Source organism: Sedimentibacter sp. (assembly GCF_038562225.1).
Lineage (GTDB): Bacteria > Bacillota > Clostridia > Tissierellales > Sedimentibacteraceae > Sedimentibacter.
The window spans coordinates 1-46,142 of record NZ_JBCFAS010000008.1; the positions used below are offsets into that span (position 1 = coordinate 1).

Annotated in this window: 38 protein-coding genes and 1 pseudogene; 38 read left to right on the forward strand and 1 reads right to left on the reverse strand. The window is 39.5% G+C overall.

Annotated features, from left to right (window positions below; all coding sequences use genetic code 11):
- The 9 genes and pseudogenes from AAGU76_RS19010 to AAGU76_RS19050 form a co-directional block, all read left to right on the forward strand.
- Positions 1–212: pseudogene (locus AAGU76_RS19010) on the forward strand (electron transfer flavoprotein subunit alpha); the annotation flags it as partial.
- A gap of 15 nt (positions 213–227) precedes the next feature.
- Positions 228–1,460: a 2-hydroxyacyl-CoA dehydratase family protein gene (locus AAGU76_RS19015; RefSeq protein ID WP_342487105.1), complete on the forward strand. Its 1,233-nt coding sequence runs from the start codon at positions 228–230 to the stop codon at positions 1,458–1,460.
- The gene (locus AAGU76_RS19020; RefSeq protein WP_342487106.1) at positions 1,460–2,593 is read left to right on the forward strand and encodes a 2-hydroxyacyl-CoA dehydratase family protein; all 1,134 of its coding nucleotides are present in this window, start codon (positions 1,460–1,462) and stop codon (positions 2,591–2,593) included. Before AAGU76_RS19015 ends, AAGU76_RS19020 begins: the two co-directional genes overlap by 1 nt.
- A 15-nt stretch (positions 2,594–2,608) precedes the next feature.
- Positions 2,609–3,382, forward strand: a complete 774-nt coding sequence (locus tag AAGU76_RS19025; RefSeq protein WP_342487107.1) for an acyl-CoA dehydratase activase — start codon at positions 2,609–2,611, stop codon at positions 3,380–3,382.
- 35 nt (positions 3,383–3,417) lie between these two features.
- Complete coding sequence (locus AAGU76_RS19030) at positions 3,418–4,722, forward strand: acetyl-CoA hydrolase/transferase C-terminal domain-containing protein (protein ID WP_342487108.1); 1,305 nt, start codon at positions 3,418–3,420, stop codon at positions 4,720–4,722.
- 59 nt (positions 4,723–4,781) lie between these two features.
- The gene (locus AAGU76_RS19035; protein WP_342487109.1) at positions 4,782–5,687 is read left to right on the forward strand and encodes a dihydrodipicolinate synthase family protein; all 906 of its coding nucleotides are present in this window, start codon (positions 4,782–4,784) and stop codon (positions 5,685–5,687) included.
- A gap of 19 nt (positions 5,688–5,706) precedes the next feature.
- Positions 5,707–6,696 (forward strand): 2-dehydro-3-deoxygalactonokinase, encoded by a 990-nt coding sequence (locus AAGU76_RS19040; RefSeq protein WP_342487110.1) that lies wholly within the window; start codon positions 5,707–5,709, stop codon positions 6,694–6,696.
- A 15-nt stretch (positions 6,697–6,711) separates the two neighbouring features.
- Positions 6,712–7,641, forward strand: coding sequence for a phosphoglycerate dehydrogenase (locus AAGU76_RS19045; protein WP_342487111.1), 930 nt, complete (start codon positions 6,712–6,714; stop codon positions 7,639–7,641).
- A gap of 512 nt (positions 7,642–8,153) precedes the next feature.
- Complete coding sequence (locus AAGU76_RS19050) at positions 8,154–9,827, forward strand: sodium:solute symporter family protein (protein ID WP_342487112.1); 1,674 nt, start codon at positions 8,154–8,156, stop codon at positions 9,825–9,827.
- Positions 9,828–10,069: 242 nt separating this feature from the next.
- On the opposite strand, the gene AAGU76_RS19055 is transcribed toward AAGU76_RS19050, so the two are convergent.
- Positions 10,070–12,100 carry a sigma 54-interacting transcriptional regulator gene (locus tag AAGU76_RS19055; protein ID WP_342487113.1) on the reverse strand — a complete coding sequence of 677 codons (2,031 nt, stop codon included), beginning with the start codon at positions 12,098–12,100 and terminating at the stop codon, positions 10,070–10,072.
- A 241-nt stretch (positions 12,101–12,341) separates the two neighbouring features.
- On the opposite strand from AAGU76_RS19055, the gene AAGU76_RS19060 reads away from it, so the two are divergent.
- The 29 genes from AAGU76_RS19060 to AAGU76_RS19200 form a co-directional block, all read left to right on the forward strand.
- Positions 12,342–13,457, forward strand: a complete 1,116-nt coding sequence (locus AAGU76_RS19060; protein ID WP_342487114.1) for a 4-hydroxybutyrate dehydrogenase — start codon at positions 12,342–12,344, stop codon at positions 13,455–13,457.
- Positions 13,458–13,657: 200 nt separating this feature from the next.
- Entirely contained in the window at positions 13,658–14,638 is a 981-nt protein-coding gene (locus AAGU76_RS19065) for a thiamine pyrophosphate-dependent dehydrogenase E1 component subunit alpha (protein WP_342487115.1), read from the forward strand.
- 15 nt (positions 14,639–14,653) lie between these two features.
- Complete coding sequence (locus AAGU76_RS19070; protein WP_342487116.1) at positions 14,654–15,628, forward strand: alpha-ketoacid dehydrogenase subunit beta; 975 nt, start codon at positions 14,654–14,656, stop codon at positions 15,626–15,628.
- Positions 15,629–15,640: 12 nt separating this feature from the next.
- A complete protein-coding gene (locus AAGU76_RS19075; protein ID WP_342487117.1) occupies positions 15,641–17,023 on the forward strand; it encodes a 2-oxo acid dehydrogenase subunit E2 in 1,383 nt (460 codons plus the stop codon).
- A gap of 15 nt (positions 17,024–17,038) precedes the next feature.
- On the forward strand, positions 17,039–18,760 hold the full coding sequence (gene lpdA / locus AAGU76_RS19080; RefSeq protein WP_342487118.1) for a dihydrolipoyl dehydrogenase: 1,722 nt from the start codon (positions 17,039–17,041) through the stop codon (positions 18,758–18,760).
- A 379-nt stretch (positions 18,761–19,139) separates the two neighbouring features.
- Positions 19,140–20,222, forward strand: coding sequence for a TRAP transporter substrate-binding protein (locus AAGU76_RS19085; protein ID WP_342487119.1), 1,083 nt, complete (start codon positions 19,140–19,142; stop codon positions 20,220–20,222).
- A 106-nt stretch (positions 20,223–20,328) separates the two neighbouring features.
- Complete coding sequence (locus AAGU76_RS19090) at positions 20,329–20,871, forward strand: TRAP transporter small permease (RefSeq protein ID WP_342487120.1); 543 nt, start codon at positions 20,329–20,331, stop codon at positions 20,869–20,871.
- Complete coding sequence (locus AAGU76_RS19095; protein WP_342487121.1) at positions 20,868–22,169, forward strand: TRAP transporter large permease; 1,302 nt, start codon at positions 20,868–20,870, stop codon at positions 22,167–22,169. The genes AAGU76_RS19090 and AAGU76_RS19095 overlap by 4 nt, the downstream gene beginning before the upstream one ends.
- A gap of 236 nt (positions 22,170–22,405) precedes the next feature.
- Positions 22,406–23,857 carry a 4-hydroxyphenylacetate 3-hydroxylase family protein gene (locus AAGU76_RS19100; protein WP_342487122.1) on the forward strand — a complete coding sequence of 484 codons (1,452 nt, stop codon included), beginning with the start codon at positions 22,406–22,408 and terminating at the stop codon, positions 23,855–23,857.
- Positions 23,858–23,908: 51 nt separating this feature from the next.
- Positions 23,909–24,187 carry a NifU family protein gene (locus AAGU76_RS19105; RefSeq protein ID WP_342487123.1) on the forward strand — a complete coding sequence of 93 codons (279 nt, stop codon included), beginning with the start codon at positions 23,909–23,911 and terminating at the stop codon, positions 24,185–24,187.
- Positions 24,188–24,480: 293 nt separating this feature from the next.
- Positions 24,481–25,779 carry an acetyl-CoA hydrolase/transferase C-terminal domain-containing protein gene (locus AAGU76_RS19110; RefSeq protein ID WP_342487139.1) on the forward strand — a complete coding sequence of 433 codons (1,299 nt, stop codon included), beginning with the start codon at positions 24,481–24,483 and terminating at the stop codon, positions 25,777–25,779.
- Positions 25,780–26,099: 320 nt separating this feature from the next.
- Positions 26,100–27,758: an ABC transporter substrate-binding protein gene (locus tag AAGU76_RS19115; protein ID WP_342487124.1), complete on the forward strand. Its 1,659-nt coding sequence runs from the start codon at positions 26,100–26,102 to the stop codon at positions 27,756–27,758.
- 59 nt (positions 27,759–27,817) lie between these two features.
- Positions 27,818–28,738: an ABC transporter permease gene (locus AAGU76_RS19120; RefSeq protein ID WP_342487125.1), complete on the forward strand. Its 921-nt coding sequence runs from the start codon at positions 27,818–27,820 to the stop codon at positions 28,736–28,738.
- A gap of 11 nt (positions 28,739–28,749) precedes the next feature.
- Positions 28,750–29,658: an ABC transporter permease gene (locus AAGU76_RS19125; protein WP_342487126.1), complete on the forward strand. Its 909-nt coding sequence runs from the start codon at positions 28,750–28,752 to the stop codon at positions 29,656–29,658.
- 10 nt (positions 29,659–29,668) lie between these two features.
- Complete coding sequence (locus tag AAGU76_RS19130) at positions 29,669–30,664, forward strand: ABC transporter ATP-binding protein (RefSeq protein WP_342487127.1); 996 nt, start codon at positions 29,669–29,671, stop codon at positions 30,662–30,664.
- A complete protein-coding gene (locus AAGU76_RS19135; RefSeq protein ID WP_342487128.1) occupies positions 30,661–31,632 on the forward strand; it encodes a dipeptide ABC transporter ATP-binding protein in 972 nt (323 codons plus the stop codon). Before AAGU76_RS19130 ends, AAGU76_RS19135 begins: the two co-directional genes overlap by 4 nt.
- A 221-nt stretch (positions 31,633–31,853) precedes the next feature.
- Positions 31,854–32,078, forward strand: a complete 225-nt coding sequence (locus tag AAGU76_RS19140; protein ID WP_342487129.1) for a MoaD/ThiS family protein — start codon at positions 31,854–31,856, stop codon at positions 32,076–32,078.
- 13 nt (positions 32,079–32,091) lie between these two features.
- The gene (locus AAGU76_RS19145) at positions 32,092–33,960 is read left to right on the forward strand and encodes an aldehyde ferredoxin oxidoreductase family protein (protein WP_342487130.1); all 1,869 of its coding nucleotides are present in this window, start codon (positions 32,092–32,094) and stop codon (positions 33,958–33,960) included.
- A gap of 11 nt (positions 33,961–33,971) precedes the next feature.
- A complete protein-coding gene (gene larA, locus AAGU76_RS19150) occupies positions 33,972–35,216 on the forward strand; it encodes a nickel-dependent lactate racemase (RefSeq protein ID WP_342487131.1) in 1,245 nt (414 codons plus the stop codon).
- A gap of 232 nt (positions 35,217–35,448) precedes the next feature.
- Positions 35,449–36,921 carry a sigma 54-interacting transcriptional regulator gene (locus tag AAGU76_RS19155; protein WP_342487132.1) on the forward strand — a complete coding sequence of 491 codons (1,473 nt, stop codon included), beginning with the start codon at positions 35,449–35,451 and terminating at the stop codon, positions 36,919–36,921.
- 259 nt (positions 36,922–37,180) lie between these two features.
- Positions 37,181–38,242, forward strand: a complete 1,062-nt coding sequence (locus AAGU76_RS19160; protein ID WP_342487133.1) for a TRAP transporter substrate-binding protein — start codon at positions 37,181–37,183, stop codon at positions 38,240–38,242.
- Positions 38,243–38,292: 50 nt separating this feature from the next.
- Positions 38,293–38,832: a TRAP transporter small permease gene (locus AAGU76_RS19165; protein WP_342487140.1), complete on the forward strand. Its 540-nt coding sequence runs from the start codon at positions 38,293–38,295 to the stop codon at positions 38,830–38,832.
- Entirely contained in the window at positions 38,832–40,103 is a 1,272-nt protein-coding gene (locus AAGU76_RS19170; protein WP_342487134.1) for a TRAP transporter large permease, read from the forward strand. Before AAGU76_RS19165 ends, AAGU76_RS19170 begins: the two co-directional genes overlap by 1 nt.
- Before the next feature lie 49 nt (positions 40,104–40,152).
- Complete coding sequence (locus tag AAGU76_RS19175) at positions 40,153–40,878, forward strand: SDR family oxidoreductase (RefSeq protein ID WP_342487135.1); 726 nt, start codon at positions 40,153–40,155, stop codon at positions 40,876–40,878.
- An 11-nt stretch (positions 40,879–40,889) separates the two neighbouring features.
- Positions 40,890–42,116: an acetyl-CoA C-acetyltransferase gene (locus tag AAGU76_RS19180; protein ID WP_342487136.1), complete on the forward strand. Its 1,227-nt coding sequence runs from the start codon at positions 40,890–40,892 to the stop codon at positions 42,114–42,116.
- Positions 42,116–43,696, forward strand: coding sequence for a malonate decarboxylase subunit alpha (locus tag AAGU76_RS19185; RefSeq protein ID WP_342487141.1), 1,581 nt, complete (start codon positions 42,116–42,118; stop codon positions 43,694–43,696). The genes AAGU76_RS19180 and AAGU76_RS19185 overlap by 1 nt, the downstream gene beginning before the upstream one ends.
- A complete protein-coding gene (locus AAGU76_RS19190) occupies positions 43,693–44,712 on the forward strand; it encodes a zinc-binding alcohol dehydrogenase family protein (RefSeq protein WP_342487137.1) in 1,020 nt (339 codons plus the stop codon). Before AAGU76_RS19185 ends, AAGU76_RS19190 begins: the two co-directional genes overlap by 4 nt.
- A gap of 77 nt (positions 44,713–44,789) precedes the next feature.
- Positions 44,790–45,923: a 3-dehydro-scyllo-inosose hydrolase gene (iolN, locus tag AAGU76_RS19195; protein ID WP_342487138.1), complete on the forward strand. Its 1,134-nt coding sequence runs from the start codon at positions 44,790–44,792 to the stop codon at positions 45,921–45,923.
- 112 nt (positions 45,924–46,035) lie between these two features.
- Positions 46,036–46,142: acyl-CoA dehydrogenase family protein (locus AAGU76_RS19200; protein WP_342486314.1), on the forward strand; the 107-nt coding region annotated here is incomplete at its 3' end.

Consider the following 46,142-nt stretch of genomic DNA (forward strand, 5'->3'; position numbering starts at 1 on the left):
AGATATACTTCGCATGCGGCATATCGGGAGCCATACAGCACCTGGCGGGAATGCAGAAGTCAGACATAATAGTGGCAATAAACAAGAATCCTGAAGCGCCCATATTCGAGATGGCGGATTACGCAATAGTGGGGGACCTGTACAAGGTTATTCCACAGCTTATTGAAGAGTGGGACAACGCCGAAGAGCTTTTTGATAGTATGCAATTTTAAAATTAAATTATAGAGGTGAACGAATTGGAAAACAAAATTACTTCAAAACAGATGCTTGGTGAATTGTTGGAAAATCACTACAAGGCAGCATTTGAAGCTAAGAAGAACGGTAAGCTTGTAGCCTGGGCAACATCTATCTGCCCCCAGGAGCTGCTGGAAACCATGGACATTGATGTAGTATATCCGGAAAATCATGCAGCTGCCATTGGTGCCAGGAAATGTGCTCCCGAGTTTATTGAGCAGGCTGAAGGGAAAGGTTATTCCTCAGACATATGTTCATATGCCAGGGTAAACATGGGATACACGGATATACAGTATTCCGAAGCTGAAAATATACCCATGCCTGACTTGATATTCTGCTGCAGCAACATATGCAACACAGTCATCAAATGGTATGAGAATCTTGCCAAAAATCTTAATATTCCGATTATTATGTTTGACATGCCATTCAACCACACATATGAAGTTCCTGAACACAGCATCGCTTATATGCGCGGACAGATTGAACATGCCATAAAGCAGCTTGAAGAAATAACCGGCAAAAAATTTGATTACGACAAGTTTGCAGAGGTCATGAAACTTTCCAACGAAACATGCGAATGGTGGAAGAAGGCTACTGATCTTGCAGTACATGTTCCGTCTCCTTTAAAAGGATACGACATGTTTAACTACATGGCACTGATTGTTTGCATGAGGGGTAAAAAGGAAGGCAAGGAGTTGTACAAACTTTGGTACGAAGAATTGAAGGAAAAAGCAGAAAACGGAATTGGACCGTTCCCGGATCAGGAAGAAGAATACAGGGTTATGTGGGACGGAATAGCATGTTGGCCGCATTTGTCCGTAACGTACAAGACTATGAAAAAATTCGGTATAAACATGGTCACTTCAACATATCCGGAATCCTGGAACGTGAGATATGAGACAAATGACCTTGACGGAATGGCAAAAGCTTACAGCTCAAACTACGCAAACAGAAACCTGGACTATGATACGCAAAATGTATCAAAACTGGTTAAGGATTTCAAATTGGACGGAATAATATATCATTCCAACAGAAGCTGCAAACTGATGGATTTCAGACAATATGAGGTTCAGAGAAGAGTGGAGGCGCAAACGGGTGTGCCGTCAGTTGTTTTTGACGGAGATCAGACAGATCCGCGAATCTTTTCAGAAGCACAGTATGAAACAAGAATTCAGGCGTTGGTTGAGATGATGGAAAACAACAAAAAGTCAAGGAGGAACCAGTGATGGCAGATTTAAGCGTATTAATTAGTCAGCTGGAAGAAACGGCTTTGAATCCGGGAAAGTCAGTGGCCCAATCATTGAACAGGACAGGAAAGGATGCCATCGGGTGTTTTCCGATTTATACACCGGAAGAGATTGTATACGCAGCAGGATTTCTGCCTGTAGGCATGTGGGGAGGAAAGACTGAAATAAAGCAGGCTGACAAGTACCTGCAAAGTTTCTGCTGCTCCATAATGCGATCAAACATAGAATTAGGCATGAGAGGAGTATACGACAGCCTTAAGGCCGTAGTTCTGCCAACATTGTGCGATACACTGAAGTGTGTCTGCGAAAACTGGAAGGTTGCCGTACCACAGGTACCCATAATTCCAATCGTGTATCCGCAAAACAGGCTTCTTGATTCGGGATTCAAGTACCTGCTGGCTGAATTTAACCGTGTAAAAGGGGAGTTAGAAAAGATCAAGGGCGAGGCCATAACAGAAAAGTCTTTGGAAGAAGCATTCAACATTTACGAAAACTATAGGGGGGCAATGAGGCAGTTTGTTGATGTTGCAAAGGATTATCCAAAAACAATCAACGCCAGGACAAGACATCTCATAATAAAAGCAGGTTACTTCATGGATAAGCCGTTCTACACTGATATAATCAACAAGATAACGGCTGAGCTTAAAAAGATTCCCAAGGAAGATGACTGCAAGTATGTTAAGGTTGTAGCCACTGGTCTGGTTGGAGAGCCTGTTGAGCTTCTGGAGGTGTTTTATGAGAACAACATTTCCATAGCAGCAGATGATTTCGCACAGGAATCAAGGCAGTTTAGAACACCTGCAAGAAAAGAAGGAAGTGCTCTTGAAAAGATGGCATATCGAATAGTAGATCAAAGAGGCTGCACATTCCTATATGAAGAGAACAAGTCAAAGGGGCAGATGCTCATCAATATGGTCGAGGAAACAAAATCACAGGCAGTGCTTGTATGCATGATGAAGTTTTGCGATCCCGAGGAATTTGATTATCCGATTATTAAGGAAGAGCTTGAGAAGGCAGGAATACCTATTCTATATATTGAAACAGACATGCAGTTGGATTCGTTTGAGCAGATCAGAACAAGAGTTCAAAGCTTTGCAGAAATGTTGAGCTAAGGGGGATATTTATTTATGTATTTAGGAATCGACATTGGTTCATCATCATCAAAAGCAGCACTGGTAAACCATGAGAAGGAATTAGTAGCCACAAGCGTTGTAAACATGGGAACAGGCACCAGGGGACCAGAAGAGGCAATGAACAATGTTTTGAAAATTGCCGGTGTAACCAGGGAAGACATACACTACACCATAGCAACTGGATACGGCCGTGTCACGTTTAAGGAAGCAGACAGTCAAATAACAGAAATCAGCTGCCATGCAAAAGGTGTTTCTTTTATGATGAAGGATGTGGAAACAATCATCGATATCGGAGGCCAAGACGCTAAGGTAATTAAAATTGACAAAGACGGCAAGGTTAAGAATTTTGTCATGAATGAAAAGTGTGCGGCAGGCACCGGAAGATTTCTTGAGGTAATGGCAAGAGTCCTGGGATGTAAAATCGATGAGCTGTCAGACTTGGCAGACAAGGCTAGAATCAACATTCCCATCAGCAGCGTCTGTACGGTATTTGCTGAAAGCGAAGTGATTTCCAGACTGGCATCAGGTGCTTCAATAGAAGATGTTGCCAGGGGAGCACACCTTTCCATTGCAAAAAGGATAAAGGGAATGTGCAATCGCGTAGGGTATGAACCGGTTGTTGCAATGACCGGCGGTGTTGCTCTCAACAGGAACATGGTGTCGGTTTTAAGCGAGGAATTAGGCGTATCTGTATCGGCGGCTCCACACACTCAGTCGGCCGGTGCAATTGGTGCAGCAATTTTTGCATACGAAAAAGCAAATAAATAATATTTTAATCATAAAAATGACAAGGAGACCTTAAAATGGATTGGAAACAAATATATCAATCAAGACTAACCACGGCGGAAGAAGCTGTAAAAGAAGTTAAGTCAGGAGATGCAATAATTCCGTCTCACGCAGCGGCTGAACCCAAGCATATTATCAATGCCCTACTTTCAAGAAAGGATGAGCTTGAAGGAGTTGAAATCTGGCAGGGACTAAACATCGGAGATGCTCCCTATGCAAGGCCGGAGTACGCAGGACATTTCATAAACGTAAGCTTTTTCCTGGGAAAAAACAACAGAAAATGCATTCAATCAGGACAGGGTGAATTTGTCCCCATACACTTCTACGCACAGCCAAGAGCAATCAGGGAAGGACGCATCAAATGCGATGTTGCCATGATAAGCTGCACGCCTCCAGATGAAAACGGTTATGTGAACATGGGGACATCGTGCGATCAGACAAGGGTATGCATTGAAAAGGCACGCGTGTCCATCGCCCAGGTCAACAAAAACGTTCCGCGAGTATGCGGAGACACATTGATTCATGTATCCGAAATAGACCATTTTGTTGAGTACGATGAGGATTTGTACGAAATACCGCTGATTGAAAGCGATCCTATTTCCGAAAAAATCGGTTCCAACATAGCAGGTCTGATTAAGGACGGAGACACTCTGCAGATGGGACAGGGAAAGATTCCCAATGCAATATTGAAGTTCCTGGCAGACAAAAGGGATCTGGGAATACACACAGAAGTATTCTCAGACAACCTTATACCTCTTATTCAGTCAGGAGTCGTGAACGGTTCCAGAAAGACAATCAACAAAGGAAAGATTGTGGCTACATTCATACAGGGAACAAAGGATGTTTACAGGTTTGTAAACAACAACAACATGATATGCCTGAAGCCTGTGGACTATACAAACGATGTTGGTGTAATTGCTCAAAACGACAACATGGTGGCAATCAACTCAGCCCTTGAGGTAGATCTGATGGGACAGGTAGTGGCAGACTCCATAGGTCACAAGACTTTCAGTGGAGTCGGCGGACAGCTGGATTTCCTGCGAGGTGCAGAGCAATCCAAAAACGGAAGACCTATAATTGCATTGCCTGCAACTGCTAAAAACGGAACTGTTTCAAGAATTGTGGCAGGTTTCAAACCCGGTACTCCTGTTACCACCACCAGACAGGATGTACATTACGTTGTTACGGAGTACGGAGTTGCTTACCTTTATGGCAGACCAATCAGGGAGAGGGCAAGACTGCTCATTGAAATCGCCGCTCCGCAGTTCAGGGCGCAGCTGGAAGAAGATTTCTTCAATTACTACAGAAGCATGGCAGATTAAGATTATTGGGCAGTAGCGTAAGCTATTGCCCGCTATAAAACATGAAAGGCGGCATTTAATTGATAAAAGGCATTATTGCTCCAAATTTAACGTTTTTCACAACAGATGGAAAAGTTGATGAGAATAAATGCATATGGCATATGCACTGGATGCTTGAAAAAGGTGTCAACGGACTTTTTGTAACAGGCACATATGGCTCAGGCAGCCTCATGACTCTGGAAGAAAGAATAAAACTGTTTAAAACTGCCAGGACAATCAGCGAGCAACATCCGAGTTCTTTTGTCATAGCACACGTCGGATGTCCCGACACAGAATCATCGGTTTTATTGACCAAAGCCGCGCAGGAAGCCGGAGTCGATGCAGTCAGCGCCATAGTTCCATACAATTACAAATACACAGACGATGAAATTCTAAGGTTTTACAGCCAGGTAGTAAAATCTGCAAGCATACCGGTATATGCATACAACAATCCCGACCTGACCAATATTCCCATTTCGTTCAAGCTGGTAAAAAGACTTGAGGAATCAGGAGTGGCAGGATTGAAGGACAGCGCCATAAACATGCAGCTTGTCAGTTCGATTCTGAACAGCAATGCCATAAACGGACGAAGATTTCATTACATTTCCGGAACCACAACAGGATGGCTGGCATTTCAAAAAATTGGAATTGACACAATGATTGCAGGAATGTGCAACTATGTACCGGAAATTGTGGAAGCACTGTACCGCTATTCGTTTACGGATCCACATAAGGCATCAAGGGTCTATGAAATAGTAAATGAACTGGGCAGCAGCATAAAAGTAGGAAACAGCGTGGCATCCTCTCACATATCATTGAAGGCAAGGGGCTTTGATCCGGACTTTGCCAGACTGCCGCTGACAGTGTCCTATGATGATAAGAAGGAAAAAATATCACAAATAGCAAATCTCATAGATGAGGCTATCAGAAAGACAGACAGTTTGTGATCTAAGGGGGATTGATTGAATGTATCGGTTTTATTTTGACTGCGGCACCAGCAAAACCCGCGGGTACCTGCTGAGAGACGGCGATGTCATAGGTTCAAGGTCAGCAGACGTAGGGTCCAAGGATGTATCAATAAATAATGACAACAGCATTATGATAGGCAGCATGAGAGAAATCTATGCTGAAGTATTGGGCAAATTGCAGCTGATCGACAGTGACGTGAGTGACATCTATGCTTCCGGTATGGTTACAAGCCCATTTGGTCTTGTAGAAGTCAGCCACATCGTTACACCTGTAGACAAACGGACAATGAAGAACAACATTCATGATTACAGGGAAACAAAACTTTTTAACAGGAATATTAAGCTCATCCCGGGAGTCAAAACAGTCGGTGGGGCAGTTACGGTACAAAACATAGACGAAGTAAACAATGTACGCGGTGAAGAAATTGAGATTTTTGGCATATGCAATCATCTGCCACAGGAGGTGATTTCTGCAAGGCATGTAATAATACTGCCGGGCTCACACACCCATTCGGTTTTAATGGATGGCGGCACTTTAAAAGACATATATTCAACATTTTCCGGCGAACTGTTTCATGCGGTCAAGACATCCACCATATTGTCAAATTCCACTGCAGTACAGGATGAAAAGCCTCTGGACATGGAGGCTGTTGAGAAAGGTTGCAGCAATCTGCACAAATACGGTCTTCCCAGGGCCATTTACCAGGCTCACGCAATGAAGGTTTTTGGGGTAGGAGACAACAACGTCAGGAACGACTACTTAAATGCAGTCATAAACGGTTCTGTAGTCCAGTCTCTAAGCTTGAACATAGAAAGCATGTGGAAGGACGTCAGCGGTATAGTTGTTTACGCCGGTGAAAGAATGGCAGCCATATACTCCGAAGCAGTACGATTATTCATGCCTGAACTGGCAGGAAAAATCATATTTCTAAATCGTGAGCAGATCAATTGTGCTGTTGAAGGACTGCTGGCCATAATAAATTCATAGGAAATCAGGAGATTTATGAGAAGAGTGTTGATAACATCCAGGTCTTTCGGGCAGGTCAGCGATGAGCCGCTTAACCTATTAACCGATGCAGGATTTGAAGTGGATTTTTATAATGTGAAATATGAAGAAAAGGAATTTATTCAAAAATTGTCCGGGTGCGATGCGCTCATCATAGGGGCGAACCAGCTTACGGAAGAAGCCGTTGCTGCGGCTGTGAAACTAAAAGTTGTAAGCAAGCACGGAACAGGACTGGATAACATCGATCTTGATGTGACAAAAAAATACAAAATACATGTGACAAACGTGCCTGCTGCAAACTCAAACGCTGTGGCAGATCTGGCATTTTCACTGATGCTGGATGTGGCCAGAAAGACATCCTACGCATCAAACAAAGTGAAAAAAGGTCAGTGGCCCAAAGTCATAGGAGTTGACGTTTGCGGCAAAACATTATCACTTATCGGATTTGGAGAAATAGGGAAATGTGTGGCAAGAAGAGCCAGGGGATTTTCCATGAACGTACTGGCTTATGACCCGTACATAAAAAAACTGCCTGACGAATTTAATTTCGTAAAGCTGGCAACCTTTGAGGAAGCACTGGGAAATGCGGATTTCTTGTCGGTTCATGTGCCTCTGACAAGCGGTACAAGGGGTTTAATAGACAAAAATGAGCTTCAGATGATGAAAAAGGGCAGTTTTATCATAAACACATCAAGAGGCGGTATTGTATCAGAAGACGATTTGATTGAAAGCATTGAAAAAGGCCATACGGCAGGGGCAGGACTTGATGTTCTGGAGACAGAACCAATAAATGCGGGCAGTAGGCTGGCAGAATTGGATCAGGTTACAATTACTCCTCACATAGGCATGTATTCCCATGAAGCAATAAATACGGTTAGCATGGTAGCGGCGCAAAATGTAATCGAATTTTTTGAAAAATCTGAATGAGTAGGTCAATACTTTACTTTAGAAAATCAGACCTTTCTAGCGCAGGCAAATATATAAGAAATTGTGGTTAAAAATAAGGGAAAAAATTTTAAGAGACGTTGAAAGCTCTTGTAAAAGCAAGGGCTTTTTTGTATTTTATTAACTAGAACAAGCTTTTATCCATTAAAATTCTTGCTTCACTTTGATTAGAAAGCCAATTTGTATGCATAGAGTATGAAAATGGTGAACAAGCAGATAAGCTAATTATTGAAATCGTCGTTTTTATAAAGTTTTGACCTTAAAAAATATAGATGTATATACATATTAAAACAAAAAAGACTAAGAAACTCTTATCGTTTTCATCATTTTGTGATATAATTTTAATTGATTGACATCAAGATAATAATTTTATTTATATTAATAATATTATCATAATCGTTTTTTTATACATAAATGCTCCACAATATAAGGAAATAACAACTATAATGCTTAATGAAGAATAAAATCAGAATACTATTTTAGGAGGAAGTGTTATGTCAATTTTAATAATTGGAGCTTTATTTCTATATGGAGTATTTATGTTTTATATTTCATATGTAAGTTCTAAAAAAACACATGGTGATGCTACGGAATATTTTGTAGCTGGTAGAAGTGTTGGACCTATTGCATTATTAGGAACAATGTGTTTGTCTATATGGAGTGCATTAGCTTTTTTTGGTTATGGGGCTGGATTGTATAGACAGGGAGTTGGCTATTTTTCTGGAGCAGTTGGAGCATATTTTGTAGGATTATACGCACCGACTATACAATATAGATTATGGATATTAGGTAAAAAATATGGATATATAACGCCAGGAGATTTCTTTCAACATAGATATAACTCTAGAATTTTTACTTTAATTACAGCCGCAATAAATGTTATTTTTATAATACCATATATAGCATTGCAAATAATTGGTGTAGCTGATGGTGTAAATATTGTTTCATCTGGACGGATAGGATTTTGGGTAGTAGTGGCAATATTAACTGTATACATAGTATTTCATATATTGAAAGGAGGATCAAATTCAGTTGTAAATACTGATATAATGGCAGGATTTTGTGGTGTTGGGATAGCAATCATTACTACAATTATTTTTATAAAAGCTGTACTAGGTAATAATAACGGTTTAGCATACGCTACAAAAATAATAACGGAAACATCACCTAACACATTAAAAGCGACAGGTGAATATTCAACTTGGTATGGGATTTTAGGATTAGCAATATCAGCTGGAATGAGCATAATTGCGTGGCCACATATATTTGTTAGATCGTATATGGCAAAATCAGAATCAGTTTTTAAAGTTATGTCAATAGCATTTCCTTTATTAGAACTATTATGTTTCGGGCAATTTGCTTTGCAAGGAATTTGGGTAGGCAAGGTTGCTTATCCTGGATTAACAGGGGTAGCAACTGATAGATTAATACCAATGATTGCATTAAACTATGCACCTACTATTATGAGTGCCTTACTAGTAATTGGTGTTTTCGCATTTGGTATGTCAACAGCTGATTCACAGATAGTTGTATCCTCTTCTGTTATTCAAAAAGATATCTTCAGAGAAAAGGGTAATGAGCCAAACACTTTAAAGAAAACAAGAATATGGATTGTGGCGATGATGGCAGCTATTTTGATTGTAGTAAAATATAGACCAGCATTACTAGTTGATTATGCATATAAATTTTCTGCTCCTGGTTTTGCACAATTAGTACCGGCAATGTTTGGAGGACTTTATTGGAAAAAAGCGACAAAAGAAGGAGCTATTTCAGGTACTATGGTTGGCTTAGCTGCAGTTTTGGGAACCTTATTTATAAATAATCCAATAAAAGGAGTACATCCGATTTTATGGGGACTAACTCTTAATACAATAGTGTTTATATTAATTAGTTTAGTAACAAAAAACGACGAAAAAGCAGTTTCGGAAATAGTTGATTATTTTGATACAATATTTGCAGCACAAAATAATTTCCAACATAAAATTATTTTGTGCTGCATTGCAATAGCTTTCGTTCAGATGATTATAACCCCTTATTTACCAAATATAATTTTGTTTGGATGGATGCCAGGTCAAGTATTTAACTATGTATTGTTAGCATTTGAAGTATCAACAATTGGCTATTTTTTAGGAAAGAATCGATTCAAAGCTACAGAAGGTAAAAAATAGGGGAATTTAACAAGAAAAATATACTACCATTATTGAGTTTATGATTTAAATACTGTTTAGACTAATAAACTTATGAAATTAAATAGATTCAGTTTGTGAAAGTTTGCTAATTGGAATATAGTAAATGTCAAACTAGAAGTAGTGGAAAACCTGTTTTTGTACAACTGGATGGTTAAAGCCGATATAAGGGCTCAACCACAAACTGAGATGTTCGTTAAAAGTAAGTGGTTGAACCCAATTATTTATCTGTAGTTTTCTATAGAAATATTGTATTTTTCTAATTTTCTGTATAAAGTTCTACGGCTTATTCCTAGTTCATCAGAGGCCTTAACAGCATTGCCTTGACTACTGATTAACGCTCTTATTAATTCATCTTTTTCAAGATTAGTTTTTTTATAATTTAAGTCTTCATAATTTGAGATGCTTTCATAATGAATACTCTTTATTTTTTTTGATTGAGTAAAAGGTGGTTCTATTTTAATATCATCACTTTCGAAAGCATACAGTAATTCATATGATAAATCTTTAATAGTTATTTCATCAGTATCTACTATGTTTATAGCTCTTTCAACTATATTTTCCATTTCTCTCACATTTCCAGGCCAAGAATAATTTATCATTGCGTTCATCGCCGCGTCATCAATTTTAGTAACATTCTTATTCAAGGAGTAATTGTAATAATTAATAAAATGATAAACTAGGTCAGTAATATCTGATTTTCGTTCTCTGAGCGGAGGTACATTTATTGTAAAAACATTAAGTCTATAATACAAATCTTCTCTGAAAGTATTGTTTTTAATACATTGAAATAAGTTTTTATTTGTAGCTGCTATTATTCTAACATCAATAGGCTTTGGTTTATTACCTCCTATACGTACTATTTCTTTATTTTGTAACACTCTGAGTAAATTTACCTGAGTATCTAATGGCATATCTCCTATTTCATCAAGGAAAACAGTTCCTCCATCTGCTAGCTCAAATTTTCCAGGTTTTCCTTCTTTTATAGCTCCTGTAAATGCACCACCCTCATATCCAAACAGTTCACTCTCAATAAGACCTTTTGGAAGTGCACCGCAATTTATTGCAATGAAAGGTTCGTTATGTCGTGAACTTGCATTGTGAATAGATTGAGCGACCAATTCTTTTCCTGTACCACTTTCTCCTAATATTAAAACATTAGATATACTTTTTGAGGCTTTCTGACACAGTTTTTTTACATAAGAAATTAGTGAAGAGTGACCAATTATGCTATCTATTGTATAGGTTGCTGAAAATCCACTATATTTATTTACTATTTTATGTATTCGTTTCATTTCTCTAAATGAAATTACATAACCTTCTATTTGATCATATTTATTATTGTAATTTACAGTTGTTATACTGCAGCTAATATTTTTAACTGTTATTTCAATATCCATATAATTGTTTGTTATATTTTCAAAATTTAATATATGCTTATCATATTCCAATATATCATTAATTCTTTTATTAATGCAGTTTGAATGTAAGTTAAACATTTCTAATGCGGAATGGTTTAAATGGAGTATGTTACCATTTTTAGATACTACTATAATTGCAGAATTTATAGAATTTAATGTTGTTGATAGTTGATTGTTAGCAATAAATATTTTATTATAAGCATTTATTATTTTCATTTCCTTTTCTATTCCATCAACAGCGGCAACAATCATTCCTAAAGTATGACTGTGAACATTTTCTTTTATACCAGTAATATCCAAGCAACCTATAATATTATTATCTTCGTCATGTATAGGCGCAGCGGAGCAAGTATACTTTTGATGAAATTTAACCCAATGCTCTGAACCGTATACTTGAACAGGTTCATCAATCGCGAGACTTGTAGCTATTGCATTCGTTCCAGCATAATATTCTCCCCTATTTGCTCCTATGCATAGGCCGCTGTATTTATTTGCTGAAGTAATTATATCCTCATCTCCAACTAAACTAAGAATTGTTCCATCTTCATCTGTTATATATACAACAAATCCAGATCCTTTAACAAATGAATATATTTTATTTATGTATGAGGATGCAACATTTATGAGATTTTGTTTTCTTAAAATTATTCGATTTAATTCTTCTTTTGATATAACTTGATTCTTTATTTTTAAAGGATCTACACTATATTGGCGAGATCTTTTCCAAGAATCTAAGATAATAGATCTCATATTTGATTCTATGCATGTATCACCGTATATGAATTTTTTCCATTCCTTTGATACAACTTTATCAATCTCTTCATCAAAAAACATACAATCTCCTCCTAGCATCTATTAATAGTATAAAAAAATTATCGATATATGTCAAATTTATTTTGTGACATATGTGACATATTTGTCTCAATGGCTATATTCTATTGTTTGCTGAAAAACATTGAAAAACAGCCAATTTTGTTTTGGCATGATTATTGCTTATATTATTGTATCGTTAGGTTTTTACCTGATAAAATGATTGTCTTTTGTTGTAATTTTATAAATATTAAGGAGAAGAAGCATGAAGCAATTATTAATTAAACCAGAAATACACAAATCAAACACATTTGATGAATTTTACAATGAATTTAATGTGGGCGAAAAGGATTTGATTTTAACAATTGATCCGATTTTTAGTACGTACTTGAAAGACCGGAAAGAAAAATTTAATGTTGTTTTTCCGGAACATTATGCATTAGGAGAACCGACAGATGAGATGATTGATAAGATCCTAGCTGACACTAGAAAAATTGATTATGACAGAGTCATTGCTATAGGCGGTGGTAGCATATTGGATATTGCTAAATTATTTGCATTAAGACAAGCTGAAAGATCTGAACAGTTATATTTAAGAGAAGTTCCCATAATCAAAGAAAAAAAACTAGTAATAATACCTACAACATGCGGTACAGGAAGTGAAGTAACGAATATATCAATAGCACTGGTAACAAAGAAAAATACAAAGATGGGCTTAGCAGGGGATGAGCTATCAGCAGATTTTACCGTGCTAATACCCGAGTTGCTGCTTAAATTGCCGTATAAAGTTTTTGTAACCAGTTCTGTAGATGCATTAATTCATGCGGCTGAATCATTTTTATCTCCCAAAACATGCAGCTATACGGAGTTGTTTAGCGTAAAAGCAATGGAAATTATACTTAAGGGATATATGGAAGTTATAGAAAAGGGTCAGGAACACTTTAGAACAATAATTGAAGATTTTTTGGTAGCAAGTAATTATGCAGGTATAGCTTTTGGGAATACAGGTGTGGGTGCTGTACATGCTATGTCATACCCGCTGGGCGGAGTTTATCATGTTCCACATGGAGAAGCTAACTATCAATTTTTCATTGAAGTATTCAAATACTATGAAAAGAAGCAACCTAACGGAAAGATTCAAGAAATAAAGAAATTGATCGCCAATGTTATAGGAACGACTGAAAATGAAGCTTTTGAAGACTTGGGACAACTATTGAATAACTTATTAGCATTAAAGCCATTAAAAGAATATGGAATGAAACATGAAGAAATTGAGTCCTTTGCAAAAAACGTTTTAGAAACACAGCAAAGATTACTAAAAAACAATTATGTGCCTTTTTCTGAACATGATCTAATTAACATATATTCAAAGTTATACTAAATTTTGGTTGTTTTACAGATAGATGGCTAAAAGCTATAACGACAATACTGGCACATGTGACTATCTCTAATAATTCATAATGTTTTTAAATTAATTAAACTCGTATATAAAACGCGTTGATATGAACTATTAAGACCAAGTTTTATTTTGAATATACCGAAGTTTAATTAATATTATTTCAATTTTATAAGGAGGAAAATATGAAAAGTATAAAAGGCTACAAAAAAGAACAACTGATTGATTTTTATACAACTATGTATAAAATGAGAAGATTTGAAGAAGAAATTTTCGAATTTTATAAAAAGGGAATGATGGCTGGATTAGCTCATTTATACATGGGGGAGGAAGCTGTAGCAACAGGCATTTGCTCAGCACTTAAAGAAGATGACTATATTGGATCAACACATAGAGGTCATGGTCATCTTGTGGCAAGAGGAGCTGATATAAAAAAAATGATGGCGGAAATATTAGGAAAAGCAACAGGTTACTCAAAAGGAAAAGGGGGTTCAATGCATATTATGGCACTTGATAAAGGTATTCTCGGTGCGAATGGCATAGTTGGCGGAGAAATTCCTATAGCAACTGGAGCTGCATATTCTGCCAAATATAGAGGAACTGACCAGGTAGCTGTATCTTTCTTTGGTGATGGCGCTTCAAATGAAGGTACCTTTCATGAAAGCATAAATATGGCATCAGCATGGGACTTGCCAGTTATTTATGTACTAGAAAACAACCTTTATGGCATATCAGTAGATACTAGAGATGTAACAAATGTAACAAATTTAGCAGATAGAGCACATGGCTATGGAATACCAGGCGTTGTTGTTGATGGTATGGATGTTGTAGCAGTTTATGAAGTCGCGAAGGAAGCTGTTGAAAGAGCAAGAAAAGGTGAAGGTCCTACACTACTGGAATGTAAGACATACAGATGGCAAGGGCACCACGTAGGAGATCCCGCTGTTTATAGAGCGAGAAGAAATCCCAATGAAAAGGAAGAGTGGATGAGCAAATGTCCTGTCGCTAGTTTAAAGGAAACATTAGTTAAGGAGAATGTTTTAACTAAAAATGAGATTGCAGAAATAGAAAATACAGTTGAAACAGAAATTCAGGAAGCAGTAAAATTCGCAGCTGAAAGTCCATATCCAGATGTAAGCGAAGCTTTTACTGATATATATGCATAATTGGAGGTAAAAATTATGAAGGAAATTACGTATGCACAAGCAATATGTGAAGCGCTCGACGAAGAAATGCAAAGGGATTACAGCGTCCTTACACTAGGGGAAGACGTTGGTTTTATTGGAGGAAACTTTAAGACGTCAGTAGGGCTGTTGGATAAATATGGAGAAATGCGAGTAAAAGATACACCAATCTCAGAACAAGGTTTTGTTGGTATGGCAGTTGGAATGGCAATAACAGGCTTAAGACCAGTAGTAGAATTGATGTTTTCTGATTTTTTATTGGTATGTGCAGATCAAGTTATTAATCAGGCTGCAAAAATCAGATATATGTCCGGTGGACAAGTTACAGTCCCAATGGTAATTCGAACTCCAATCGGCGCGGGAAGGTCATCAGCAGCGCAGCACTCACAAAGCATGCAAGCTTTAGTAGCTCATTTTCCAGGTTTTATAGTTGCAATGCCATCAACAGCACAGGAAGCTAAGGGTTTGCTAAAGACAGCTATAAGAGATAACAATCCGGTTCTTGTTCTTGAACACAAAATGGAATATAACAAAAAATTCATGATAGATGATGAAGTCGAACCAATTCCATTTGGTAAGGCCAATATAGTAAGAAAAGGTACGGATATAACAATTTCAGCAACATCAGCTTTAGTTATTAGGTCACAAGAGGCAGCGGAAATCTTGGAAAAAGAAGGTATATCAGTAGAGGTAATAGATTTAAGAACAATAGTTCCGTTAGATAGGGAAACTATTATTGAATCAGTTAAGAAAACCGGGAAATTGATAGTTGCAGATGATAGCCATGATTTCTGTGGGGTAGCATCAGGAATATCCGGAGAAATAATTGATGAAGTATTTTATTACTTGGATGCTCCTATAGGAAGAGTATCAACACCTAACGTACCACTTCCATTCAGCCCTGCATTAGAATTCCCGATTATACCGTCAAGAGATAAGATAGTGGAAAAAATAAGAGAAATGTTAAAGTAAGGAGATGACTAAATGGCAGAAATTATTATAATGCCAAAACTTGGCTTTAATATGTCTGTTGGAAAACTTGTTAGTTGGTACATGAATGAAGGAGACCAGGTAAAAAAAGGGGATCCGGTTTTTGCTGTAGAGACTGATAAAACAAGTATAGATATAGAAGCAACACAAGATGGCTTTTTCAGAAAAAAATTTATCGAAGAAGGAGAGAGTGTAAATGTTACACTTCCTATAGCTATAATTGCCGATAAAAATGAAAATATAGATGAAATAATTAATGATTGTTTAGCCCAGTTAGGTAATAAGGGGGCAGAATCAAATGAAGAAGCAAAGGCACAGACATTAGCAGCAGTAAAGCAGGAAGCTGTTTCTATAACATCTGTGGATGGAAAAATTAAGATAACACCAAGAGCCAGAAGAATGGCAGCAGAAAAGGGAGTAGACATAACAGAACTTAATATAGTTGGAACTGGTTATAAAGGTGGAATTTCTGAAAAAGATTTACTTGATTACTTAGCTAATAATAAAGTAAAAGTAACACCTTTAGCAAAAAAATTAGCTGAAGTTGAAAATATTGACATTAAAGATGCATTAGGCTCAGGTATAAACGGGAAGATACTTAAGAAAGATGTTGAAGCTCTAATAAAAAGGGAAGACATACAGGAAACAGCTGCAAGTGATGAAACTTTCATTAACGGGAAAGAAGTTTTAGAAATATCAGAATACACAGGTGTAAGAAAAATTATCGGAGACAGATTATCACAAAGCTTTGTAACATCACCGCATGTATTCTTTACACAAAAGATTAATTTGCAGAAATTATTAGATTTAAGAAAAGATATAAATATCGTTATAGAAAGCAAGACATCAGTAACGGATTATATAGTTAAGGCGGCTGTAAAAGCATTGCAGAAATATTCTGACGTAAATGCAGCTTTAAAAGGACAAAAGATTATTAAATATAAGACTGTAAATGTAGGTATTGCTGTAGCTGCACCTAATGGTTTAATAGTTCCTGTGGTAAAGAATGCGGAAAAAATGGATGTAATTGAAATTTCGAAGGCTTCAGGAGTGTTAGTTGAAAAGGCAAGAAACGGCAAGTTGATACCGGATGAATATACTGGAGGTACTTTTACTATATCAAACTTAGGTATGGTTGGAATAGAGAATTTCACGGCAATAATAAATCCACCAGAGGCAGCAATATTGGCAGTAAGTTCAACTAAGGATGAAGTAGTTGTTGAAGTCGGTGAAAATGGAAACAGAGAAATGGTAATAAGACCAATGATGAACATTACATTATCGGCTGACCACAGAATTATTGACGGAATGTTGGCTGCTCAATTTGTGGGTGAAATAAAAAGGTTATTGGAGAATCCATTAAGTTTATTGTTATAAATAAGGAGTAATAGAATGGCAGAAATAATAATAATGCCTAAACTTGGTTTTAATATGTCAGTCGGAAAACTTGTAAGTTGGTACAAGAATGAAGGTGATGAAGTTACAAAAGGTGAGCCGGTTTTCGCAGTTGAAACAGACAAAACAAACATAGATATCGAGGCAACATCTGACGGAATATTCAAGAAAAAATTCATCGAAGAAGGCGATGTCATAGATGTAACTTTGCCAATAGCTATAATAGCAGGTAAAGATGAAAACATAGAAGCTCAAATTGCAGAGTGTCTTAATAAACTTGGGAAACATGAAGAACCTGTATCAGGAGTTATAGGAAATAATTTAGAAACAAACAAAGTTTCTTCATCTTATGATTTTGATGTATTAGTTATCGGAGGAGGCCCAGGTGGTTATGTAGCTGCAATTAAAGCTGCACAAATGGGCAAAAGGACTTGTTTAATAGAAAAAGAACACTATGGCGGAGTTTGCCTGAACGAAGGCTGTATTCCAACGAAAGCATTACTGAGAAGCGCAGAGGCTCTAAAAGAGGTTAAAGAAAGCTCAAAATTCGGTGTAGTTAATGTTGAAACAGCAGATGCAAAGCTTGATATGAAAATAGTCCAGAAGAGAAAATCACAAATTGTAAAACAATTAGTAAGCGGTGTAGAAGGACTTCTTAGAGGCAACAAGGTCACTACTGTTAAAGGTATGGGAAGTTTTGTTGATAAAAATACAGTTGCAGTTGGTGATAAAAAATATACAGCTGAAAAGATAATAATTGCATCCGGCTCAAATGTAAAATTGCTTCCAATTAAAGTAAGTGAAAAAGCTAATGTGTTAACCAGCAAAGAAGTATTGAATCTGGATTATATTCCAGAGGATATAATAATAATTGGTGGAGGTGTAATAGGAATAGAATTAGCCTGTTTTCTAAACAGCATTGGAACAAAGGTAACTGTTGTGGAATTTTTAGACAGAATATTGCCAATGGTTGATAGAGAAATAACTGACAAATTGACAAGGTTATTGACTAAAGCAGGAATAACAATTTATACAAGCAGTAAAGTAATGGAAATCAAAGATTCTTCAATATTGTTCGATAAGGAGGGAAATGTAAAAGAAATTTCTGCAGGCACTGTTCTAATGGCGGTAGGAAGAAGTGCAAATACTGATGGATTAAATCTTGAAGCTGCAGGCGTTAAAACAGTAAAGGGTTCAATAGAAACAAATTTAAAGTTAGAAACAAGTGTTCCAAACATTTACGCAATAGGTGATGTTAACGGTAAAGCAATGTTAGCACATACTGCATCAATGGAAGGTATAATAGCAGTTGAAAATATTTGTGGCCATAATAAAGAAATGAATTACAGCAGAATACCGAGTGCTATATTTATTCAGCCTGAAATTGCATGCGTTGGACTTACAGAAGAACAAGCTGCAGAAAAGTATAAAAATATAAAGATTGGTAAATTCCCGATGGTGGCAAACGGTAAAGCTAAGGTTTCAGGTGAAGAAGAAGGAATTATCAAAGTAATTGTTGATGGCAAATTAGGCGAAATATTAGGAGTGCATATGTTTTGTTTACATGCAACAGACATGATTTCTGAAGCTGTGGCAGCAATGAATCTAGAAGCAACAGCCGAAGAATTGATTAGCAGCATCCATCCTCATCCAACAATATCTGAAGCGATACAAGAAGCTTTTCATTCAGCTGTAGACAAGGCAATCCATTTCATGTAATTCATCAGTAGCTTCATAATATTTAGATGTTTTTAGTTGATGATATATATAATCATATATGAGTTTTAGTGATTATGCAGCTGAATTAAATACTGTGACACACTGTGTCATAAATATCACAAAATGGCACAATTGTAAAGATAATTATATGACACATGATTAAATGGTTGATAAATAATGTTAGATCTAATAGATTGTGATTAGCTGTAGTTAAGGAGTATAAAGACTTGCTTTATAAATCAGACATTAAGTAACAGATACTTAACGTCATGGCATAAAATTTGCAAAATACCATATTAAAGGGATATTAGTCTAGTATCATATATATGGAGCTAAATTAATATTAATCTAAAATCAAATTATTAAAGGAGAAAGTGCTATGAAAAAAACTTTATTATTATTCGCAATTCTGTCACTAATACTTGGACTTACAGGTTGCGGAAGTAACAGCAAAGCAAGTACCACAGAAAGTACCACTGATTCTAAAAAGGCAGTAGAAGTAGAAGACTCTTATAAGTTTAGTATTGCTCATTTACAAAGTAAAGGCAGTGCAGGTGCAGATGCTTTCACATACTTAGAAAAAATTCTTGAAGAAAAGTCAGGAGGTAGGATTGACGTTACTATTTATGGCGACAAATCAATGGCTGGAAGCGATACTGAACTTGGAGAAATAGTGCGCCAGAATACTGTTCAATGTGTAGCCGTGCCAACACACACTTTAGGTGCAATGGCAAATATTCCTCAATATAAAGTATTTGAATTCCCTTACTTATTTGAAAGTTGGGAAGAAATTTACAAAGTACTTGACAGCGATTTAGCTGCAGAGTGGTCAAAGACATTGGAAAAGGAAGCAGGCGTTGTTGTTTATGACGGATTAGTTAAAGGGTGGCTGAGTATTGGAACAAAAGGCGGTCCAATAAATACACCTGCTGATCTAAAAGGTATGAAGATCAGAACAATGTCAACCGATATGCAGATGGGTCTTGTTAGTAGTTTTGGTGCAAGTCCTACAGTTGTTGCATATGGAGAATTATACACAGCAGCACAGCAAGGGACAGTTGATGGAATGTTAACCGCTACATCGCTTTATCAAACTGATAGATTTTGTGAAGTCATTGATCATCTTTCAATTGTGAGAGCTACAGCACACTTCCATATTCCTATAGTTAACAAAGAATGGTTAGATTCTTTACCTGAGGACTTAAGGACAATATTTGATGAATGTATGGATGAATATGTTGCATATGCACGTGAACTTGAACAAAAGGCAGATTCAGAAGTAATTAATACACTTCAAACTGTTGAGGGAGTAGAAGTTAAAGAATATACGGAAGAAGAATTGGCTCCATTCAAGGCAGCTGTTAAACAAATGTGGGAAACGAACTATAACATCCCAGGCGAAGGCGTATTAGATGAGGTAATAACACTTCTTGGAAAGGATAAAGCAACTATATTAAACTAAAATATCTTAGCACTTAATTCAATTTAATCAATCATAGCTGTTCATCAGAAATGATGTATGGCTATGATTGAAAATGAAAGCTAATAGTTAAAAGGAGTGTTAGATCTTGAATAATAAAAACAAATGGTACAATGAAATTGAAAGTACAATATGTGTAATAATAATGATTTTTATGTTAGTAACACTATTTTTTCAAGTAATAGTAAGATATTTATTTGGATATTCATATGCTTGGATAGATGAGTTATCAAGATATTCATTAATATGGTTTGCTTATTTAGCTGCAGTCTATGCTATTATTCATAATGCCCATATAAAAATAGACTTGTTTTTAAATGTATGGCCGAAGAAGGTCAGAAATTTTATTCAGTTATTAAGTAATGTAATTTTCTTTATATACTGTATTGCTGTTACCTACTTCAGCACTCACTGGCTGATAGGCTTAAATAAAGCAGGAACAGTATCTATGGGAACCGGTGTATCAATGGCGCTTTTTTCTTCGATTATTCCATTAAGTCATTTTTTAATGGCAATTCGTTTGATTCAATTGGAAGTTAAATTGATTAGAAATCCGGAGTTGTTAGTACTTGTAGATGAAGCGGATGCTGCTATTCAAGAGGCAAAGACAGGAGGAGTTAATAAAAAATGAGTGGATTGTGGATGATAATTATATTTTTGGCATTATTGTTTTTTCATGTTCCAATTATGATAAGTATTGGTGTAGCGAGTGTATCATATTGTTTATTATTAACAAATACTCCAATGGCAATGATAGCAAATGTTTATTTTACATCACTAGATTCTTTTCCTTTGATTGCAATTCCATTTTTTATTTTAGCAGGTGATTTAATGATGCAAGGGGGGATTTCTTCAAGACTAATAAAGTTTTTTAGAATATCACTTGCTTCCTTTGCAGGATCATTAGGTGCAGTAACAGTCGTTGCAAGTGCTGTTTTTGCAGCAGTTGCAGGGTCTGGAACAGCTACAGTTGCTTGTATAGGAGGAATTACAATACCTGAGATGATAAAAGAAAAGTATGATAAGGGTTTTGCATGTGCTTTAGCAGCGGTTGCAGGGGGCTTAGGACCTATAATTCCGCCAAGTGTGGCTATGATTCTTTATGGAGTTATATGCCAAGTATCAATTACTAAACTATTTATTGGCGGTATTGTTCCAGGTTTACTAATAACCATCGGTCTTATTTTACTAGTTCATTATATTGCCAAGAGAGATGGTTATGGAAGCGAGAATATTGAAGCTACAGATAAAGAAAATCCAGAAACGTTAACTCTAAAGGGTGCGTTTAAAGATGCAATATGGGCATTTATGGTTCCCATAATTATCCTTGGCGGTATTTACAGTGGGTTATTTACTCCAACTGAAGCTGCAGTCGTAGCTTGTGTTTTTGCAATGTTTGCTGGGTTGTTTATATATAAGGAATATAGAATAGGAGATATTCCTAAAATTATGAAAAAAACTGCATTGACAGCCGGTACTATTATGCTACTAGTAAGCTGTGCAACAGCACTCGGAAGATTACTTACTTTGGAAAGAGTGCCAGTTCAGATTGCTGAATTTTTAATTGGTATTTCTGACAATAAGTACGTTATTCTTCTAATAATTAATTTATTTTTACTAGTTGTAGGAATGTTTATGGAAACATATGCTGCGATTATTATTTTGGCACCAGTATTATTACCGACGATGCTCCAATTAGGTGTTGATCCATTGCATTTTGGGCTAATAATGGTCGTTAATCTCACGATAGGGTTATGTACGCCGCCTGTTGGAGTAAATTTGTTTATAGCTGCAAGAATTGGAAATGTTCCAATGGAGCGTATGTTCAAAAGTTTAATAGCTCCTTTATCTGTAATGCTTATTGTCTTAATGTTAATAACTTATATTCCGGGTATTGTAACCACATTACCCAACCTACTTGTTAGGTGATTGGTAATATATAAAGTATTGAATAATGAATGACAGAACATGGGAACAATCATCGGTGTTCATAAATATGAATAATTTGGGTAGGTAACACAATCCTATCATGTTGAAATTCTAAATCAGTTAAATATATTTGGAGAATTATACGAAAGTATTAATTGATATTATGAAGAATACTTGGTTTTTAGTAAAATAAAAAATAGCTTTATATTAAGTTAAAATATTAGGAGGAATATATAATGGCATTAATGACTGGTGAACAGTTTATCGAAAGTATTAGAAAGATGAATATGCAAATTTTCATGTTTGGAGAAAAGATTGAGAATCCCGTTGACAACCCAATACTCAGACCATCTCTGAACTCTGTAAAGGCAACCTATGATTTGGCACAAATGCCTGAATATGAAGATTTAATGACAGTAAAATCATCTATTACAGGAGAAAAAATCAATCGCTTCTGCCACATCCATCAAAGTACGGAAGATTTGATCAAAAAGGTTAAAATGCAGCGTTTACTGGGACAAAAAACTGCTTCCTGTTTCCAGAGATGCGTAGGAATGGATGCTTTTAATGCAGAATTCAGTACAACTTATGAAATTGATAAGGCACATGGAACTAAATATCATGAGAATTTCGTTAATTATATGAAGTTTGTTCAGGAAAATGATATGACAGTTGATGGAGCCATGACTGACCCTAAGGGAGACAGAGCACTATCTCCAAGCAAACAGGCTGATCCTGATTTGTATCTGAGAGTAGTAGAAAGAAGACCAGACGGTGTAGTAGTAAGAGGAGCAAAAGCTCACCAAACAGGTATCTGTAACTCACAGGAAGTAATAGTAATGCCTACAATTGCATTGTCTCCTGAAGATAAGGATTATGCAATATCATTTGCTGTTCCTGTTGATGCTGAAGGTATATTGATGATAATAGGCAGACAGTCATGCGATACAAGAAAACTGGAAGGCTCACAGTTAGATGTAGGAAACAGTCAGTTTGGCGGCGTTGAAGCTTTGGTAGTATTTAATGATGTGTTTGTTCCCGATGACAGAATATTCCTGAATGGAGAAACTGAATTTGCTGGAATGCTTGTTGAAAGATTTGCAGGATACCACAGACAAAGCTACGGCGGATGCAAGGTTGGAGTTGGTGACGTTCTTATAGGAGCAGCAGCTTTGGCAGCTGATTACAACGGAGCACAAAAAGCATCTCACGTTAAAGATAAATTGATTGAAATGACACATTTGAATGAAACATTGTATAGCAGTGGTATAGCTTGCTCAGCAGAAGGTTCTAGGACAGAATCAGGAAATTATATAATAGATTTACTTTTGGCAAATGTATGTAAGCAAAATGTGACCAGATTCCCATATGAAATTGCAAGACTGGCTGAAGATATTGCAGGCGGCTTAATGGTAACTGCTCCTTCTGAAAAGGATTTAAAAGATCCGGTAGTTGGACCTTATGTAGAAAAATACCTGAAGGGTGTAAATGCAGTTTCTGTTGAAAACAGATTAAGAATTTTAAGATTAATTGAAAACCTGACATTAGGCACAGCTGCAGTTGGCTATAGAACAGAATCTATGCATGGTGCAGGCTCACCACAGGCTCAAAGAATCATGATAGCTAGACAGGGAAATATTAACGGAAAGAAAGAGTTAGCTAAAGCAATAGCAAAAATTACAGAATAATTTTCGAACCCGGAACTCTTAGGGGTTCCGGGTAAACACAATGGAGCTTAGATGATTGAAAAGATAGAACATGTGCTTGATGAATATGTAAGACCTAAATTATCAGAACACTATGGAAATGTAAAAGTATTGGATTTTAAAGATGGTGTTCTTAATGTTAAGCTGGAAGGTCAATGTAGCAGCTGCCCATCAGCAAGATTTACAGTTGGAGATGTTATTGAAATAGAAGTTAAAAAACATGTTCCGGAAGTTGAAAAAATTGTATTGATTGAAGGTGTCAGTGACGAATTATTAGCTTTTGCCAGTAAAATACTGAATACGAAATTATAATAGGGTTATTTATGAAAATTGGAATAAAGTATTGCGGCGGATGCAATCCCGGCTATGACAGAAAAAAACTAGTTGAGAAACTTATAAGTGAGCACAAGGAAGCAATATATGAAAATGCAAAGGATAACATTTTCTATGATATTGTGGCAGTAATAAACGGATGCACCAGAGCGTGCTCTGAACACGAACCTTTTAAAGGCGTTAAAAAATTATTTATAAACTCTGAAAATGATTACTTGAAGTTTAGAGATGTAATACCATCAACTAAAATTACGGTGAGGAGGAAAGATTTATTGAGTTGGAAAGAAATATACAATGAAAGACTTTTAACAGCGGAAGAAGCTGTTAAAAAAATAAAATCTAATGACCGAGTTGTAATAGGACATGCAGTTGGAGAACCATCATATTTAGTTGGAAAAATGGTTGAAAATAAAGACCAATATGAAAATGTTGAAATTGTGCACATGGTAGCAATGGGAAAGGGTGAGTACGTTCAACCTGGTATGGAAAAACACTTTAGGCACAATGCCATCTTTGTTGGAGGATGCACACGTGAAGCTGTAAATGGAGGAAGAGGTGACTATACACCAAGTTTTTTTTACGAGCTACCTGAACTATTCAAATCATCACTTCCTATAGACGTTGCATTAATTCAGGTGACTCCTCCCGATGAGCATGGGTATTGTAGTCTTGGTGTTTCAATAGACTATACGAAATCTGCTGCTGAGTCAGCAAATATGGTAATTGCACAAGTTAATAAAAATATGCCTAGGACAATGGGGGATACATTTCTTCATGTTTCTGAAATTGACTGCTTTGTAGAATATTCAGCACCTATAATTGAATTAGGTCCTCCAAAAATTGGTGAAGTTGAAAAAGCAATTGGTGAGTACTGTGCTTCTTTAGTTTCAGATGGTGATACATTGCAACTTGGAATCGGTGCTATTCCAGATGCAGTTCTTCTGTTTCTAAAAAATAAGAAGGATTTGGGAATACATTCCGAGATGTTTTCAGATGGAGTTGTGGAACTAGTGGAAGAAGGTGTTATTACTAACAAAAAGAAGACGCTACATCCAGGAAAGATGGTTGTTGCATTTTTAATGGGAACTAAGAAGCTATATGATTTTGTAAACAACAATCCAATGGTGGAAATGTATCCAGTTAACTATGTGAATAATCCAATTGTCATTATGAAAAACGATAATATGGTTTCTATTAACTCGTGCGTGCAAGTGGATTTGATGGGACAGGTATGTTCTGAAAGCATAGGGCTTAAGCAAATAAGCGGAGTAGGCGGACAGGTTGATTTTGTTAGAGGTGTTACAATGGCAAAAAATGGTAGGTCTATAATGGCAATGCCATCAACAACAGCAAATGGAACAGTTTCAAAAATAGTTCCTATTCTCGATGAGGGCGCTGCAGTAACAACTTCAAGGAATGATGTAGATTATATTGTTACGGAGTATGGGATAGCACATCTTAAAGGAAAAACACTAAAAGAAAGAGCAGCAGAATTGATTCGGATTGCACATCCTGACTTCAGAGAAGGATTAAAGAAAGAATATGAAAAAAGGTTCAAGATAAAATGTTAAAGTAGAATCACAAAAGACACATTTTTTAAATATTGTAAGACTTTGCATAGATTGAATTAAAATTTCAATAAATGCACAAAGGCAAAGAATAAAAAGGGCAGAAATATAAGAGGCATTGAAGGCCCTTGCAATAGCAAGGGCTTTTTACAATTGGAACTTCAGGTTGATTTTAGTATATTGAAATATTTTTATATTTTATGATTGACAAGCAAAAATTATAGAGCTATAATACATGAAAATGATTCAGCAAAGGCGCTGTAGGTTGTACCTGCAGCGCCTTTTTTTAACAAAAAATAAATTATATTACGGAGGAAGAAAAAGTGATTAGAAAAAAAATAGCGATTTTATTGGCAGCAGCGGTGATGATGCTTCCGGTTCTGACATCCTGCTCAAGCGCCAAGACGGCAGCACCGTCGGAAAACAAGACAGCGGAGCAGCCTGCTGCGGCAGCAGAACCGGCACCAGCAGACAAGATTCTCAGGATTGCATCGTCAGACAACCCTGCAACGCTGGATCCCCAAAAAACATCAGAATATTACAGGGAGCCTTTGAATATTTACGACAGGCTCGTTGAAGCCGTAACGGTGGACGGAAAACCTGAACTTGTGCCGGGACTTGCAGAAAGCTGGGATGTTTCGGAAGATGGTCTCGTTTACACATTCCATCTTGCAAAGAACGTAAAGTTTCACAACGGAGAACCGTTCACTGCAGATGACGTGGTATTTACAATAGACAGGATGATGAATCCAAACACAGCTGCCATGAACACAGACTTCTTTGACATGATTAAAGGCGCCACAGAAGTTTTTGAAGGCAAAGCAGAACATGTAGAAGGAGTAAAGGCTGTTGACGACAATACCTTGGAAATAACCCTTGAAGAGCCCTTTGCGCCATTTTTAGCTAACATTGCAACTCCGGGATGCTCAATCCTGAATAGGGAAGCAACAGAAGCAGCGGGAGACCAATTCGGCATTGACGTTTCTGTAACCGTGGGAACCGGACCTTTCAAGGTTGAGAAGTGGTCCGTGAACCAGGAGGTTGTTCTTTCTGCCAACAAGGACTATTTCAAGGGAGCCCCTCAGATTGACGGCTACACCGTAAAAATAATTCCTGATGCCGAAACTCAGAGAATGATGTTTGAAAGCGGCGAACTTGATGTATTTAACACTTCCGAAGCCAGAACACAGATTCCTTATTTCAAGTCAAATCCGGATTATCAGGACAACATAGTAAGCGCACCGGAAGCCGGGTTGTACTTCTATGCATTTAACAACAGCATAGAACCTTACAACAATGTCAAAGTCAGACAAGCGCTGCAAATGGCCATAGACAGGCAGACAATCCTTGAATCCATGTATGACGGAGAAGGTAAGGTGCTGAATACATTCCTGCCTGAATCGGTGCTTGGACACAAAGCGGATGCAAAAACAATAGAATACAATCCTGAAAAGGCAAAGGAACTTCTTGCAGAGGCAGGCTATCCGAACGGTTTTGACATGGAGATAATTCAGGTTTCAGGCAGCGCCACAACACTGGAAATGAACGAGGTTGTGCAATCAATGCTGTCTCAGATAGGTGTGAATGCAAAAATTACACAGGTGGACGAAGCTACATACTACGCCATGAGAAAGGCCGGCGAAATCCCTGTTTACAGAAGCTCATGGTGGGCTGACTACAACGACCCGGACAACTTCTACTACACGTTCTTCTCCGAAAAGAATGCGGTTGTAAGATCAACATGCTACAACAATCCGGAGGTTTTTGCAGGACTTGACGAGGCAAGGACAATGGTTGATCCAGATGCAAGGTTGAAATACTACCAGGATATGGATGAAATGATAATACAGGAAGATGCGGCCATACTTCCAATGTTCCAGATGAACAAGATATTCATAGTGAGCGACAGAGTAAAGGAATTCCACATAGCATGGAACGGCTGGTCAGATATGTCATTCTACGACGTTGTGATTGAAAACTAGCAGTTCCGGGAGTTTATCAGAATCTGATAAACTCCCAATACTAAATTCAAGGAGGTATCATGGCTAAATATTTTTTAAAAAGAATAATAATAGCTGTACCTGTTTTAATCGGAGTAATGTTTATAACTTTCATGATGCTTAATGTTGTTCCAGGAGACCCCATTACAGTCATGATGAGGGAACATGTCAAGCCGGATGTAATAGAAAATTTAAGGAAGACAATGCATCTGGACGATCCAGCCATTATAAGGTTTTTCAGGTTTCTCGGCGATGCGCTGAGAGGAAATTTCGGCGTTTCCTACAAACTTAGCAGGCCGGTAACGGATTTGATTGTACAGGCCTTTCCGGTTACCATCAAATTAGCCACCACAGCTGCCATTATATCATGGATAATAGGAATACCAATCGGAATCATATCAGCCGTGAAGCAAAGCACCATAACAGACCAGCTGTTCATGGGATTTGCTTTGTTCGGAGTGTCCATGCCGGTTTTTTTTATCGGATTGCTGGGACAGTACATATTTTCATACAGATTGGGGTGGCTTCCGGTTTCCGGTTTTGAAAACTGGAAACAGCTGATAATGCCTGCACTTGTTCTCGGATGGAATTCAGCAGGCACAATTGCGAGACTGACAAGGTCAAATCTTCTTGAAACCATGAAAAATGATTACATCAGGACAGCCAGAGCAAAAGGCCTGAAGGAGACAAGTGTTGTTGTAGGCCATGCGCTTAAAAATTCACTGCTTCCCGTTATTACAATCATGGCAATACAGATAGCTAGCCTGCTTTCAGGATCTGTCATAACGGAGTCTATATTCGGAATTCCAGGAATAGGAAGACTCTCGGTGAATGCCATTCAGGGAAGGGACATGCCTCTTTTGCAGGGATCCGTGGTTTTTGCCACAGCCCTGATAATATTGGGGAACATATGCGCCGACATGCTGTATTCAATAGTTGACCCTAGAATCAGAGTGGAATAAAGAGGTGAAAAATGGAAAATAATCTAGAAGCCAAAGCAATATCTGAGGAATATGACATAGAATCTGAAATTGCAGAAAATGACAAGCTATATGATAAAATAAAGAGCATGATTAAAACCAACAAGGTTGCAGCCATCAGCGGAGTTTTGATTTTGTTCATAATAATTACTGCCGTGCTGGCGCCGATTATGGCTCCTTACGATCCGTACGCCATTGACTTATTGTCAAGGCTTAAGGGACCATCAGCAGCACATCTGCTGGGTACCGATGAGCTGGGCAGGGACGTGCTCAGCAGAATAATATACGGCAGCAGGGTTTCGCTGTTCGTGGGACTGGTTCCCACTCTTCTATCCATGGTGATCGGAGCCATGCTGGGACTCATATCCGGTTACTTCGGAGGGAAGGTTGATTTTGTGATCATGAGGCTGGCTGATGTGGTGCTTGCGTTTCCGTCGCTGCTTCTGGCCATGGTTATAATGTACACGCTTGGCGCCAGCACCTTCAACCTTTTCATTGCACTGACCATAATAAACTGGGCAGGAACAGCCAGGGTTGTGCGCTCCCAGACCATGTCCCTGAAGGAAAAGGAGTTTATCGAAGCAGCCAGGTCCATAGGGGTTAAAGACAGTGTCATCATGTTCAAGCATGTATTGCCCAATTGTCTTCCTTCATTGATAGTATTGTTTACGACCAACATACCCGGAGCAATATTGTCGGAGGCTAACTTAAGCTTTCTTGGAGTGGGTGCTCAGCCTCCGCAAGCCAGCTGGGGGCTTATGGTCAACAATGGGAAAAAATTTCTGTTTACAAATCCTGTAATGGCGCTGGCACCAGGAATAGCAATTCTTGTAATCGTGCTGACATTCAATTTTCTCGGTGACGGATTAAGGGATGCCATAGACCCTTACATGAAAGAATAGGAGTGATGAAATGAGTGAACTGATCATTGAGCAGCCATTGTTGAATATTAACGGATTGAAAACACATTTCTTTACCAAGAGGGGCGTAGTCCCTTCGGTGGATGGCGTCAGCATAGAGATACCTGCCGGTAAAATAATCGGCATAGTCGGAGAGTCAGGCTGCGGCAAAAGCGTCACCTCCCTGTCCGTCATGGGGCTGGTGCAGCGTCCCGGAAAGGTCGTGGAAGGTACCATTGAATTTGAAGGCAAGAACCTTCTTAATATTAACAAGACACAGATGAGAAAAATCAGAGGCAATGAAATTTCAATGATATTTCAAGAGCCCATGACATCTTTGAATCCGGTTTACACAGTAGGCAGACAGGTCAGCGAGGCGCTGACCATACATGAAAACATAGACAGAGACGAAGCTAAAAAAAGAGTTATAGAAATATTCGAAAGTGTAGGTATTCCCGAAGCAGGCAAAAGATTCAATTCGTATCCTCATCAGCTGTCAGGAGGGCTCAGGCAAAGGATAATGATAGGAATGGCAATGATCTGCTCTCCAAAGCTCATGATTGCCGACGAACCGACGACAGCCCTTGATGTAACTATCGAGGCTCAGATACTTCATCTCATGAGGGAACTGAGAAACAAAAACAACACATCCATAATGATGATTACCCACAACCTGGGAGTGGTTGCTGAGATTTGCGACTATGTCTACGTCATGTATGCGGGAAAGGTCATGGAACAGGCCGAAGTAAACGAACTTTTTGATAATACGCTCCATCCGTACACTGACGGCCTTTTGCGTTCCATGCCAAGGATGAATTCATCAGACGAAAAGTTATACAGCATAAAGGGAGTTGTGCCTAATCTTATGAAGCTTCCAAAAGGGTGCAGGTTCAGCCCCAGGTGTGAAAGGGCGACGGAAAGATGCTTAAGGCAGGAACCTGAATTGTACAGGATTGACAACAATCACAGCGTACGATGCTTCTTGTATGAAAGCGGGGTGAAAAAATGAGTGAAAATGTGCTGGCAGAAGTAAATAATCTAGTAAAAACTTTCAGCATAACCAGCTCAGGCGGCAGAAAAAAAAGCCTTGTGCAGGCTGTGTCGGGTGTAAGCTTTAAAATATACCAGGGAGAAACGCTGTCGCTGGTTGGGGAGTCGGGCTGCGGCAAAAGCACACTTGGAAGGCTTCTGATAAACCTTATAGAACCAACATCCGGAAACGTAACTTTTGAAGGCGCGGAAGTGCAAAAGCTCGACAAGAAGGAAATGCGGCAGCTGAGAAAGAAAATGCAGATAATTTTCCAGGATCCGTATGCTTCCTTAAATCCCAGGATGAATGTATGTAAGCTAATTGCAGAACCTCTTGAGACCCATAAGATATACAAAACAAAAAAAGAAACTGAAGACAGGGTTAAGGAGCTCATGGAGAAGGTAGGCATACGTAAGGAGTTTATCAACCGTTATCCACATCAGTTCAGCGGAGGTCAAAGGCAAAGGATAGGCATAGCAAGGGCACTTGCTTTGAATCCGAGACTGGTAGTCTGCGATGAACCGGTATCTGCTCTGGATGTATCCATACAGTCGCAGGTTTTGAACCTGCTTGACGATCTGCAGAACGAAATGAACCTAACATATCTTTTCATATCCCATGACCTTAGTGTGGTAAGGCACATATCGGACAGGGTCTGCGTTATGTTTCTGGGCAAGATCTGTGAAATAGGAAGCACGGAGGACATCTATGAAAGACCGCTTCATCCATATACGAAATTTCTGATAGAAGCGGTTCCAAAGCCCGACCCTAAGCTGAGGAAAGAAGATAGGAAGATACTCACGGGGGAGATACCCAGTCCTGTAAATCCTCCGTCAGGATGCAGGTTCCACACAAGATGCCCTTACGCAAAAGACATCTGCTCTGAACAAGAGCCGGAAATGAAGGATTACGGCGACAGGTCTGCAGCCTGCCACTTCGTGCTTTAAAATATTTTAAATAAATTGGATAATAGGCAAAGAATAAAAAGGGCAGAATAAGAGCCATTGAAGGTCCTTGCAATAGCAAGGGCTTTTTTGCATTTTTGAGTGGAAGCATTTAACAATGTGTTAATCAATAAACAATTTTACTTCCGACCTTTAATGTATTAAAATAGTAGTGTTAATTGCTTGAGTATTGGCATAATAAAAGAAAAAGTGAGAGAGTCAGTATGATAGTTGAAATAAGCAAGGTTTTTTTGTATGACATCAGTTTAAAGAGCATAATTAACCTGGAGATTAAAGACGGCAGCACAATCAGGGAAGTGGTGGATCTATTGTCTGTGAAAAACACGGATTATGCCATGTTTTTTGTAAACGGCAAAGTTGCCCAAAATGATGATGTTGTTAATAACAGCGATAAATTAAGCATACTACCGGTCTTTGACGGGGGTTAAAAGGAGTGAAATCATGAAATACGGGTATTCAGGTAAAATTTTAAACATCAACTTAAATGACAACAGCAAAAAAGTCATTGAACTGGATGAAATGACCATGAGAAAATATATGGGCGGCAAAGGCCTCATAGGATACTTCATGAAGAATGAAATGTCCGGGGGCATAGATAAAATGGTTGAAGAAAACAAGCTCTACTTTATGACCGGAATCATGTCGGGAATACCGAACGCAGGCACATCGAGGCTTGTGGTAGGAGCTGTTTCTCCAATAACCGGAGGTTTCGGAATTTCCGAATCCGGAGGATTTTTTGCGCCTGAACTAAAAAAGGCAGGCTGGGACGGCATCATATTTGAAGGAGAAGCCAAGGGACCTGTCTACATTCATATAAAGGATGACGAAGTTGAAATTAGGGAGGCTTCCCACCTTTGGGGAAAAGGAATCGGCGAGACAAACAGCCTTATAAAGGAAGAATTGGGCGACAGCAGCGTCAAGGTGTCACAGATAGGGCCTGCAGGTGAAAATCAGGTGCAGTATTCGTGCATCATCAACGATTTGAAGCACGCATGCGGACGAAACGGCATGGGAGCAGTTATGGGAGCAAAAAAAGTAAAAGCCATAGCCGTAAAAGGAACAAAGGGAATTGAATTTCACGACAGCAAAAGTATCCTTGATATCAGCAAGTGGTATTCTCAGTACTTCAAGGAAAAACCTCTGACTTACGGACTGTACCTCTACGGTACCGCCGCATCCGTCACATCCAATGAAAAGGCAGGCGTGCTGCCTACCAGAAATTTCAGGGACGGATCATTTGAAGGAGCGGAAAAGATTTCAGGGGAGGCCATGGCTGAAACGATACTGAAAAAAAGAGAAGGCTGCTTTTCATGTCCCATAAGGTGCAAGAGGGTTGTGGAAGTGAACAGGGAAAATCTGACGGTAGACCCTAAGTTCGGAGGACCTGAATATGAAACAATAGGCGCCATGGGCTCCATGTGTGGCATAGATAACCTGGAGCTCATTGCCAAGACACATGAAATATGCAATGATATGGGTATAGACACCATTTCAACCGGAGTTGCCATAGCCTTTGCAATGGAATGCTATGAAAAAGGAATTATCGGCAGCGTACAGACTGATGGAATTGAACTGAAATTCGGCAACGAAAAAGCGCTGCTTGAAATGATAGAAAAGATAGTTTATAAAAAAGGCCTCGGAGCAATCCTTGCCAAAGGCGTAAAAGGAGCGTCAGAAGAGTTCGGCATGGGTTCCGAAGAATTTGCAATGCACGTAAAGGGGCAGGAACTACCCATGCACGATCCAAGGGGAAAGGTGGGAGTAGGCCTTGGATATTCCCTGTCACCTACGGGAGCCGACCACATGCAGGCAGGTCACGACACGCTTGTGGCAAGCGCCGGAGAAAATCTTACAAATATGAATCCTATAGGTTTGACTGAACCTGTGGGAGCGCTGGAATACGGCAAGGAGAAGGGAATTTTGTACGGAAAGCTTGAAAAGTGGTGGAGCTTCTTAAACATGGCAGGCGTATGCGATTTCGTTCCTGTGCCCAGAGGTTCCCTTCCGGTTGATAAGCTCATGGAGCTGTTAAACTCGGCCACAGGATGGAATGTGACAGCCGAAGAAGCTGTGGAAGCTGGAGAGAGAGGAATAACCCTGGCAAGGTACATCAACTACAAGCTTGGCGTGGACGAGAAAACGGAGGAACTGCCAAAGAGACTTTACCAGCCTCTTGAAAACGGAAATATGAAGGGAAACATGCTGGACAGGGATAAGTTTATTGCCATGAAGAAGGATTACTACGATTTCATGGGATGGAACGAAAACGGCGAGCCTGCGGAAGAAACTTTGAAAAGGCTTGGCATATAACGGAGGAAAAATTGGAAATAAAATTAAAAAGGGACAGGGACTATGAGAGTGCGGTCATAGGAGACAATCATGCGGTTAAGGTGCTGCTTCCCAACAATAAGGAAACCAACCTTTCAGAAGATCAACTCATAAGAGAAGCCTTGAAAAATCCCATAAATTCCAAGATGCTCAGCAGCATGGTAAAATCCGGAGAAAAGGTTGCAGTAGTTACCAGTGATATTACCCGTCCGCTAAAAAGCTGGGTTGTTCTGCCCTATGTTTTGGAAGAGCTTGAAAAGGGCGGTGTCAAAAACGAAGATGTGACCATTGTGCTGGCACTGGGCAGCCACAGAAAGCATACCGACGAGGAAAAGATTCACCTGGTTGGTGAAGAGGTGTTCAGAAAGTACAAGGTCATCGACTCTGACATGGACGACTGCATGAACATTGGAACATGCAGAAACAATACTCCCGTTGATATATTCACACCCGTTGCACAGACTGATAGAGTTGTGTGCCTGGGAAATGTGGAATTTCATTACTTTGCAGGTTATTCAGGCGGAGCTAAGGCTTTGATGCCAGGAGTTTCAAGCCATGCTGCAATCCAGGCCAACCATTCGAACATGGTAAAAGAAGGAGCTCATGCCGGAAATCTTGACACAAACCCTGTGAGGCAGGACATTGACGAAGTAGGACAGCACATAAAAATTGATTTTATTTTAAATGTGCTTCAGTCATTCGACAAGACAATTGTCGGAGCCTTTGCCGGGCACTACATTGACGCCCACAGGGCCGCATGCCGGGCACTGGATGAAATGTACAAGGTAAGCATAAGCGAAAGGGCTGATGTGGTGATTGTATCCCCAGGAGGATATCCCAAGGACATAAACATCTATCAGGCTCAGAAAGCACTGGACAACGCAAGGCACGCGGTAAAGGACGGAGGAATCATAATTCTTTGCGCATCCTGCAGGGAAGGATTTGAAAACAAGGTTTTCGAAGAGTGGATGATGACCAAGACCAAGGAACAGATGGTCAGAGACATTAGGGAACATTTCGTGCTTGGAGGGCACAAGGCAGCTGCAATTGCCATGACGCTTATGAAGGCTGATATCTACATGGTAACCGACTACGACAAGGCTACAGTAGAGCACATGGGATTCAGGCATTTTACAAATCTTCAGGAAGCTGTGGATGAAGCTGAAAGGGTTACAGGAATAAATTCAAGAGTAATAGTGATGCCGGCAGGCGGAAGCACACTGCCCTGCTGTGAATAATAGCCGCTGATGTCAGAGATGTCAGGAATTGACATAGTTTCTGACATCTTTTTGTATTGACGGAATATACAACTTACTATTTTTAAAAGATATTTATAAATATGTCGAAAAACATATTTTAATCTGATATAATATAAAAAGTTTATTATGACAATGTTATGAATATAGCCTTATGATGGTGCGTTAAATATTAGTCAAATGTATGTCAGAGCTAACTATAAGGAGTGGCGAAATGGAAAAGGAGTTTTATTTATCACAGTTATCACCTATTAAAATGGGAGAATTCACTGGAGATGCAGTCTATATTGTAAGCAAGGACGGCCCTATAATAGATGCCAATGGGCCTTGCCTTAATATTCTGGGGGTCAGCAAGGAAGAAATCATAGGAAAGACAATTTCTGATCTTTGGAATATGGGGGTATTCAGGGAAAAGAACAACTTTTTTCTCGGTTATGACGAATATGCCGTGCCGCAATTGCTGCGAAAACTAAATGAAGTGGACCTTGAAGAGTTCAATGTAGAGAATGCTCCGAGGCTTTCTGACCTGGCCTTTAATGAAAAAAAGACTGTTTGCGGTGTTACAAGACTTGGAAATACTGAAAAGGTTGTGCTCTTTATAAGCATACCCATATTCAAAAGCGGTGCAGAAAAAGAGGTTACCCACGTTGCAGCCGTAGTACGCGACCTGACTGATGTCATAGAACTTAAAAACAAAATAAACAAAGTAGAACAAAATCTGGACTATTATAAAAAACTTCAGTTTAGAGACACATTCATCGGTGATTCGCAGTGCATGCGTAAAATAAAGTACCTTATAAGCCAGACTGCCGGCATAGATACTACCGTGCTGATAAGCGGAGAAACAGGCACGGGAAAAGAAGTGGTTGCAAAGGAGATATTAATGAGAAGCAACCGCAAAGACAAGCATTACATACGGATCAACTGCGGAGCAATTCCCGAAAACTTATTTGAATCAGAGCTGTTTGGATATGAAAAGGGAGCATTCACCGGTGCCCTTCAAAAAGGCAAGACTGGACTTTTGGAGATGGCAAACGGAGGAACAGTACTGCTTGATGAGGTGGAGGTTCTGCCCATGTCCATGCAGGCTAAGCTGCTTAGGACACTGCAGGAACATGAAATAATAAGGGTTGGCGGTACAGAAAACGTTAAGATTGATGTGCGTATACTGGCCACTACAAACATGGACCTTGAAGAAATGGTTGCCAACAAACAATTCAGAGAGGACTTATTTTACCGCCTGAATGTAATTACAATAAAAATTCCTCCTCTCAGGGAAAGGGGAGAAGACATTACCAGTTTAGCCAACGCCTTTCTCAACAAGTTCAATGAAAAATACAAAAAAAGCAAGTACTATGAACCGGCAGCAATAACCCGGATGGAAATGCACAGTTGGCCCGGAAACGTAAGGGATCTGGAACATACGGTTGAAAGGCTTGTAGTTATCGGTGACGGAAATAAGATAACCAAGGATGAAGTTGAACTGGCAATCAACGGAGAGCGCGTTTCCATGGACGTAAATCTGGAAAGTCTGCAGCATGCTGTTGATGTAACAGAAAAGAGGGTAATTGAAAATGCTGTTAAGAAGTATAAAAGCAGCAGAAAGGTAGCTGAAGTACTTGGAGTTTCACAACCGACCATAATCAGAAAAGCGAAAAGGCTGGGAATTAAACTTAATCAGGATTAACAATAAACCGCCATGTGTGATACAATTTTGTATCAGTCCGATGCAAAATTGTATCGTTTATAACAATGTATTTGCAATGAATTTAAACCGTAACAAAAAACCGATACATTAATGTATCGGTTTTTTGTTTCTTTTATATTTAGAATTTTTATAAGGTGGCTGTATTTGAACATTTTTAACGTTTAAACATATATTTTGACATTGGCATGAATGTTGCATTAAGTATGATAATTAACAAACAAAAAATTGGGAGGTAGAAATGAAAAAAATAGTTTCAATCGTATTATCTGTTTTACTGGTATTATCATTGGTTGCCTGCGGCGGATCAAGCGCAGGAAATACTCAGCCTTCATCTTCAAATGAAACTAGCGGAGGAAACGCAAGTGCAGGCAATGAAACAGTTTACAAATGGAAAGCAGCTAACGTGTTGGCGCCCGGAGCCCCATGGGATTTAGGACTTCTGGAATTTTCAAGGCTTCTAAAGGAAAAAAGCGGCGGAAAAATTGAACTGACAGTTTATTCCGGAGGTCAGCTGGGCGGAGAAAGAGACACCATGGAAGGTCTTCAAATGGGTACGGTGGACTTTGCTATAGGCAGTTCTGCAACTCTTTCTAACTTTACAGACACAAACAACATTTGGGACTTGCCTTATCTGTTCCCTTCAAAGGCAGCAGCCCGCGGGGTACTGGACAGCGAAATAGGACAAGAAGTGCTTGATTCATTGTCCAAGGTTGGAATTAAAGGGCTCAGCTATTGGGAAAACGGCCTGTACGCCATTGGATCCAAGGAACCAATAAAATCCCTTGCTGATATGAAGGGGAAGAAAATAAGAGCCATAGAAAGCAAGCTGCAGACAGATGTATTTTCTAGCTTCGGTGCCACTGCTGTAGTTATAGCCTGGGGAGATATTTACACCTCGCTTCAGCAGGGTGTATGCGACGGTGTGGACTCAACAACGGTACCAAACATGTACTCGGCTAAGTTTCATGAAGTTGCTCCTAACATTACTCTGACAAATCATGGATATAGCCCCGCTCCGCTTCTCATGAGCCAAAAGCTGTGGGACTCTCTTCCGGCAGATATTCAGGCCATCATTCTGGAAGCAGCTCAGGAAGCTAAACTTTACGAAAGAAATGAAATTGACAAAGTGTTTGAAAAAGCTAAAAAAGAAATGGAATCTGCAGGTGCTACATTCTATGAAATAAATGCAGACGAATGGTCGGCAGCGGTTAAAACTGTTTATGAAAAATATGTCGGAACCATGGGAATTGAAGAAGACATGGTAAACCGCGTTAAAGAAGCAGCCGCAAAATTCAATTAATACGATTAACCATTATTTCCAAAATGAAGGAAACTGTCATTTTGGAAATAGTGGCAAAATCAGAAAGGAGCGTATTCCAGGCGACTGGCCGTGTGGAGTACGGATATCATATGTCAACCATAAAGAAAATTGTTCGTAAAATTGAAGATTCAATTACTATAATATCTTTTCTGGCAATGACCCTTGTGGTGTTTTGGAGTGTCCTTTGCAGGTATGTGCTGAAGATTCCATTTACCATGGGAGAAGAACTTGCCCGCTACCTGATGATTTACAGCATCTATTTTGGAGTGAGCATTGGTGTAAGGAAAGGGTCACATCTTGGAATAAAGGCATTTGTAGATATGCTTCCACAGAAAGTTTACGTGGTTGTTGAAAAGATAGAAGCATTTGCGACAGCGTTAATGTTTGCAATCCTGTTCGTTTTATCCATCCAGATGGTGCTTCAGTTCAAAAGTACAGGTCAGGTTTCTACAATGATGAGAATTCCAATGTATATTGTCTACCTGGCTTTGCCCATAGGGTTTGCCATGAGTATCTTTCATTCGGTAGAAAACATAGTTGAGAAATTTAGAAAGGAAGGTGACCTGTAATGGCGGCAGTATTGTTTATTGTATTTGGAATTACCCTTATTTTCGGTATGCCCATAGCTCTTACCTTAGCTGCCGGAGGCGTGGCAGCTATTGCCTATGACGGCGCGATTCCTATATTTGTGGCAGGGCAGAAGCTGTTTACATCCATAGACAGCTTCACGCTGATGGCAATTCCATTTTTCATGCTGGCGGGAGCATTAATGAGCAGCGGCGGAATTTCCAAGAGGTTAGTCGGCTTTGCAAATGCATGTGTTGGTTGGATGCCCGGCGGGCTTGGAGTTGTTACCATCTTTGCCTGCATGCTGTTCGGAGCACTTTCGGGATCACCTACGGCAACTGCTGCAGCCATCGGATCGGTTATGCTTCCGTCACTTAAGGAACAGGGATATGACATTAAATTTTCATTGTCAACAATAGCTGCGGCAGGAATATTAGGCTGTATCATTCCCCCCAGCACCGTAATGATCAACTATGCTTCGGTCACAGAGGTATCAATCGGAGACATGTTTGCAGGAGGGCTGCTGCCGGGAATAATTCTTGGAGTCGGAATGATGTTTGTGGCAGTATGGTACGGGATCAAAAAGCAGATTCCAAGGACCAGTTTTTCATTTCGTCAGCTGTGGTACGCAACAATTAATTCCATCGGTGCTTTGCTTATGCCTGTTATAATTTTGGGAGGCATTTACGGAGGAGTTTTTACCCCCACAGAGTCTGCAGCAATTGCCTGCGTTTACGGATTCATAGTAGGTATCTTCGTATACAAGGAGCTTAAGCTGGATGAACTAAAGGGCGTAATCTTATCTGCAGCTTCATCCTCAGGAATGGTAATGTTCATTGTTTCTGCAGCAGGCGTATTCGGATATGTGATGGCAAGGGAGCAGATTCCGGCCATAGCAGCAAACTTTTTAATCAGTTTGTCTGACAGTTATATTATATTCCTGCTTCTGGTAAACATTTTACTTATGATTGTGGGATGTTTCCTGGAAACCACAGCTGCCATACTAATACTGGCTCCGATTTTATATCCTGCCTTGACCGCCTACGGCATAAACCCGGTGCATTTTGGTATTGTAATGTGTATAAACCTTGCAATAGGAATGCTGACACCGCCTCTGGGCGTCAACATATACGTGGCGGCTGGGCTTGATAACCAGCCGGCTGAAACAGTGATAAACAGGTACCTGATATGCTACATAGTAATTATGTTTTCAATATTGATGTTGCTGACATACATTCCTGATATCGTAATGCTGTTGCCGAACATGCTGTAACAATAATAAATATCAATAAATAAAAAATGACAGAATCGAGGAAAAATCAATGAACAGACTTGATAATAAAGTTGTTGTAGTCACAGGAGGTTCAAGAGGAGTGGGATATGAAATCTGCAGACGTTTTGCAGAAGAAAATCCTGCCGTCATATATTCAGTTGATGTAAGCGAGGGAGGCTATGATCATGAGTTGGTAAAACATGTTAAGCTTGACATAACCAACAGAGACGTAATAGCTGAATTTGTTGAAAGAATCAAAAACGAATACAACCGGGTGGATGTTTTGATAAACAATGCCGCAATTGTTAGAGACGGAATGCTGGTTAAAATGACTGAAGACAAATGGGATGCAGTAATCAATGTTAATTTGAAGGGAACATTCAACATGACTCAGGCTATGGCGCCATTTATGCTTGAGCAAAAGAAGGGTTCAATAATATGTATTTCATCAGGAAGCGGAGTTTACGGCAACATTGGACAAACAAACTATGCGGCAACGAAAGCCGGACTGATAGGTATGGTGTACACCTGGGCAAAGGAATTGAACCTTAAGGGCGGAGAAATAAGATCCAATATACTTGCGCCGGACAATATAGAAACTGAAATGGCAAAAAATATTCCTGCCAAAATTTTGGAACCTTTAATAGAAAGAACCCCTCTCAAACGTATGTGTCAGCCCATTGAAGTTGCAAACACAGCCTTGTTTTTGGCCAGCGACGAAGCATCTTTCATCAACGGCCAGGTTATATGCGTCAACGGCGGACTAAGGCTTTAGGAGGATTTGAGATGAAAAAAGTCTATATAGTCGGGGGAAAGAGAACAGCAATAGGAAAGTTCCTCGGCAGTTTATCGACGGTAAAACCCGGCGAGATGGCAGCGCAGGTTGCAAAACAAGTGTTATCGGAAATAAATTTGGACGCTGCCAAAATAGATGAAATATACATGGGCCACCAGCATTCCGCAGGACAGGGCCCCAGCATTGCACGAAGAATGCAGCTGGAAGCCGGAATACCTGTTGAGGTGCCGGCAACCACAGTAAACATGCAGTGCGGCAGCGGCATGAAGGCAATAATGCTGGGATTCAATTCCATTCAGGCAGGAAGCAGCGTAGTAATGTGCGGCGGAGTTGAAAACATGTCTCAGGTGCCTTTCATACTTACCAACAAGGTCAGAAAAGGCGTAAGGATGGGAAACGAATCAGTAACTGTGGAGGATTCCCTTTATTGCGACGGTCTCATCGACCAGTTCAACGGGTACTTAATGGGTGTGACTGCTGAAAATGTGTCGGAAAAACTTAACATCACAAGGGAAGAACAGGATTCATTCGCACTTTTGTCGCAAAGAAGGTCTATGGATGCCATAGACGGCGGACGTTTTGTTGATGAGATAGCGCCCGTTAAATATAAGGACAAAAAGGGTGAGGAACATGTTTTCAACACAGATGAAAGCATCACAAGAAACACAACAGCAGAAGGGCTTAACAAACTGAAACCTGCATTCAAAAAAGGCGGAACCGTAACAGCCGGCAATTCATCACAGTTAAATGACGGTGCAGCCATTGTGATTCTTGCTTCCGAAGACGCGGTTTCAGAGTACGGTTTAAAACCAATGGCAGAAATAATATCAACGGGACAAAAGGGGATAGATCCTTCAATAATGGGACTGGGACCCGTTGGTGCCATTGAACGAGCTCTTGAAAATGCAAACATGACACTTGCAGACATGGACATTATAGAGCTGAATGAAGCTTTTGCCGCGCAGGCGCTTGGAACCGTTAAGGAGCTGGAGAGAATCTATGGCATTCCCTCGGACAATATCATAGAAAAGACAAATGTAAACGGAGGAGCCATAGCATTGGGGCATCCGGTCGCAGCATCAGGTTCAAGGATAGTTATCACTTTGATAAATGAAATGATGAAAAGACCTGAAGCAGAATTTGGTCTGGCATCACTGTGCATCGGAGGTGGATTGGGAACCGCGCTGGTAATAAAAAAATATGGGGGGATGAAATGATGCGAAATGAAAAGTTTGTTTCTGCAGAAAAAGCCGCATCAGCCATAGAGGACGATTCCATAATGGGCATCGGAGGATTTTTGGGAATCGGCTCTGCAGAAGAAATTTTTTTAGCCATAGAAAAGAGATTTTTAGATGAGGGGCACCCCAGGAACATAACAATGGTTCATACCGGCGGTGTGGGAGACGGAAAGTCGGCCGGTGCCAATGTGCTGGCCCATCAGGGACTCATAAAGCGGATGATTGGCGGACATTTTGCAAGGATGCCCATGCTTGGAAGCATGATTGAACAGGAGATAATTGAAGGATATAACATACCGCAGGGAATTCTGGCTCACCTTTACAGGGAAAGCGCTGCAGGAAGGCCAAGGCTCATTACAAAGGTCGGATTAAAGACATTCATCGACCCTGATCTCGGCGGTGCTAAACTGAATTCCATCGCCAAGGATGACATAGTTGAAAAGCTATGTATCGACGGAGAAGATTATCTTTCCTACAAAGTGCCGAAGGTCAATTTGGCTGTAATAAGAGGCACAACTGCCGACGAGCAGGGAAACATAAGCTTCGAAAATGAGCCGTTGACGCTGGAAGGTATTTCAATTGCATCAGCAGCAAAGAACAACGGCGGAACTGTAATCGTTCAGGTGGAAAAAGTGGTCAGAAAGGGGAGCATACTTCCTCAGAATGTTAAAATACCGCATATAATGGTTGACTACATAGTAGTTGCCGAAGACCCTGAAAAAAATCACCGACAGAACTATGGAACATACTTCGATCCAAGGTTTACGCGAAATGACATAGTAATTGAAGGAACTTCCGTAAAGGAGCCCATGAACTGCCGCAAGATAATTGCAAGGAGGGCTGCAATGTGTCTTACTGCAGACATGAAGGTTGTGAACTTCGGAATAGGAATACCTGAGGTTGTAGCGTCAGTGCTCAACGAAGAAGGGCAGGATTCCAGGATTACCACAATAATCGAAAGTGGTATAGTTGGCGGAGTTGCACTGGGAAACATGAATTTCGGAGCTTCACTTTGTCCGGATGCAATAATTGACCAGACATACATGTTCGACTACATAGACGGAGGAGGACTGGACATCTCGTTTCTTGGATTAGCGCAGTGCGATCCGTGCGGAAACATCAACGTATCACGATTCGGGAAAAAGGTAACCGGATGCGGAGGCTTCATAGATATTTCACAAAATGTTAAAAACATTGTGTTCTGCGGAACGTTTACGGCAGGCGGCCTAAAGGTGGACATCAAGGACAGGAAGCTTGTAATAGCTGAGGAGGGAAGCACCAGGAAGTTTATAAACAACCTTCAGCAGATTACGTTCAGCGGTGATGTGGCGGTGAAAAACAATAAATCGGTGCAGTTTGTGACAGAAAGGGCAGTGTTCAGACTGACGAAGGATGGACTTTTGCTTACTGAAATCGCACCCGGCATCGACATAGAAAAAGACATACTGGGTCAAATGGAGTTCAGACCAATAATTTCAGAAAACCTGAAATATATGGATGAAAAAATATTCATTGATGAACCCATGAACTTTACCATAGAAGGAGGTGCATACAAATGAAATATGTTTCCATGGCTGAACCCAAGAAGGTTGAAATAAAAACAGGAAACAAGCCGAAACCGAAAAAAGGTGAAGCGCTGCTTAGGATCATTTACGGCGGCATTTGCGGTTCCGACATGGGTCTCTACAAAGGCCATATGGACGCTTACGCCAGCTATCCAAGGATTCCGGGGCATGAACTGTCTGCAGAAATTGTGGAAATAGAAGAAAATGAATATGGATTGAAGGAAGGAACAATCGTTACGGTAAACCCTTATTTCAACTGCCATGAGTGTTATTCGTGCGAAAGAGGCTTCGTTAACTGCTGCGTTCATAACAAGACTATGGGCCTGGCTATAGACGGCGGATTTGCCGAGTATATTACAATGCCCATCGAAAGGATATATGACGGCAAGGGGCTAAACGCAAAGACTCTGGTTCTCATTGAGCCTTTTTGCATAAGCTACCATGCTGTTAAAAGAGCAAATGTGCAGCCTGGTGAAAAAGTCCTGGTGGTGGGAGCCGGAACAATCGGCATATTTGCATTAATGGCAGCAAAGCTCAAGGGAGCGGAGGTGTACATAAGCGACGTTGTTGAGCAAAAGCTGGCATTCGCACAAAAGATGGGGGCCGACGGAGTTATTTTCAATGACAACAACGAAAATTTCAAGGAAAAAGTAGATGCCATAACTGACGGCAAAGGGTTTGATGTGTTGATAGAAGCCGTAGGGCATCCGATGACAATGATGAACTGCATCGATGGTGCAGCACACATGGCTAGAATTGTGGAAGTTGGAATAAGCAGCAGGAAAATGGACTTCGATTTCAGCATAGTGCAGAGGAAGGAGCTAAACATTTTCGGCAGCCGAAACGCATTGAAGGAAGACTTTATTGAACTCATAGACATCGTAAGGTCAGGCCGAATAGACATATCACCCATGATAACAAACATGTATGACATTGACCAAACAGCCCAGGCATTTGAAGATCTGGACAGAAACATAGGAAACAACTTAAAGACCATAATCAAATTTTAATAAGTTAACCATTGGATAAATCCAATAAAATATAATTCAAATTGCATAGTTAATCTATGACACTAGGAGGAATAGAAATGGTAAAAGGAAATTTAAATCCAAGAGGAAAATGGCTGACAACAGAGCTGCCGGAAATAGTATTTGAAGACACTGCCGTAGGAAGAATGAAAAAGAAAATATGGGATGCTCCCATGTCTGAAATCGACCGCATATTGAAAGAAGATTATGAAATTCCGTCGCCGTCAGGTCTGGGTACCGCAGGAACATACATTCAAAACACTCCAAGATCAAAGGTTGTAGAAACAAGAAGAAAAAATGACGTTGTAATTGTTCCTATAGGATGCACTGAAAACCATGGATTGCATGCAAACAGCGGTTTGGATACATTCATGGTAAGCCAGATATGCGAAGCTGTGAAAAGAAAATCCATTAAGGACGGAAAGGAAGTAAGCCTTGCATTTCCTCCTTTAAACTACGGCGGACACCCATACCACCATGTTGGCATGGCAGGCACCGTAATAATTCCGGAAACAACTGTTAAAGAAATGCTCATATACACAATGCTTGGATTGTGGGATGACGGCTTCAGAAAAATCATACTGGTTAACAACCACGGTCATCACTGGATGATAGAAGCTGCAATCCAGGAGTTCTTCAAAAGATTCCAGCTTCCTGCATTTGTTACCTTAGTTGACTGGCACAGGGTTGTTAGAGAATTCTTCTATGCTCAGCCAAGCAAGGATGATTATGTGTCATCACAGTTTGTGCATGCAGATGAATCTGAGACTTCTGTAGGCTTATTGCTTTTCCCCGATATGATTGATATGAGTTCAGCTGTTGATACCGAACCCTCAGCCATGATGCTGCAGGGGCACTACGATACCGCATGCGATGCCTACAGAAGACCTCATTCATGGGTTGAGGCACAGGGACATTCAGCAATGGAAATCTACGGAACTCCTGAAGGTGTTGTGGGATATCCTACAAAAGCAACTGCTGACAAGGCAAAACGTCCGATAGCAGCAATCTGCAGTTATCTGACACTGCTTATGGACGAAGTTCTTGAAGCATTCCCGGCAGGACAGGTTCCTTCCATAGAGAAGATTACAATGAGAACCAGGGAAGAATTGGAACCATGCCTTAAAGAACCGATGAGCAAAGGATGGATGTCAGTTCATGGTCTTAAGAAGATAGGCGTATTTAACGATTAATCTGATCTGATGATACCTTAGGAAAAATGGGAGATATCCCATTTTTCTTAATTTAGAAACATTGTTAATATTTTATTTTAAAATGATGTAATCAATTGAGCAGGAGGCAAGAATGAATTTCAGTTTGACAAAGGAACAGGAACTGGTCAGAAAAATGGTTAGAGAGTTCGCCGTGAAAGAAGTGGAACCCATAGCGGCAGAAATAGACCAGGAGGCCAG

Coding starts and splice junctions, on each gene's coding strand:
- AAGU76_RS19020 (WP_342487106.1), top strand. CDS start 1,460: ATGGCAGATTTAAGCGTATTAATTAGTCAGCTGGAAGAAACGGCTTTG.
- AAGU76_RS19025 (WP_342487107.1), top strand. CDS start 2,609: ATGTATTTAGGAATCGACATTGGTTCATCATCATCAAAAGCAGCACTG.
- AAGU76_RS19030 (WP_342487108.1), top strand. CDS start 3,418: ATGGATTGGAAACAAATATATCAATCAAGACTAACCACGGCGGAAGAA.
- AAGU76_RS19040 (WP_342487110.1), top strand. CDS start 5,707: ATGTATCGGTTTTATTTTGACTGCGGCACCAGCAAAACCCGCGGGTAC.
- AAGU76_RS19045 (WP_342487111.1), top strand. CDS start 6,712: ATGAGAAGAGTGTTGATAACATCCAGGTCTTTCGGGCAGGTCAGCGAT.
- AAGU76_RS19050 (WP_342487112.1), top strand. CDS start 8,154: ATGTCAATTTTAATAATTGGAGCTTTATTTCTATATGGAGTATTTATG.
- AAGU76_RS19055 (WP_342487113.1), bottom strand. CDS start 12,100: ATGTTTTTTGATGAAGAGATTGATAAAGTTGTATCAAAGGAATGGAAA.
- AAGU76_RS19060 (WP_342487114.1), top strand. CDS start 12,342: ATGAAGCAATTATTAATTAAACCAGAAATACACAAATCAAACACATTT.
- AAGU76_RS19065 (WP_342487115.1), top strand. CDS start 13,658: ATGAAAAGTATAAAAGGCTACAAAAAAGAACAACTGATTGATTTTTAT.
- AAGU76_RS19070 (WP_342487116.1), top strand. CDS start 14,654: ATGAAGGAAATTACGTATGCACAAGCAATATGTGAAGCGCTCGACGAA.
- AAGU76_RS19075 (WP_342487117.1), top strand. CDS start 15,641: ATGGCAGAAATTATTATAATGCCAAAACTTGGCTTTAATATGTCTGTT.
- lpdA (WP_342487118.1), top strand. CDS start 17,039: ATGGCAGAAATAATAATAATGCCTAAACTTGGTTTTAATATGTCAGTC.
- AAGU76_RS19085 (WP_342487119.1), top strand. CDS start 19,140: ATGAAAAAAACTTTATTATTATTCGCAATTCTGTCACTAATACTTGGA.
- AAGU76_RS19095 (WP_342487121.1), top strand. CDS start 20,868: ATGAGTGGATTGTGGATGATAATTATATTTTTGGCATTATTGTTTTTT.
- AAGU76_RS19100 (WP_342487122.1), top strand. CDS start 22,406: ATGGCATTAATGACTGGTGAACAGTTTATCGAAAGTATTAGAAAGATG.
- AAGU76_RS19105 (WP_342487123.1), top strand. CDS start 23,909: ATGATTGAAAAGATAGAACATGTGCTTGATGAATATGTAAGACCTAAA.
- AAGU76_RS19120 (WP_342487125.1), top strand. CDS start 27,818: ATGGCTAAATATTTTTTAAAAAGAATAATAATAGCTGTACCTGTTTTA.
- AAGU76_RS19125 (WP_342487126.1), top strand. CDS start 28,750: ATGGAAAATAATCTAGAAGCCAAAGCAATATCTGAGGAATATGACATA.
- AAGU76_RS19130 (WP_342487127.1), top strand. CDS start 29,669: ATGAGTGAACTGATCATTGAGCAGCCATTGTTGAATATTAACGGATTG.
- AAGU76_RS19135 (WP_342487128.1), top strand. CDS start 30,661: ATGAGTGAAAATGTGCTGGCAGAAGTAAATAATCTAGTAAAAACTTTC.
- AAGU76_RS19140 (WP_342487129.1), top strand. CDS start 31,854: ATGATAGTTGAAATAAGCAAGGTTTTTTTGTATGACATCAGTTTAAAG.
- AAGU76_RS19145 (WP_342487130.1), top strand. CDS start 32,092: ATGAAATACGGGTATTCAGGTAAAATTTTAAACATCAACTTAAATGAC.
- AAGU76_RS19155 (WP_342487132.1), top strand. CDS start 35,449: ATGGAAAAGGAGTTTTATTTATCACAGTTATCACCTATTAAAATGGGA.
- AAGU76_RS19160 (WP_342487133.1), top strand. CDS start 37,181: ATGAAAAAAATAGTTTCAATCGTATTATCTGTTTTACTGGTATTATCA.
- AAGU76_RS19170 (WP_342487134.1), top strand. CDS start 38,832: ATGGCGGCAGTATTGTTTATTGTATTTGGAATTACCCTTATTTTCGGT.
- AAGU76_RS19175 (WP_342487135.1), top strand. CDS start 40,153: ATGAACAGACTTGATAATAAAGTTGTTGTAGTCACAGGAGGTTCAAGA.
- AAGU76_RS19180 (WP_342487136.1), top strand. CDS start 40,890: ATGAAAAAAGTCTATATAGTCGGGGGAAAGAGAACAGCAATAGGAAAG.
- AAGU76_RS19185 (WP_342487141.1), top strand. CDS start 42,116: ATGCGAAATGAAAAGTTTGTTTCTGCAGAAAAAGCCGCATCAGCCATA.
- AAGU76_RS19190 (WP_342487137.1), top strand. CDS start 43,693: ATGAAATATGTTTCCATGGCTGAACCCAAGAAGGTTGAAATAAAAACA.
- iolN (WP_342487138.1), top strand. CDS start 44,790: ATGGTAAAAGGAAATTTAAATCCAAGAGGAAAATGGCTGACAACAGAG.